This window comes from Hydrogenophaga sp. PML113, from assembly GCF_001777155.1.
GTDB lineage: Bacteria > Pseudomonadota > Gammaproteobacteria > Burkholderiales > Burkholderiaceae_C > Hydrogenophaga > Hydrogenophaga borbori.
This window is the reverse complement of record NZ_MIYM01000007.1, coordinates 224,042-268,153: the sequence shown is the minus strand read 5'-3', so window position 1 is coordinate 268,153 and position 44,112 is coordinate 224,042. Positions and strand designations below refer to the sequence as shown.

The following is a 44,112-nucleotide window of genomic DNA, read 5'->3' as shown; positions in this document are numbered from 1 at the left end:
GCGGCGGGCGCTCCCGCACCCGGGGCGGGGGGGCCCGGGCGGGCGGGGCGGCCCGCGCGGGGGGCGCCGCCATCTGGGGCGCCGGGGCCGGTGCCGGCATGGGGGCGGCGGGCACGGGCAGTGCGTCGACGGCGCGGGGCGCGGGAGCCGCCGCCACCGCCGGTTCGCTCACCAGATCGGCGAGCAGTACGTAGCGGCGGGTGAACGGCAGGCCGCAGCCGGCGCGCACCGACAGGGTGACGATGGGCTCGTTGACTGGCAGGCTGGCGATGACGCGGGCGATGCCCGTGAGTTCGCCGGGCGCGGCGCGCGGAGTGACGGTGACGAAATTCGGTGTGACCTGGACGTCGCCGTAGAAGACGTCGGCCTGGAGACACTGGGTGGCGATGTCTTCGCCGGGGGCCAGCATCACCTGGAACTGCACATCGAGCGGCTGGCCGATCAGCGCCGCCCCACTGTGGCGCCCGAGCGTGACCGCCGGGCTGCTCACGGCGGTTGATAGCAAAATGCAGGCTGTCCAGATCTGGCGCACGTCGGATTTCCCTCCAGAAGGTTGAAACATTTTGTCATAGGCAAACTGGCTATCAACCGAAATACAACACACATATGCAATCCTTTTTTAAACGTGCAGCGGTCGTGGGCACCGGTGCCATGGGCCGGGGCATCGCCCAGATGGCCGCTCAGGCCGGCGCCGAGGTCTGGCTGTTCGACGCCCAGGCCGGCGCCGCCGCCGGCGCGCGCGACGCCCTGACCAAGACCTGGGACACCCTGCACGGCAAAGGCAAGCTCGACGCCGCCACGCGCGACGCCTGCGTGCAGCGCCTGCGGGTGGCCGAGTCCCTGCAGGACCTGGCGGCTTGCGACCTCGTGATCGAGGCCATCGTGGAGCGGCTGGACGTCAAGCAATCCGTCTTCAAGCAACTGGAGGACGTCGTGGCCGCCGACGCGGTGCTGGTCAGCAACACCTCCTCGCTGTCGGTCACCGCCATCGGCGCCGCGCTCAAGCACCCGGCGCGCTTCGCGGGTTACCACTTTTTCAATCCGGTACCGCTCATGAAGGTGGTGGAGGTCATCGCCGGCCTCAAGACCGACCCGGCCGTCTGCGAGCGCCTGGCCGGCTTCACTCGCGCCTACGGCCACACGCCCGTGAGCGCGCAGGACACGCCGGGCTTCATCGTCAACCACGCGGGCCGCGGCTACGGCACCGAGGCCCTGCGCGTGGCGGGCGAGCGGGTCACCGACTTCGCCACCATGGACCGCATCCTGAAGGACCAGATGGGTTTCCGCCTCGGGCCCTTCGAGCTGATGGACCTCACCGCCCTGGACGTGTCGCACCCGGTGATGGAGTCCATCTACCACCAGTACTACGAGGAGCCGCGCTACCGCCCGAGCGTGATCACCGCGCAGCGCCTGGCCGGCGGCGTGGTGGGCAAGAAGGTGGGCGACGGCTTCTACCGCTACGTGGACGGCGCGGCGCAAGTGCCGCCCGAGCCGCCCGTGCCCGCCGTGAACACGCTGCCGCCGGTGTGGGTCTCGCCCAAGGCCGCGCGCCGCCAGGAGCTGTACCAGCTGCTCAAGAACCTGGACGCCCGCATCGAGACCGGCGCCACGCCCAGCGAACAGGCCCTGATCCTGGTGGCGCCGCTGGGCATGGACGTGACCACCCTGGCCGCCGTGGAACGCCTGGACGCCACGCGCACCCTGGGCATCGACATGATGCTGGAGGACGGCGCCACCAAGCGCCGCGTGCTCGCCACCAACCCCGCCACCCGCCCCGACATGCGCGACGCCGCGCACGCCCTGTTCGCCCGCGACGGCAAGGCCGTGAGCGTGGTGCGCGACAGCGGCGGCTTCGTCACACAGCGCGTGGTGGCCACCATCGTCAACATCGCGGCCGACATGTGCCAGCAAGGCATCTGTTCGCCGGCCGACCTGGACGTGGCCGTCACCCTGGGCCTGGGCTACCCCATGGGCCCGCTGGCCATGGGCGACCGCATCGGCCCCACCAACGTGCTCGAGATCCTCTTCAACCTGCAGACGGTGTATGGCGACCCGCGCTACCGCCCCTCGCCCTGGCTGCGCCGCCGCGGCGCACTGGGCCTGAGCCTCACGCACGAAGAGATCTGAACACATGAACCCCCACGCTCCGCACTTCGTATCGTCGCGGCTCCCCGAGGGGGTGCAGGCCTCCCATGGGAGCGGCCCGACGGGAGACCTCGCATGACCGCCAGCCTCAAAAGCCACAGCGTGGGCGCCACCATGGTGCTCACCATCAGCAACCCCGAGCACCGCAACGCGCTCGGTCCCGAGATGTACGCGGCCGGGGTGGAAGCGCTCAACGTGGCCGAGAGCAGCGCCGACGTGCGCAGCGTGGTCATCGTGGGCGAAGGCCGCCACTTCTGCGCCGGCGGCAACCTGCAGCGCCTGCAGGGCAACCGGCAGCAGCCGCCCGAGGTGCAGGCCGAGACCATCTCGGGCCTGCACAACTGGATCGAGACCATCCGCGCCTTCCCCAAGCCGGTGATCGCGGCCGTCGAGGGCGCCTGCGCGGGCGCGGGCTTCTCGCTCACGCTGGCCTGCGATTTCATCGTCGCCGCGCGCGACGCGGTCTTCGTCATGGCGTACAGCAACGTCGCCATCTCGCCCGACGGCGGCGGCAGCTGGGCGCTGGCGCGCGCCCTGCCGCGCGCCACGGTGATGCAATTGCTGATGGCCGGGGAGCGCATCACACCCGAGCGGCTGCAGCAGCTCGGCGTGCTCAACACCCTCACCGACACCGGCGCCGCGCTGGGCGAAGCCCTGGCGCTGGCCGAGAGGCTGAACGGGCGCGCGCCGAACGCGCTGGCCAGCATCAAGGAGCTCGTCAACGAGGCGGACACGAATCCGCTGCACACGCACCTGGCGGCCGAACGCGAGCACTTCGTGCGCAACCTGCACCACCCCAACGGCGGCGAGGGCATCGCGGCCTTCCTGGAGAAGCGGACCGCCCAGTACCGCTGACCCGCACCCGGCCGCACCGGCTCGGCGGGCCGGTCCCCGGCGCGACAGGCCAGCCCCCTCCAGTCACTCAAACGACAGACCATGGACGAGCCGATTCTGACAATGGAAGAACGCGAGGCGATCAACAGCGGTCGCTGGTTCAACACCCTCTCACCTTCCCTGCGTCACGACATCCTTCGATGCGCCTACGTCAAGCGATTCAAGGACGCCGACCTGATCGTCGCGCGCGGCGAGCCGCCGTCCGAATGGACGGCGGTGGCCAAGGGGGCGGTGCGCGTGAGTTCAACCTCGCTGTCGGGCAAGCAGATCACGCTGACCTACGTGGAGCCGGGTGTGTGGTTCGGCGACGTGGCGATGTTCGACGGCGACCAGCGCACGCACGACGCCTACGCGCATGGCGCGACCACGCTGCTGTGCGTGGCCCGCAACGATTTCCAGAAGATCCTGTCCTCGCACGTGGAGCTGTACGAGGCGCTGATGCGCCTGCAGGCGCGGCGCATCCGCACCCTGTTCGGGCTGGTGGAGGACCTCAACACCCTGCCCTTGCGCGCGCGGCTGGCCAAGCAGCTGCTGCACCTGGTGCGCAGCTACGGCGTGCCGTGCCTGAACGACGGCAACGAGACGCGCATCGGTCTGCAACTGGCGCAGGAGGAGCTGGCCCAACTGCTGGGTGCCTCGCGCCAGCGCGTGAACCAGGAACTCAAGTCCATGGAGCGCGAGGACGCCATCCGCATCGAGCAGGGAGGCCTCGTGATCCGCAACCGGGCCGCGCTGATGCGCATCGCCGAAGCCGACAGCTGAACCTTCCCCACCAGCCGACCACCGCCGCATGAACGACGCACAGAACTTCACCGGCACGCGGCCGGTGACCGAGCAACACGCCTTCGACGCCACCGCGCTGGAGCGCTGGCTGGCCCCGCGGCTGGAGGGTTTCGCGGGCCCGCTCACGGTGGAGATGTTCAAGGGCGGCCAGTCCAACCCCACCTATAAGCTGATCACGCCCACGCGCGCGTACGTGATGCGCGCCAAGCCCGGCCCGGTGGCCAAGCTGCTGCCCTCGGCGCACGCCATCGAACGTGAGTTCCGCGTCATGAGCGCGCTGGCCGGCACCGGTGTGCCGGTGGCGCGCATGCACACGCTGTGCGAGGACGAATCGGTGATCGGCCGCGCCTTCTACGTGATGGAGTGCGTGGACGGCCGCGTGCTCTGGGACCAATCCCTGCCCGGCCTCGGCAACGCGGAGCGCGGCGCCATCTACGACGAGATGAACCGCGTGCTGGCGGCGCTGCATTCGGTGAAGCCCGCGGCCATCGGCCTGGCCGACTACGGCAAGCCCGGCAACTACTTCGAGCGCCAGATCGGCCGCTGGAGCAAGCAGTACCAGGCCTCCATCACCCAGCCCATCCCCGAGATGGACCGCCTGATCGACTGGCTGCCGAAGAACATCCCCGCGATGGCGCGCGACGAGACCCTGGTCTCGGTGGTGCACGGCGACTACCGGCTCGACAACCTGATGTTCCACCCGAGCGAGCCGCGCATCCTCGCGGTGCTCGACTGGGAACTGTCCACGCTCGGCCACCCGCTGGCCGACTTCAGCTACCACTGCATGTCGTGGCACATCCCGCCGGGCCTGTTCCGCGGCATCCAGGGCCTGGACCTGCCGGCGCTGGGCATCCCCAGCGAGCAGGACTACATCGCCCGCTACTGCGAGCGCACCGGCTTCGCCACGCCCGAGCAACTGCGGGCCGACTGGGCCTTCTACCTCGCCTACAACATGTTCCGCCTCGCCGCGATCCTGCAAGGCATCGCCAAGCGCGTCGAGGCCGGCACCGCGTCCAGCGCACAGGCCGTGAAGTCGGCCGCGGGCGCACGTCCCATGGCCGAGATGGCCTGGCGCTTCGCCAACGGCGGCTGAGCCGCCCCGCCCCATACAACAGGAGAAACCATGGAATTCGACTACAGCGACAAGGTCAAGGGCCTGCGCGAACGGCTGCTCGCCTTCATGGACGAGCACATCTACCCCAACGAGGCGCGCTTCTTCCAGGAAATCGAAGCCAACCGCGCCAAGGGCAACGCCTGGGTACCCACCAAGATCATCGAGGAGCTCAAGCCCAAGGCGCGCCAGGCCGGGCTGTGGAACCTCTTCCTGCCGCGCAGCCCGCGTGCGCCCGAGGGCCTGTCCAACCTGGAGTACGCGCCGCTGTGCGAGATCATGGGCCGGGTGCCCTGGGCGCCCGAGGTCTTCAACTGCTCGGCGCCCGACACCGGCAACATGGAGACGCTGGAGCGCTACGCCTCCGAGGCCCTGAAGGACCAGTGGCTGGAGCCGCTGCTCAAGGGCGAGTTCCGCTCGGCCTTCCTCATGACCGAGCCCGAGGTCGCCTCCAGCGACGCCACCAACATCCAGTGCCGCATCGAGCGAGACGGCGACCACTACGTCATCAACGGCCGCAAGTGGTGGTCCTCGGGCGCGGGCGACCCGCGTTGCGCGGTCTACATCGTGATGGGCAAGACCAGCCCGGACGCGCCGCGCCACTCGCAGCAGAGCATGATCGTGGTGCCCTCGAACGCGCCCGGCATCACCGTGGTGCGCCCGCTCTCGGTGTTCGGCTACGACGACGCGCCGCACGGCCACATGGAGGTGGTGCTCAAGAACGTGCGCGTGCCGGCCGGCAACATCCTGCTCGGCGAGGGCCGCGGCTTCGAAATCGCGCAAGGCCGCCTGGGCCCGGGCCGCATCCACCATTGCATGCGCTCCATCGGCGCCGCCGAGCGGGCGCTGGAGCTCATGTGCCAGCGCCTCAACAGCCGCGTGGCCTTCGGCAAGCCGGTGTCGGCGCAGTCGGTCTGGCACGAGCGCATCGCCGACGCGCGCTGCCGCATCGAGATGGCGCGCCTGCTCACGCTCAAGGCCGCCTACATGATGGACACCGTGGGCAACAAGGTCGCCAAGGCCGAGATCGCCATGATCAAGGTGGTGGCGCCCAACATGGCCTGCGAGGTGATCGACATGGCGATCCAGGCCCATGGAGGCGGTGGCGTCAGTGGGGACTTTCCCTTGGCCTACAGTTACGCCAACCAGCGCACCCTGCGCCTGGCTGACGGGCCCGACGAGGTGCACCGCCAATCCATCGCCAAGCTCGAACTCGCCAAGCACATGGCCGTGCCCGGCGAGGTCGAGATGCCCATCACACGAGGAAGCTGATGATCGACGTCCACTCCTGGCCCACGCCCAACGGGCACAAGGTTCACATCATGCTGGAGGAGTGCGGCCAGCGACTGGGCCGGGACTGGCAGGTGCACGCGGTCAACATCGGCGCGGGCGACCAGTTCAAGCCCGACTTCCTGGCCATCAGCCCGAACAACAAGATCCCGGCCATCAGCGACCCCAACGGCCCGGGGGGGCAGCCCATCAGCCTGTTCGAATCGGGCGCCATCCTGGTCTACCTGGCGAGCAAGTTCGGCCGTTTCCTGCCCAAAGGCGACCGCGAGCGCTTCCAGGTGCTGGAGTGGCTGATGTTCCAGATGGGCGGCGTGGGCCCCATGCTGGGCCAGGCGCACCACTTCCGCCTCTACGCACCCGAGAAGATCGACTACGCCGTCAACCGCTACACCAACGAGGCCAAGCGCCTGTACGGCGTGATGGACCGCCAGCTCAAAGGCCAGCCCTGGATCGCGGGCAAGCAATACACCATCGCCGACATCGCCATCTTTCCCTGGTTGCGCAGCTGGCAGAACCAGGGCATCGACTGGGCCGACTACCCGCGCCTGAAGGACTGGTTCGACCGCATCGCCGCGCGCCCGGCGGTGCAGCGCGGCGTGGCCGTGCTGGCCGACGCGCGCAAGCCGCTCACCGACGACAAGTCGCGCGACATCCTGTTCGGCAAGACGCAGTACGAGAAACGCTGAACGCCACCCGAGGCCGAAAGGCCGGGCCGGGCACCATGCGGCCTGAGGGTAGAATCCGCGCCTTGTCGGAGCGTAGCGCAGCCTGGTAGCGCATCTGCTTTGGGAGCAGAGGGTCGCGAGTTCGAATCCCGCCGCTCCGACCATTTCACACCGAGAACGAAGGCCCACCCCCGTGGGCCTTTTTTCCAGCGGCACCCGCACCGCACTGCCCGTAGCTCAACTGGATAGAGCAGCTGCCTTCTAAGCAGCAGGTCGGGGGTTCGAGTCCCTCCGGGCAGGCCAGGACTTGGGTTCCAAGCTCAGAGCCCCAATTCCTCGCGCCGCCGGATCACGCGCGAGGCCAGGCCATAGGCGACGGCCTCCTGCGCCGGCATCCAGCGGTCGCGCTCGATGTCCTGGCGCACCCGCTCGAGCGGCTGGCCGGTTTCGAGCGCAATGACCTCGGCGATGCGCTCGCGGGCCTTGAGGATTTCCTGGGCCTGGATCGCCATGTCGCTGGCGGCACCGCCCGCACCGCCGCTGGGCTGGTGGATCAGGAAGCGCGTCTGGGGCAGGCAGACACGGCGCTCGCGGGCCGCGCCCAGATAGAGGTGGGTGGCGGCGCTGCCCACCCAGCCTGTGCCGACCATGTGGACCGGCGAGGCCACGAAACGCACCACGTCGTGGATGGCGTCGCCCGATTCGAGGTGGCCGCCCGGCGAGGAGACGATCATGGTGATGGGCGCGCGCGCCTCGGCGTCCAGGGCCAGCAGCTTGCGCACCGTCTCCGCGGCCAGCGCGTCGGTGATTGTTCCGAACACCAGCACGGTGCGGGCGCGAAAGGCCTTCTCCTCCAAGAAGGCGCTGTCCTGGGCGTTGGCGGGGCGGGTGGGCGTGTCGGTGTCCGGGGAAGGCATGGGAATCGCTCCTGTGTGTTAGCTTCATCCGGTAAACGAACGAGCGGGTTTTTTCGTGACAACTCCGGCCGACTCCCACCCCCTGATCGACGATGAAGCGCTGCGCCACCGCCTGGTCGCGCTGGCGCGGCACTGGCTGGCGCACGGCGATGAGGCCGAAGACCTGGTGCAGGACACCTGGCTGCGCACGGCGCAGGGCGGCCTACCACCCGATGCCAGTGGCCGGGAGGCCTGGCTGGTCACCGTGTTGCGCCACCTGTGCATCGACGCCTGGCGGCGGCGTCAGCGATACCACGCCCTGCTGGAGCAAGCGGGTGACCACGGCGCGACAGCCGTCGAGAGCGAAGCGCCACAGGCACTGGCCGAACAGGCGCAACGGGTCGAGCAGGCCTTGCGGCATGTGGTCCACACCTTGGCGGCAGCCGATGCCGCGGCCGTCCTGCTGGTCGAGGTATTCGACTTCAGCCACGCCGAGCTGGGGCGCCTGACCGGGCGCAGCGAGGCGGCCTCGCGCCAGCAACTGCACCGCCTGTTGCAGCGCTTGCGCCGGCCGGCGGCGCCGGCGCGGCCCTCGGACGAGGACACCGACTGCCTGCTGGCCCTGTGCCAGTGGGCGCTGGCGCAGCGCGATCCAGCGGGGCTGGTCGCCGTGTTGCAGGTGTCGAGTCCCCGGGCGATGGCCGCGTCAGCCCCCTTCGCCCATGCCGGGGCGCGCGAGGCCGCAGCGCCTGCGCCGGCGCCGATCGCGCGCCTCGTGCAGTTCGGCGACTTCCTGGCCTTGCAGGTCCGCACACCGGCCGGGCTGCTGGCCTGTCTGCCGCTGGGTGAGGCGGTCCGCGAGACGGTCTGACCAGACCCGGACCGCGGGCATGACCTCACGGGTCATCGCCAGCCGGGACACCCCGGGGGGAAGATGAAGGCAGGCCAAGGGGAGGTCCCGAGGCCCACCCACCGTCCGCCCGGAGATCCGCCATGACTGCCTACGCCATCGCTCACCTGCGCCACGTCGAGTGGGGCCCCGACATCGTCACCTACATCCAGGAGATCACCGACACGCTGGACGCGCACGGCGGCCGCTTCCTGGTGCATGGCGACAACCCGGTGGTCATGGAGGGACCCTTCCCCGGACACCTCGTGGTCATCGAATTTCCCTCGATGGACCACGCGCGCGCCTGGTACCAGTCCGATGCCTATCAGGCCATCCTGCCGCTGCGCACGCAAAACGCGGACGGCGCCACGGTGCTGGTGCAAGGGGTGGCGCCGGGCTATCGGGCCTCCGAGCTGCTGGCCAAGCACTGAGGCTCACACCTGCGGCGGGTCCGTCTCGCGCTCGGGGTGGCGGTGCCGCGCGATGGCGGCGACGAAAGCGTCCGCGCCCTCCTCGCCATCCGCCAGCACCAGGCCAGGGTCCGGATCGCCCGTGGCGGTGGTGGTGGGCACGCCCGCCATGTCCAGCAGCGTCTGCGCGGCGCCCACCAGCAGCAGCGCCTTGGCGTGGCGGTAGCCATCCTTGAGGGCCTCCATCGTGTGGCCATCCCGCGCCAGCGTGGCCACACCCTCCTCGCCGTGCGGCCAGGCGAGCGCGTCGAACAGGACGCCCGGCTTGTTCTCCAGCGAGGCCGTGGCCTCCAGGTCCACCCCATCGGCCCCCCGCACGCGGCCCACGCGCGGGGCCACGAACTCCACCACCGCACCCTGCGCCGCGAGCGCCGCCTGCAGCCGCTCGGCCGCCGCCCCCTGCACCCCATGGGCCACGATCACGGCAATGCGCCGTCCAGCGATGCGGCCGTCGCCCGGACGGGCCATCAGCGAGAGCGCGGGCGATTGCCTCACTTCGGGCTTGGCCGGCGTCGCCAGGGCGCGCGGCAACGGCGGGGGCAGTTCGTCCATCCCCAGGCCATCGGCCACCGCCTGCGCCAGCGCCTCGGATGCGTTGCGCAGCGAGGCGACCATGCGCGCGCGAATGGCCGGCACGGTGACCTTGCTCAGCTCGAAACGGAAGGCCGCCGCGATGTGTGCCTGCTCCACCGGCGTCTGGCTGTCGTAGAACAGCGTGGCCTGCGTGTGGTGGTCGGCAAACTTTTCCGGCTTGGCCCGCACCTTGCCCTGCTCTTCCTTGGCCTGCAGGCGCGCGGGCACGGAGACGAAGCCCTGCGCTGCGCCGGCCTGAAAGGGGCAGCCGCCGCCAAGCGAGTTGGGCTCGTAGGACACGCGGCCGCGGTGAATGGTCTGGCGGTGCATGCCGTCGCGCTGGTTGTTGTGCACCGGCGCAATGGGCGCATTGATCGGGATCTCGTGAAAGTTGGGCCCGCCCAAGCGGCTGATCTGCGTGTCCACGTACGAATGGATGCGCCCGGCCAGCAGCGGGTCGTTGGAGAAGTCGATGCCCGGCACCACGTTCGCGGTGCAGAACGCCACCTGCTCGGTTTCGGCGAAGAAGTTGTCGGGGTTGCGGTTGAGCACCATGCGCCCCACGGGCCGCAGCGGCACCAGCTCCTCGGGCACGATCTTCGTCGCATCGAGCACATCGAAGCTGAAGCGCTCGGCCTGCTCCTCGGTGAACACCTGCAGGGCCAGTTCGTACGTCGGGTAGGCACCGGCCTCGATGCGCTCCCACAGGTCGCGGCGGTGGTAGTCGGGGTCGGCACCCGAGATCTTCACCGCCTCGTCCCACACCAGCGAATGCGTGCCCGCCTGGGGCAACCAATGGAACTTCACGAACACCGACTCACCCGCCGCGTTCACGAGCCGGTAGGTGTGCACGCCAAAGCCCTGCATGGTGGCGTAGCTGCGCGGAATGGCGCGGTCCGACATGAGCCACATCAGCATGTGGGTGGACTCCGGCATCAGCGAGACGAAGTCCCAGAAGGTGTCGTGCGCACTGGCGGCTTGCGGCATGGCGTGGTGCGGCTCGGGCTTGACCGCGTGCACGAGGTCGGGAAACTTCATCGCGTCCTGGATCAAGAAGACCGGCATGTTGTTGCCCACCAGGTCCCAGTTGCCCTCGTCGGTGTAGAACTTCACCGCGAAGCCGCGCACGTCGCGCGCGGTGTCTTTGGAGCCGCGTTCGCCCGCCACGGTGGAAAAGCGCACGAACACCGGCGTGACCTGGCCCGCCGCCTGGAAGGGCGCCGCGCGGGTGAGTTCGGTGAGCGGCTCGTAGCACTCGAAGTAGCCGTGGGCCGCGGAGCCGCGCGCGTGCACGATGCGCTCGGGAATGCGCTCGTGGTCGAAGTGCGTGAGCTTGTCGCGCAGGATGAAGTCTTCCAGCAGCACCGGCCCGCGCAGGCCGGCCTTCAGCGAGTTCTGGTTGTCCGCGATGGCCACGCCCTGGTTCGTGGTGAGGGCCTGGCCGGCGGCGTCCGCGCGCACGCGGTCGAGCCGCCCATGCACCGCATTGAGACCCTCGGCCACCGGGTCGCCGGTTTTCTCCGAGGTGTTCGCCTCGGACACGGTGCTGCCGGTCGGCAGCGGACTCCGGGGCTGGGCCGTGACGCCTTTCGCGGGCGCCAGGCCCTGGGAAAAGCCGTGCTCCAGCGATTTGTTGTCGTTCCACGGCACGGCCTTGGCCAGGTCGTCGGTCTGCTGCGCCTTGCGGCGCAGGATCGCGTCCGCGGCGGAGGTCTCGCCGGGCGGGCCCTTGGCCGTGGGCCGGGTGGGTGGGGATTTGGCCATGCGGTTCTCCTGGGGTTGTCGCTGCGCTGTTCGCGATCCCCGCCGCTGGCAAACGGCACGCCCACCCATCCCCGCTACGGGTTAACCCGATGCCCCCTCGTCAAAACATGCACTAAAGTGCGTGTTATGCCCTCGATGCCCCCCGCCAAGCTGCTCATCCTCGTGGGCACCATGACCGACACGGCCACCTCCGTCGCTCGGGCCATCGAGATGGAGTGCGCGGATCTGATCGGCGCCATCGAGGTGCGGATGATGGACGGCCTGGACCCCAGTGTCTTCGATCAGGATGCACTTTACGTCATATGCACATCCACTTATGGCTCGGGTGATGTGCCCGACAACGCCCAGGCCTTCTGCGCCTCGCTCGACGCGCAGCCGCGCTACCTAGGCCACGTGCGTTTCGGCGTCATCGCCCTGGGCGACAGCGCGCAATACCCCATGACGTTCGCCAACGGCGGGCGCCAGTTCGATGAGCGCCTGCGCGACCTGGGCGCGGTGCGCGTGGGCGAGCTCTGTACCCTCGATGCCTCGACCGAGACCGCCCCCGAGGCGGCCGGCGCGGCCTGGTGCCGCGACTGGCTGGCGCTGGCCCTGGCGCCCAGCGAGGTGTCCTGAAGAACAAAACTGTTTGGAATTCAATCATTCAGGCTTCAAGCGGCTAGGGTAATTCTGGATCGCCAAGCCCCAGGCCCCCACCTACAGTGAGCCGCAGTCCGACCACAACCCCAGGAGACCCCAGATGACCACCCGCCGCCTCGTTCTGACCCGCAGTGCCGCCGTCATTGGCGCCGCGTCCACCGGCCTGCTGCTGCCGCAGATCGCGCGCGCCCAGTCCGACAAGGTGCGCGTGGGCTTCATGCTGCCCTACACCGGCACCTTCGCGCAGCTCGGCGTGGCCATCGAGAACGGCTTCCGCATGGCCGTCAACGAACAGGGCGGCAAGCTCGGCGGGCGCGAGATCGAATTCTTCAAGGTCGACGACGAATCCAACCCCGCCAAGGGCATCGAGAACGCCACCCGTCTGGTGCAGCGCGACAAGGTCGACGTGCTGATCGGCACCGTGCACTCGGGCGTGCAGATGGGCATCCACAAGGTGGCGCGCGAGTCCGGCGTGCTCAACCTCATCCCCAACGCCGGCGTGCACATCGCCACGCGCGCGCAGTGCGCGCCCAACGTGTTCCGCACCTCCTTCACCAACAGCCAGCCCACGCTGGCCCTGGGCAAGCCCATGATGGAGAAGGGCCACAAGAAGGCTGTGTGGATCTCCTGGGCTTACGCCGCCGGCGACGAGGCCTTCGAAGGCTTCGAAAAGAGCTACACCGAGGCGGGCGGCCAGATCGTCAAGAAGCTGAGCCTGCCCTTCCCCAACGTGGAGTTCCAGGCCCTGCTGACCGAGATCGCCGCCATCAAGCCCGACGCCGTGGCCTGCTTCTTCGCCGGCGGCGGCGCGGCCAAGTTCCTGCGCGACTACCATGCGGCCGGCCTGAGCAAGAACATCCAGCTCTGGGGCTCGGGCTTCCTCACCGAAGGCGTGCTCGACGCCGCCGGTGACGCCGCCAACGGCGTGCTCACCACCATGCACTACAGCGACTCGCTGGACACGCCGCGCAACAAGAAATTCCGCCTCGACTACGCCAAGGCCTTCAAGCTGCAGCCCGACGTCTACGCCGTGCAGGGTTACGACACCGGCCTGCTCATGGTCAAGGGCGCGAACGCCGTCAAGGGCGACCTGAACAACAAGCAGGCCCTCTACGCGGCCATGCGCGGCGCCGAGATCGACAGCCCGCGCGGCAAGTGGAAGATGAGCCCCGCGCACAACCCCATCCAGGACATGTACCTGCGCCGCGTGGAAAACGGCGAGAACAAGGTGATCGGCATCGCCGCCAAGGCCGTGGCCGATCCGGCCACCGGCTGCCGCATGGCCTGAAGCTTGCGTCCTCCCTCCTGCAAGCCGGCGCCCTAGCGGCGCCGGTTTGACGTCTGCACCCCATGGACTTCGCCAACTTCCTCATCCAGCTCCTCAACAGCGTCCAGTACGGGCTGCTGCTGTTCATGCTGGCCGCCGGCCTCACGCTGATCTTCGGCATCATGGGCGTGGTCAACCTCGCGCACGGCAGCTTCTACATGATCGGTGCCTACCTCGCGTGGTACCTCAGCTCGCAGCTGGGCAGCCTCACGCTGGCCATCGTGCTGGGCACGGTGCTGGCGGTCATCTTCGGCTGGCTGCTGGAGTGGCTGCTGTTTCGCCACTTCTACCAGCGCGACCACCTCGACCAGGTGCTGCTCACCTTCGGCCTGATCTACATCTTCGAAGAGATGCGCTCCATCTTCTGGGGCGACGACGTGCATGCCGTGCAGGTGCCCGAGGTGCTGAACTGGTCCATCCCCTTGACCGACACCCTCTCCTACCCGGTCTACCGTCTGGTGATGTCGGGCATTTGCCTGCTGCTCGCCGTGGGGCTCTACCTGCTCATCAGCAAGACCCGCCTGGGCATGAAGATCCGCGCCGGCGCCTTCAACCGCGAGATGGCCGAGTCGCTGGGCGTGAACATCCGGCTCATCCATGGCGTGGTGTTCGCGCTGGGCGTGGGCCTGGCCGCCATCGCCGGCATGATCGCCTCGCCCATCGCCAGCGTGTACCCGGGCATGGGCAGTTCGGTGCTCATCATGTGCTTCGTGGTGGTGGTCATCGGCGGCATCGGCTCGGTGCGCGGCGCGCTCGTGGCCGCGCTGCTGGTGGGCCTGGTCGACACCTTCGGCAAGGTGCTGGTGCCGCAGATCGCCGGCATGGCCGTCTACATGCTCATGGCCCTCGTGCTGCTCTACAAACCCGAAGGGCTCTTCAAGCAATGAGCACCGCCAAGGCCCAACTCGAAAAACTGCCGCGCAGCATCCAGTTCGTGCTCGCCCTGGGCGCGATCGCGCTGGCGGCCTTCCCGCTGCTGCCCGTGGAGGGCGGCGACTTCTACCTCGGCATGCTCTCGCAGATGATGATCCTGGCCATCTTCGCGATGAGCTTGGACCTGCTTCAGGGCGTGACCGGCCTGGTCTCGCTCGGCCATGCGGCCTTCTTCGGCCTGGCCGGCTACGCGCTGGCCTTCGTCACGCCGCAGGACGCGCCGATCGCGCTGTGGTGGTCGCTGCCGCTGGCCGCCGCCGCCGCCGGCCTGGCCGCGCTGGTCATCGGCTTCTTCGTGGTGCGCACCCACGGCATCTACTTCATCATGGTGACCATGGCCTTCGCGCAGATGGTCTATTTCCTGTTCTTCGACAACAAGGCCCTGGGCGGCTCGGACGGCATCTACGTCACCTTCCGTCCCGACGCCACCGCCCTGGGCATCGATCTCGACAACAAGCTGGTCTTCTACTACTTCACGCTGGTGGTGCTGCTGGCGCTGTACTTCGCGCTGCGCCGCCTGCTGTTCTCGCCTTTCGGCCGCGTGCTGGCGGGCATCCGCGTGAACGAGCACCGCATGCGCGCCGTGGGCTACGGAACCTTCGGCTACAAGCTCACGGCCTTCACGCTGGCCGGCGCGCTGGCCGGCGTGGCGGGCTACCTGTGGGCCGCGCAGACCGGCTTCGTGAACCCCGAGCTCATGGGTTTCCACATGAGCGCGCACGCGATCATGATGGTCATCCTGGGCGGCATGGGCAACTTCGCGGGCGCCATCGTCGGCGCCTTCGCCTTCGAGTACGTCATGCACGTCTTCAAAGACCTGACCAAGCACTGGCAGCTGCTCATGGGCGGCTTCATCGTGCTGGTGGTGATCGTGGCGCCGCGCGGCCTGCTGGGCCTGGTCGAGCGCTTCACCAAGCGCGGGGAGAAGGCATGAGCGATCCGCTGCTCTCCGCGAAGAACCTCACCAAGCGCTTCGGCGGCCTGGCCGCGGTGAACGATGTGTCGGTCGATCTGCACCGCGGCCGCATCCACGCGGTCATCGGGCCCAACGGCGCGGGCAAGTCCACGCTGACCAACCTGCTCTCGGGCGACCTGCCGCCCACCAGCGGGCAGATCCGGCTCAACGGCGAGAACATCACCGGCCGATCGCCGGAACGCATCGCCCGCCAGGGCCTGGGCCGCAGCTACCAGAAGACCAACATCTTCCTGCCCTTCACGGTGTGGGACAACGTGCGCCTGGCCGCGCAGTCGCGCGAACGGCACGCCGCCTTCAACCCGCTGCACTGGTTCAGCGCGGCCAGCCGGCTGACGAACGTGAACCAGCGCTGCGAGCGCGCGCTGGAACTCGCAGGCCTCACCGCACGCGCGAGCAACGTCGCGGCGGCCATCAGCCACGGCGAGCAGCGCCAGCTGGAGATCGCCATGACCCTGGCCACCGAACCCACCGTGCTGCTGCTCGACGAGCCCCTGGCCGGCATGGGCGCGGCCGAGGCCGAGTCCATGGTGGCGCTGCTGCAGCGCCTCAAAGGCGAGCACGCCATCATGCTGGTGGAACACGACATGGACGCCGTGTTTGCCCTGGCCGAGGTGCTCACCGTCATGGTCAACGGCCAGGTGATCGCCAGCGGCACGCCCGAGCAGATCCGCAACGACGCCGGCGTGCAGGCCGCCTACCTGGGCGAGGAACACTGATGACGGCGCTGATCGAAGCCAAGGGCCTGCACACCCACTATGGGCAGAGCCATATCCTGCGCGGCGTGGATTTCCACGTGGGTGCGGGCCAGACCATCGGCCTGATGGGCCGCAACGGCATGGGCAAGACCACGCTGCTCAAGTCGCTGATGGGCATCGTCAAGCCCAGCGGCGGCACCGTGCAGGTGAAGGGCCGGCACATGACCGGCGCCACGCCCTACGCTGTGGCGCGCGAAGGCATCGCCTACGTGCCCGAAGGGCGCGGCATCTTCGGCAACCTGAGCGTGAAAGAAAACCTGGTGATGGCCGCGCGTCCTGGCACCCGGGGCCAGCGCGAATGGACCTACGAACGCGTGCTCGACACTTTCCCGCGCCTGGCCGAGCGCCTGGGCCACGGCGGCCAGCAGCTCAGCGGCGGCGAGCAGCAGATGCTCACCATCGGCCGCGCGCTGATGACCAACCCGGACCTGCTCATCCTCGACGAGGCCACCGAAGGCCTGGCGCCGCTGATCGCGCGCGAGATCTGGCGCATCTGCGGCCTGATCCGCGAAAGCGGCATCAGCAGCGTCATCGTCGACAAGAACTGGAAACACGTGACCCAGATCACCGACCGCAACCTCATCCTGGTCAAGGGCGAGGTGGTGTTCGAAGGCAGCACCGAGGCGCTGCTGGCGCAGCCGGGGCTGCTGGAGCAGCACCTGGGGGTCTGAACCCACCGCCTAGAGCAGCGGCCGCAGCTCGCGCGCGGCGTCCATCAGCACCGGCAGCAGCTCGCGCCGCAGGCCGGCCGCGTCCATGCGGCCCGGCGACACCACCACGTTGAGCGCGGCCAGGGTCTCGCCCTTCATGTTGCGCAGCGGCACGGCGAGCGCGATCACGCCGAGTTCGTGCTCCTCGCTCGCGATCGCGAAGTCGTCGCGGCGCACGGTGTCGATCACCGCGCGGAAGGCCTTGGGCTCGTCCGTGGTGCGCGGCGTCAGGCGCGGCAGCGACCGGCCCTTGAGCCAGGACGTGAAGGCCGCGCGCGGCAGTGCCGCCAGCAGCACCCGCCCGGTGGAGGTGGCGTGCGCCGGCATGCGCGAGCCCAGGTGCAGGCCGTAGGGCATGAGGCGCGGCGCGCCCGGGGCGGCGCTGCGCGCGACGATCACCACCTCGTCGCCGTCCAGCACCACCGCGGAGAACGACTCGCGCGTGGCCGATGCCAGGCGGTTCAGCGTGGGCTGCACCAGGCGCGGCAGGCGCGCCGAGGACAGGTAACTGCCGGAGAAGCGCAGCACCTTGGGCGAGAGCCAGTAGTGGCTGCCGTCGGTGTCCAGGTAGCCCAGGTGGGCCAGGGTGAGCAGGTGCCGCCGCGCGGCCGCGCGCGTGAGGCCGGCGCGCTCGGCCGCCTGCGTGGCGTTCAGGCGCTGGCGCTCGGTGTCGAAACTCTCGAGCACGGCCAGGCCCTTGGCCATGCCCTCGATGAAGTCGGCCTTGGCGATGGTCGGGTCGGGCATGGCGGGGCGCTCCAGGAAGTGCGCGATGATCGCACAAAGCGCGCGATGATCGCGCAATGCTCGCCAGCCCTGCTTGTGGCGGATGCGGCGGCGCCCTAGCCTGCGGGTTTCGCCCGTTCCCCGGAGACAAGACCCATGCGAACCCAGGTCGCCATCATCGGCGCCGGCCCCTCGGGGCTGCTGCTCGGCCAGTTGCTGCACAAGGCCGGCATCGACAACGTCATCATTGAACGCCAGAGCCCCGACTATGTGCTGGGCCGCATCCGCGCCGGCATCCTGGAGCAGATCATGGTCGACCTGCTGCACGAGGCCGGCGTGGGCGAGCGCGTGGCCAAGGAAGGCACCGTGCACCACAGCATCGAGCTGGTCTACAAGAACACGCGCCACCCGATCGACGTGACCGGTCTCACCCAGGGCAAGGTGGTCACGGCCTATGGCCAGACCGAGATCACGCGCGACCTGATGGACGCGCGCCAGGCCGCCGGCCTGCCCACCGTCTACAACGCCGCCAACGTCAGCGTCCATGGCTTCGATGGCGCCAAGCCCAGCGTGCGCTACGAGAAGGACGGCCAGACGCACGAACTGCAGTGCGACTTCATTGCCGGCTGCGACGGCTTCCACGGCGTCTGCCGCGCCACCGTGCAGGACTCGATCACCGAGTACGAAAAGGTCTACCCCTTCGGCTGGATCGGCGTGCTGGCCGACGTGCCGCCGGTGTCGCCGCACGCGGTGGTGTACGCCAACAGCGAGCGCGGCTTCGGCCTGTGCTCCATGCGCAGCCTCACGCGCAGCCGCTACTACGTGCAGTGCCCCATCGACGACAAGGTCGAGCAGTGGAGCGACGACCGCTTCTGGGACGAGCTGCGCCGCCGCCTGGACCCGGCCATGGCCGAGGCCATCGTCACCGGCCCCAGCATCGAAAAGAGCATCGCGCCGCTGCGCAGCTTCGTCGCCGAGCCCATGCGCTTCGGCCGCCTGTTCCTGGCGGGCGACGCCGCGCACATCGTGCCGCCCACGGGCGCCAAGGGCCTGAACCTGGCGGCCAGCGACGTGAAGTACCTGTCCACCGCCTTCATCGAGCACTACCGCGAGAAAAGCGACGCCGGCATCGACCACTACTCGCAGCGCGCGCTGGCCCGCGTGTGGCGCGCCGAACGCTTCAGCTGGTGGCTCACCTCGCTGATGCACCGCTTCCCCGACACCGGCGGCTTCGGCCAGAAGGTGCAGGAAGCCGAGTTGGAGTACCTGGTGAACTCCGAGGCCATGTCGCGCTCGCTCGCGGAAAACTACGTGGGCCTGCCGCTGGACTTCGGCCAGAAGTAGCACTCAACCCCGCCGCGCTTCGCGCGACCCCCTCCAGGGAGCGACACCTGCGGCCCGGCAACGCCGATTCCGCGGCGCCTCTGGGTCAGGCCATCACCGGCGTTACAGTGGCCGCACCGTCAACACCGACCTGCGACCACTGCCCATGCCCACCCCCCGAAGCCCCCAGCCCCTGCGCGGCGTGCGCGTGCTCAGCCTCGCGCTCAATCTGCCCGGTCCGGCCGCCCTCATGCGACTGCGCGCCCTGGGCGCGGCCTGCACCAAGCTGGAGCCGCCCGCACGCGACGGCGCCAGCGGCGACCCCATGGGCCAGTACAACCCCCCGGCCTATGCGCGCATGCACGAAGGCGTGAAGCGGCTGACGGCCGATCTCAAGACCGAGGCCGGCCAAGCCGTGCTGCACAAGCAGTTGCTGCGCACCGACGTGCTGCTGACCTCCTTCCGCCCCTCGGCCCTGGCCAAGCTGGGCCTGTCGTGGCCGGCGCTGCGCAAGCGCTACCCCGCGCTGGCCATGGTGAGCATCGTGGGCGCGCCCGGCGAACGCGCCGAGGAGCCGGGCCACGACCTCACCTACCTGGCCGACGCCGGCCTGGTGACCGGCCTGGACCTGCCGGCGACGCTGTTCGCCGACATGGGCGGCGCGCTGATGGCCGCCGAGGCGGTGCTCAAGGCCGTGCTGCTGCTGCGCTCCACGGGGCGCGGCAGTGCCCATGAGGTGGCCCTGTCCGATGCCGCCGCCTGGCTCGCGCTGCCGCGCAGCTGGGGCCTGACGCAGCCGACGGGGGCCGTGGGTGGCGCGCACGCGGGCTACCGCGTCTACCCCTGCAAGGACGGGCGCGTGGCCGTGGCCGCGCTGGAGCCGCACTTCGCCGCCGCGCTGTGCGAAGCGGCGGGCGTGGCCGACGGCCAGCGGATGAAGACCCTGTTCGCACCCGCCACACATGAGGCCATCGCGCGCTTTCTGGCGGGCCGCACGCGCGCGCAACTGGACAAACTGGCGGTCGAGCGCGACATCCCGATGCACACGCTGGCCTGAGGCCTCAGCGCGGCGCCAGCAGCCCCTGGGCCCAGCGCGGCAAGGACGCCTCCCGAAAGGTGGGCACGCCGCGCCGCAGGCGCGCCACCAGGCGCGGCGGCACGATGTCCTGCCCGTGCGCGGCCGTGGTGTCGAACAGCAGGCACAGCTGGTCAAGCCGCGCGGCGTGCCCGCGCCGAGGGTGGCGCCGGCGCCCGCTGGCGATCGGCCTGCACCGTTTCTCGCACGGCCTGGGCCAGGCCACCGCTGGCCACCGCCTCGGCGAACCACAAGACCGACAATCCAGCGGCACCACCCTCCCCGAGGCCATGAAGAAGCAAGGCACCATCGTCCACTGGGACGCCGAGCGCGCGTCCGGTTTCATCCGCAGTCCCGACACCGCCGCCGAGGTGTACTTCCACCTGCGCGACTACGAAGGTCCACACCCCATCGCGCCGGGCACGGCGGTGGTGTACGAGGAGATCGTGGTCGGTGGCAAGGGGCCGCGCGCACTGTCGATCAAGCTGCCGCCCCCGCCGCCGCTGCGCGAGGCCGGCGCCCCCATTGGGCCGGCGCCCGAGCCGGTGCTGGCCCCAGCCGCCACGTCCAAGGCCCAGCGCTGGCGAGAGGAACGCGCGCAGCGCCGCCAGACCCAGATCGCCCTGGGCCTGCTGGGCGGCTGGCTGCTGCTCTGGCTCATCGGCATCGGTTCTGGCCGCTTTCCGTGGGTGGTGCTCACCGGCGTGGTGCTGGTGAACATCGCCACCGTCTTCCTGTACTGGCGCGACCAGCACGTGATGACCGAGGGCGGCGCGCCCTGGCCGCTGGAACTGCTGCACGCGGCGGCCGCGCTGGGCGGCTGGCCAGCGGCCTGGCTGGCCCAGCATTCGCTTCGGCACCGCCTGGACGACAAGCGCTTCCAGCAGACCTTCGTGGCCTGCGCCGTGTTCAACGTGACCGCCCTGCTGGCCTGGGTGGCCTGGCCGCTGTTCGCCGGCGGCGGCGCCTGAGCGCCGTCAGCGCGGCTTGGGCCGCCGCGCCGCGCCCGTGCCGGCGCGCGGCGGCAGGCCGGTGTGCTGCGTCAGCAGCTGACCCTTGCGCGGCGCGGGCGCCGCGGCCGGCGCGCGGGCGGTGGGCGTGCTGTTTTTGCGCCGCGCGCTCTGGTAGCCGCCGTCGGTGAGCGGCTGGAACGTGGGGATGAGGTGGTGCTTGCCGTTGCCGATGAGGTCGGCGCGGCCCATGGCCTTGAGCGCCTCGCGCAGCAGCGGCCAGTTGTTGGGGTCGTGATAGCGCAGGAAGGCCTTGTGCAGGCGGCGGCGTTTCTCGCCGCGCACGATGTCCACGCGCTCGCCGCGTTCGTCGCGGTGAATGCCCTTGAGCGGGTTCAGGCCCGAGTGGTACATGGCCGTGGCGGTGGCCATGGGGCTGGGGTAGAAGGTCTGCACCTGGTCGGCACGAAAGCCATTCTTCTTCAGCCACAGCGCGAGGTTCATCATGTCCTCATCGCTGGTGCCCGGGTGCGCGGCAATGAAGTACGGGATAAGGAATTGCTTCTTGCCCGCCTCCTCGCTGTACTTCTCGAACATCTGCTTGAAGCGGTCGTAGCTGCCGATGCCGGGCTTCATCATCTTCGACAGCGGACCGGTCTCGGTGTGTTCGGGCGCGATCTTCAGGTAGCCGCCCACGTGGTGCTGCACCAGCTCCTTCACATACTCGGGGCTCTTGATCGCGAGGTCGTAGCGCAGGCCCGAGCCGATCAGGATCTTCTTGATGCCCGGCAGCGCCCGCGCACGGCGGTAGATGCGCACCAGCGGCCCGTGGTCGGTCGTGAGGTTCTGGCAGATGCCAGGGTAGACGCAGCTGGGCTTGCGGCAGGCGGCCTCGATCTCGGGGCTGGCGCAGCCCAGGCGGTACATGTTGGCCGTGGGGCCACCGAGGTCGCTGATGACGCCGGTGAAGCCCTCGACCTTGTCGCGGATCTCCTCCACCTCTTTCAGGATGGAGGCCTGCGAGCGGCTCTGGATGATGCGGCCCTCGTGCTCGGTGATGGAGCAGAAGGTGCAGCCGCCGAAGCAGCCGCGCATGATGTTCACACTGAAGCGGATCATCTCCCACGCGGGGATCTTGGTTTCACCGTCGTGGCGGCCCTGCGCGTCGGCATAGGCCGGGTGCGGGCTGCGCGCGTACGGCAGGTCGAACACGTGGTCCATCTCGGCCGTGGTCAGCGGAATGGGCGGCGGGTTGATCCAGACGTCGCGCGCGGTCGCCCCCTCGCCGTGTGCCTGCACCAGGGCGCGCGCGTTACCGGGGTTGGCCTCCACGTGCAGCACGCGGTTGGCGTGGGCGTAGAGCACGGCGTCGCTCTTGACCTGTTCGTAGCTGGGCAGGCGGATCACGCTGCGATCGCGCGGCGGGCGCTTGGTCTTGCCCTGCAACGCGGGGTTGGGCACGAAGTTCAGCGCTTGGATCGACGCGCCCTGCGCCGCCGGCGCCTGCGCGGCCTCGTCCTTCGCGCACGATTGACCCGCCGACTGCGCCTGCTCGCTCGTGGTCTGGTAAGGGTTGATGTGCGCGTCCACCGGGCCGGGCTGGTCCACCTCGGTGGAATCGATCTCGAACCAGCCCTCGGTGGACGGATCACCCGGGCGGCGCACGAAGGCCGTGCCACGCACGTCGGTGATGCGCTCGATGGGCTCGCGCGCCGCGAGCCGGTGCGCCACCTCGACCAGCGCGCGTTCGGCGTTGCCATAGAGCAGCAGATCGCACTTGCTGTCCACCACCACCGAGCGGCGCACCTTGTCGCTCCAGTAGTCGTAGTGCGCGATGCGGCGCAGGCTGCCTTCGATGCCACCGAGCACGATGGGCACATCCTTGTACGCCTCGCGGCAGCGCTGGCTGTAGACGATGGCGGCGCGATCGGGGCGTTTGCCGCCCTCATCGCCGGGCGTGTAGGCGTCGTCGCTGCGGATCTTCCGGTCGGCGGTGTACCGGTTGATCATGGAGTCCATGTTGCCGGCCGTCACGCCCCAGAACAGGTTCGGTTTGCCCAGGGCCTTGAAAGGCTCGGCACTCTGCCAGTCGGGCTGGGCGATGATGCCCACGCGAAAGCCCTGCGCCTCGAGCACGCGGCCGATGACCGCCATGCCGAAGCTGGGGTGGTCCACGTAGGCGTCGCCGGTGACGATGATGACGTCGCAGCTGTCCCAGCCGAGCGCGTCCATCTCGGCCCGGCTCATGGGCAGGAAGGGCGCGGTGCCGAAGCGCTTGGCCCAGTAGGGCCGGTAGCTGGTGAGCGGCTTGGCGTTGCGCGCGAAGAGGGAGACGTCGATGGGAGCGTTCATGGGTGGGCGCGAACCCATGGCGGGCGCAGCGGGGCGAAGGGCGCGATTTTACCGGCGCCCCCCTTTTCCCGCTGCACGCGGGCCATCCCGCTTAGCGGGACTTGAGCGTCCAGTCGGGCACGCTGGCCGGCATGGGCCGCGCCTGGCGGCGGGTCTCCAGCCGCTGCGCGGCCAGCCGCGCGGTGAGCTTGAGTTTGGCCAGGTCCTCGGGGTTGGGCCGGCCATGGGCCTCGAAGCTGAAGCAGCACAGCGTGCCGTAGACCTCGCCGCTGGACAGCACCAGCGGCGTGCTGATGTGCGTGCCGATGGGAAACGGCAGGTCCTTGAGCAGCGGGGAGGCGGCGGGATCGCGCTTCGCGTCGGCGATGTACTGCCGCAGTCGGCCGTCCACCACGCGCTGACACCAGGACTCCTCCAGCCACGCGCTCTCGCCCTCAGCGATCACGCCCACGCCGGGCGCTTGGGCCACCTGGCGGAATACGCGCCGGCCATTGACGAATTCGGAGACGAAGACCACGTCCATCTGCAAGCGCTCGCGAAGCAGGCGCAGCACCTCGCCGATGGCCGCGTCCAATTCCGCGTCGGTCTGGTCGGAGGTGGCCACCAGCAACTCGGACACCCGCACTTCAAGCGAATCGGCACCAAAGTCCGTGGGAGCGAAGGGATTGCGCTTCATGTGAAGCGTTATAGCGACGATGCGCGTATCAAGGTGTATCGCCTCCAGCGCCCCCCGGGCGGCGCGGCGCGGCGTGCGCGATCAACCGGTCCACCAGCCCGAGCAACTGCCGCCGCTCGGCCACGCCCAGGCAGCCCATGATTTCGCGGTTGCGGCGGTCGATCAGGCGCAGCGCGCGCGCGTGCAGTGCACGCCCCGGGCGCGACAGGCGCAGCACCACGGCGCGCGCGTCGGTCTCGCTGGGCGCCTTGATCACACTGCCGCGCTCCACCAGCATCTGCGCGGCGCGGCTGGCCTGCGCCTTGTCCAGGTGGGCGTGCGCGGCCAGGTCGTTCACCGACAGCGGTTCGAAGGCGCCGATCGCGGCCAAGGCGCGCGCCTCGGCCACGCCCAGGCCCAATTCGCCCGCGTAGGCGGCGGCGGTCGCGGCGTCGGTGAGCTTGCCCAGGCGGTGCAGGCGCCAGCTCAGTTGCTGCTCCAGCGGCAGCGGCTTGGTGTCAGCGCTCATGCAAGGGCTCCTGTAGGCAGCGTTCGCGCGCCCGCTCGATCAGGGACAGGGCCTGCGCGGCGCTGTCCAGCCGGCCCAGCAGCGACAGGCTCAGCATGGCCAGCAGGAGGGGGGCCTGCTGTTCTCCCACCTCGCCCAGGGCGCGGCACAGCGCGGTGTAGCTCGTGTCGAGATCGGCATCGGTCATGCGGTGACTCCAGAGGATTGCAGGGCCGCGCGCAAGGGCGCGGTGTCCAGGCCGCGCCAACGGCCCATCACGTAGCCGTCGGGACGCACCAGCACCAGAGCGGGAGCGGCCTCGACAGGCAGACCATAGCGCCGCCAGGCCTGGCCGTGCGGGTCGGCTGCGGGGTGGATGGGTATGGCCCCCACGTCGCGCGGCAGGCCGCCCTCGGGCGGGCCGTTGAACACCAACGCCACGAAGCCACGACCGAAACGGCTGCTGAGGTGGAAGGCGTGGCCGTGCGCGTCGTGCAGCAGGGCCTCGGGTGCAGGGGCGCCGGGCCCGGCCTGCGCGCTCGCCCATTCACCAGACTCGCCCGCGTTGAGCGGCGAACCCAGGTACTGAATGGCCGAGGACTGGCGTGGGTTGATCAGTGGGCGAACGGTCTCGTCGTCCAGCGCGAGGCGCAGCGCGGCCTCGCGCATGAGGCGGAAAGCGAAGTCGGGCGGCGCCATGAACTCGGTGCTCTTGGCACCGTAGGCGATGTTCTCGCGCGTGGCGTGCACACGCTCCACGCTGTAGCTGTCGAGCAGTGCCTCGGGCGAAGCGCCGCGCACCACGCGGGCCAGCTTCCAGGCCAGGTTGCCGGCGTCGTCCAGGCCCGAGTTGAGCCCGCGCACGCCGAAGATGGGCACCAGGTGGGCGGCGTCGCCCGCGAAGAACACACGACCGTGGCGGTAGCTCGGCAGCGTGAGGCACTTGGCGTTGTAGATCGAGATCCACAGCGGCTCCCAGGGCTCGGTCTCGCCGATCATCTCGAGGTGGCTGCGCACGCGTGGCAATACGTTCTCCGGCTTGACCGCCTCGGCTGGGTCTTCGTCGTCACGGATCTGATAGTCGATGCGCCAGACGTCGTCGGGCTGGCGGTGCATGAGGATGGTGGAGCCCGGGTTGGACGGCGGGTCGAACCAGGCCAGGCGCTCCACCGGGCGCTGCGTCTTCTGGCGGATGTCGACGATGACGTAGCGGCCCTCGTATTGCGTGCCCTCGAACTGCAGGCCCAGTTGCTCGCGCACGGTGCTGCGCCCACCGTCGCAGGCCAGGAGCCAGTCGGCGCGCACGCGCCGGTGGCCGCGCGGCGATTCGATGTCGACCAGCACGTCACGCTCGCGCGCCTGAACGCGCTGCACACGCTCGCCCCAGCGCACGGTCGTGCCATCGGCGCCCGCTTCGTCGATGGCGCGGTGCGCGTATTCCTCGACGTAGAACTGCTGGATGTTCACCATGGGCGCGAAGCGCTGCGTGGGCTCGCTGGGCATCTCGAAGCGCAGCACCTCGGTCTGGCGGAAATGGCTGCGCCCGGCGGTCCAGCCCAGGCCCTTGGCCACCAGCGGCGCGTCGGCGCCCACCCAGCCCAGGATCTCCTGCGAGCGGCGCGAGATGCAGATGGCGCGGCTGCCGGTGCAATAGCCCTCGTCGGCCTCGATCACCTGGCTGCGGATGCCCTGACGCGACAGCAGCGCGGCCAGCGTAAGGCCCACCGGGCCGCCACCGGCAATGAGCACCGGCACGTGTTCTTCGGTTGTCTGGTCCATGAATGGTTCACCTATTTAGTTGCGCGCGCAACTGTATCGCCTTCGCGACTCCACGCCACAACCACCCGTCGATAAGATGGTTTTCACACCAACAAAGGAGACAGCCATGCCGAACTTCAACACCCTGCGCATCGACCAGGACCCCGCGAACCCGCGCGTGGCGCGCCTGCTGCTCAACCGCCCCGAGCGGCTCAACGCCATCAACGACGACACCCCACGCGAGATCCGCGCGGCGGTGGAATGGGCCAACGCCAACGACGACGTGCATGTCATCCTGGTCGAGGGAGCGGGCAAGGGCTTCTGCGGCGGCTACGACCTTTCCCACTTTGGCGAGGGCGACATCGACCACCCCTGTCAGCAGGAACGCCACCCCTGGGACCCCCTGGACGACTATGCCTTCATGAAGCGCAACACCGAGGACTTCATGAGCCTGTGGCGCAGCCCCAAGCCCACCATCGCCAAGGTTCATGGCGCGGCCGTGGCCGGCGGCAGCGACATCGCCTTGTGCTGCGACCTGCTGGTGATGGCCGAGGACGCGCGCATCGGCTACATGCCCACGCGCGTGTGGGGCTGCCCCACCACGGCCATGTGGACCTACCGCCTGGGTCCCACGCGCGCCAAGCAGCTCATGTTCACCGGCGACCTGATCGATGGCCGCACCGCCGCCGATTGGGGCCTGGCCAACGAAGCCGTGCCGCTCGACCAGCTGGAGACGCGCGCCCTGGCCCTGGCCGAGCGCATCGCGGGCGTGCCGCGCTCGCACCTGGCCATGCACAAGATGGTGGTCAACCAGGTGCTGCTCACCATGGGGCTGGAGCAGACGCAATCCCTGGCCACGCTGTTCGACGGCATCACGCGCCACAACCCCGAAGGCCTGTGGTTCCGCCGCTATTCCCAGGACCAGGGTTTCAAGGCCGCCGTGCAGTGGCGCGACAGCGGCCGTCCCATTCCAGAAGGCGACGAAGCCCGAGCGCTGATCCGCGACATGGAGGATCGCCGGCGCACCAACCGCTGAGGACCGTTGGTCGCCCGTTCATCTCGACACAGCTCTTACGGAACGGGCGCGAATGTAAGGGCCATGCTCCCTAGCATGGGGACTTCTGCCCACTACACCTCAGGAGAAACCCATGGCACTGCACTTCGGCAAACGCGACAACGAGCCTTCCCGCCCCCTGGGCAGCGGCGGCATGGCCACACCGCGCAACACGGCTTACGGTCAATCACAAACCTCCCCCAGCAGCAGTACGCCGGTGGTTCCCCAGGAGGCCGAGGTGAAACCTGCCACCAGCACCACGCCCACCACCACCCCCGAAGGCGGCAGCAAGCTCACCGTCGGGCCGAACATCAAGCTCAAGGGCGTGGAGATCACCGACTGCGACACGCTGGTGGTCGAGGGCACGGTCGAGGCGACCATGGACTCGCGCGTGATCCAGATCGCGCAGCAAGGCGCCTTCAAGGGCTCGTGCGAGGTCGACCTGGCCGAGATCTACGGCACCATCGACGGCAACCTCACGGTGCGCCAGAAGCTGGTGATCCACGCCACGGGCAGGGTCACCGGCCGCATCCGCTACGGCAAGATCGTCATCGAGGAAGGCGGCCAGCTCTCGGGTGACGTCGAGTGCGCCGCCAACGGCGCGGCCAAGGCGTCGTCGTCCGGCACCAAGCCGTCGATGCAGCTGGCGGCCTAAGTCTGCGCCGAACCCCCGGCGGGCGGTTTGCCCGCCCCGGGGGGCCCCGGTATGCTCGGGGCCATGTACGCCGAGTTTTTCGGGCTCCAGAGCGACCCGTTTTCGATCGCGCCCGACCCCCGCTACCTGTTCATGAGCGAGCGCCACCGCGAAGCGCTCGCTCATTTGCTCTATGGCGTGCGGGGCGGTGGCGGCTTCGTGCTGCTCAGCGGCGAGATCGGCGCCGGCAAGACCACCATCTGCCGCTGTTTCCTGGAGCAGGTGCCCGAGAACTGCAACGTCGCGTACATCTTCAATCCGCGCCTGACGGTCGCGGACCTGCTCAAGTCCATCTGCCGCGAGTTCCGCATTGAGGTCAAGCACGAGGGCCTGGGCCCGGCCACGGTGCACGACCACCTCGATCCGCTCAACGAATTCCTGCTGGCCAGCCACGCGCGCGGCGAGCGCAACCTGCTCATCATCGACGAGGCGCAGAACCTCACGCCCCATGTGCTGGAGCAGCTGCGCCTGCTCACCAACCTGGAAACCAGCGAGCGAAAGCTGCTGCAGATCATCCTCATCGGCCAGCCCGAGCTGCGCGGCATCGTGGCGCGGCCCGAACTGGAGCAGTTGGCCCAACGCGTGATCGCGCGCTTCCACCTCGACGCCCTGGACGCCGCCGAGACACGCCAGTACATCCAGCACCGCCTGCAGGTGGCCGGCCTCAAGGGGCCGCTGCCGTTCTCGCCAGCCGCCATCGAACGCATCCATGAGCTGTCGCGCGGTGTGCCGCGCCGCATCAACCTGCTGTGCGACCGCGCCCTGCTCGGCGCCTACGCGAACGGGCAGAGCCGCGTCGAACGCACGGTGGTCGACAAGGCCGCCGGCGAGGTGTTCGACGGCGCCGGCTTCCCGCCACCGCCCCGGCGTGCCCGTCCGATGGGTGCCGCGCGTCCCACCGGCCTGGGCACTGCGGGCATGGGCGCATTGGCCGGCGCTGTGGTGGGCGCCTTGGTCGCCGCCGCGGTGCTGTGGTTCTGGCTGCAGCGGTCGGGCACGCCGGCCGCCGCCGGGCCCGCCGCCCCAGTGGCCGCCGCCCCGGTCACCCCTCCCGTCACCGACCACCCCGCGGCCGCCCCCGGCATCAGCCCCAGCGCGCCGACCGACCCCGCCATGACCCGCGATCCCGCCCCCACCTCCGGCTGGCCCGCTGGCGATACCCTGCTGGCCACCGAGGCCGAGGCCTGGCGCGAACTGGCCCCGCTGTGGGGCGCCGCGCTGGCCGACAGCGGCGACCCCTGCGAACACGCGCTGGCCGGCGGTCTGCAGTGCTACCGCACCTCGCGCATGACCGTGCATGGCCTGCGCCAGCTCGACCGCCCCGGCATCTTGAACCTGCGCCTGCCCGGCGGCGACAGCGGCCGGCTGCTGCTCACCTCCCTCGACGCGGACAGCGCCGTGCTGGCACGCGGTGAGCGCCGCTGGCGCGTGCCCCTGACCGAACTGGCCGACGCCTGGCGCGGCGACTACGCCACGCTGTGGCGCCTGCCCCCCGGCCACACCGGCCGCCTGGCCGATGGCCGCGACGGCCCGGCTGGCCGCTGGCTCGGCGAGCGCATCGCGGCCTTGCAGGCCAGTGGCCGGGTGCCCGTCTCGGGCCAGGATCTGGCGGCGCGCCTGCTGGCCTTCCAGCGCGCGCAGGGCATCGACGCCGGCGGCCCGGCGGGCCCGGTGACCTTCATGCAAATCAACCTGGCCAGCGGGGTGGATGAGCCCCGGCTGCTGCCCCGCTCCTGAGCTTCCGATGTCTTACATCCTCGACGCCCTGCGCCGCGCCGACGCCGAACGCGAACGCGGCCGCGTGCCGGGCCTGCACACCCAGGTGCCGCCCTCACGGGCAAGCGAACCGCCGGCGGCGCGTGGTGGCGCGCGGCCCTCGCGCGGCCCGCTGTGGATAGGCCTCGGTGTGCTGGCGGCCGCCATCGCCGGCATCGCCTGGTGGTTGATGCGCGACGGCGCTTCGGCGCCGTCGCCTGGGCCGGTGGCCCAGGCCCCCTCGCCCGCACCGGCCTTCAAACCCGAGCCCCCTCCGGCGCCGCCGCCCCGCACGGGCGCGGCCCCTGCCCCTGCCCCTGCCCCTGCCCCTGCCCCTGCCCCTGCCCCGGCACCGGCACCGGCACCGGCACCGGCACCGGCACCGGCACCGGCACCGGCACCGGCACCGGCCGTGCCCGTGCAGCCTATCCTGGCGCCACCACCGCCACCGCCGCCCGCGCCCGCTCCGTCCGCCGCGCCGGCGCGCCCACCCACCCCACCCGTGGCGCCGCCCCCGGTCACGCCCTCGCCAATGCCCGCCCCCGCCACCAGCGGCGACACCCACCTGCCGCGCGTGAACGAGCTCAGCCCCACGGCGCGCGCGGCCCTGCCACCGCTCAAACTCAGCGGCAGCACCTACGCCGACAACCCCAAGCTGCGCATGCTCATCGTCGACGGCCAGGTGGTGCAGGAAGGCCAGGACATCGTGCCGGGGCTCAGGCTGGAGTCGATCGGCCCGCGCAGCGCGGTCATCGTCCACCAGGGCCAGCGGCTGCGCCTGCCCTACTGACCCCCCATGACCCCGCTGCTGCGCGCCGACCACCTGCGCTTCGCCTGGCCCGGCGGCCGGCCGCTGTTCAATGGCCTCTCGCTGGCGCTCGGCCCCGGCCTCACCTGGGTCACCGGCGACGATGGCTGCGGCAAAAGCACCCTGCTGTCGCTGCTGGCGGGCGCCCTGGCGCCCCAGGCCGGGCGGCTGTGGGCGGCCGGTCACTGGGCCGACGAGGACCCGGTGGCCTACCGCCGCCAGGTGTTCTGGATCGATCCCCAGACCGAGGCCCACGACGCCCTGCCCGCCGCCGGCTACCTGGAGGGCCTGAGCGCGCATTGGCCGGGCCTGAGCGAGGCCGCCCTGGCCGATCTCGTGGACGGCTTCGGCCTGGCGGAGCACCTGCACAAGCCGCTGTACATGCTGTCCACCGGCAGCCGGCGCAAGGTCTGGCTCACCGCCGCGCTGGCAACAGGCGCGCCCGTCACGCTCATCGACCAGCCCTTCGCCGCGCTGGACGCCCCGTCGGCCCGTTTTCTGGCCGACTGCCTGACCGAGGTCGCCGAGCACCCCAGCCGCGCCTGGGTGGTGGCCGATCACGCCGCCCCGCCGGATACCCCTGAAGGGTTCATCCTTCGCCTAAGCGGCGCTTGAGGCGGCACCGAATGGTGCGAACGTACTGCCAGCGCAGTACTGTGACGGCCTCATCGGGCCGGTTTTTAGCGCTGCTAAATCGTCCTTGCTAACTTCGAAATCGACAGGGTGACGGGGCCCACCTAGATTCGCGTCCATGCCGAGCCGGGGCCAGTCGCCGCCCACCAGGTTGCCGGCCGCCGTTGGGACCCAGGAGCCACCATGAGCCATGCCGCCTTTGCCGAGTCGCAACTGACCGCCTCCATGCTCGACATGCTGATGGCGCGTTGGCAGACGGCGCCCCGCCCGGCGGCCCCGCCGCACGAATCCCCAGCCGATGCCATGGAGCGCGCGCGCGGCATCGTCGTCCAGACGGTGGGCCACTACGTGAACTACCTGGAGGCCTCGGACCAGGCGCTCTACGCCACGCTGATCTCCCTCACCGACGCCGAAGCCCTGCGCGAATTGTTCTTCGAGTGCTTTGACCTCATGGTCAGGACCCGAGGCCCCGCCATCGCCGTGCTGCGCGTGCACGAGCTCTACCGCCTCGTGCGCTGACGGCCGCCGCGCCGTCGTCCCGCTTTAGGCCGCCACCACAGGATCCAGCGCCACGTGTTCCCGCAGCCGCTCCCGCAGCCAGCGGTGGGGCGGGCTTTGGTGGGTGCGGTGGTGCCACACCATGTAGTTCGGGCGCCAGGACCGGGGCAGTTCGGGCGGCAAGGGCAGTAGCCTCAGCCCGGGGGCACGTCGGCGCAGGTCATTTCCATCGATGGGCGCCACCGTGGCCAAACGGTCCGTCGTGGACAAGACGTGGGCCAGACGATCAATGGGATAGACCACACTGCAGGACCGCGGCGGCAGGCCAATGCTCTTGAGCCAGCGGTCGATGGGCAGCACGGCGGCCTCGGTGGCGCGCATCGTCACCGAGGCCAATAGGTGGTGCTCGGCCAGGTATTGCTGCAGGCTCAAGCTGTCGCCGATGCGCGGATGCGCCGCGCTGAGGCAGCAATGGGTGAACGTGGTCGCCGGCAACGGCTCAGCGTGCAAATCCGGGTCGTCCTCGGGGGGTGGCCACGCGGTCAGCAGAACGTCGGCGTCCGCGGTTCGCAGCCCCTCGTAGCCCCCGGTGGCCGCGTCGGGCTCGCGCACATCGAGCCGCACATGCGGCGCCAGGGCCACGATGGCGCTGTAGCAGGCGTTCAGGTCGACCCGCGTGAAGCCCTCGGCACTCATGATCCTCAGATGCGCCTCGCCGCTGGCGGGGTCGAAAGGCGCGCCCGAGGTGATGTCCTGCCACAGATGCACCATCTCCCGGAACGACGCCAGCACGCCTTGCCCCAGGGGCGTGGCCACATAGTCCGAGCCCTGGCGCTGCACAAGCTCGTCGCCGAAGAACTCGCGCAGTCGCTGCAGCGACTGGCTGGCCGCCGGCGGCGTGAGGCCCATGCGCTCCGCGGCCTGGCTCAGGCTCTGCGCGTCCAGCAGCGCCACCATCAGCGCGATCTGACGCATGTCGGCCGTGCCGATGGCGCGTGCAACGCGCGACCCACCGAAACCTTCGGTACTCACGCAGGCACCTCCATCGACCGGCCCGCGGCCCGTGACACCGCCCGCAGGCGCTCGCGCAGCCATTGGTGAGGGCGGCTGCGATCGGTCCGTTCGTGCCAGATCATGTGGAGCTCACTGCGCACCGCCGGAAAGTCGGGGGGCAAGGGCAGGCTGCGCACCTGGCTCAGCAGTGCCACCACCACGCGGGCGCCGTCGGCCGACATCGTCATGAGAAAGTCGCCCCGCGATACCAACTGCAGGCAGGTCCACAGGGACTGCACGTAGGTCGAGCGGCGCAGAACCTGGCCCCGCGCCTGCAGGGCGGCGTCCAGCGGGCTGCGCGACGCCGCGTCGAGGTTGCGGTAGTGCGCCACCACGTGTTCCTCGGCCAAGTACTGCGCCAGGCTGATGCGGTCACCCACGCGGGGGTGCGACTTGCTCAGCAGCACATGCGTCAGGGCGTGCGAACAGAGCAGCTCATGCCGCATATCCCGCGCGTCCGCCGGCGGCGGCGCGCTGGCGCAGAGCACATCGAGCCGGCCCGCGCGCAGCAGCTGGAAGTCAACCGCGTTGTACAGGGGCACCTGCAGATCGAGCCGCGCGCCCGGCGCCTGTTCGCGCAGATCGGCCTGCAGTTGCACGAAATCGGGCAGAGCCGAGTGGCCCACGCAGGCCACGTTGAACCGCATTGCGCTCTCGGACGGATCGAAGCCCTGCACGGCCTGCAGGCTCTCGTTCCAGCGTTTGACGATGGTCCGGATGCCACCGATCACACGCTCGCCGTGGGACGTGAGCCGGTAGGCATTGCCGTGCCGCATATACACCTCTTGCGCGAACGCGGCGCGCAAGCGGCTGAGCGACTGGCTGGCGGCCGACGGCGTCATGCCCAACCGGGCCGCTGCCTCGCTGAGGCTTTGCGTATCGATCAGCTCGCACATCAGGGCCAACTGCTTGATGTCGGCGTTTTTCATGGCCAAGCGCTCCAGCAACCACCGTGCCGAGCCACAGCCTACACCCATGCCAGCGGTTTGGCATGACCGGTTTCGGACCGCGCGTCTTCAGCGCCCGCCCAGGCCCATCTGCCGGGAGATCAGCTCCTTCATGATCTCGTTGGTGCCGCCGTAGATGCGCTGCACGCGCGCGTCGGCGTAGGCGCGGGTGATGGGGTATTCCCACATGAAGCCGTAGCCGCCGTGCAACTGCACGCACTCGTCCATCACCTTGCACTGCAGGTCGGAACACCAGTACTTGGCCATGCTGGCGGTGGCCGAGTCGAGGCGGTTTTCGTTGACGAGCTCGCAGCACTTGTCCACGAACACGCGCGCCACCTGCACCTCGGTCTGCAGCTCGGCCAGGGTGTAGCGCGTGTTCTGGAAGGCCGCCACCGTGCTGCCGAAGGCCTTGCGCTCCTTCACGTACTGCACGGTCCAGTCGATGGCGGCCTGGGCCGCCGCCACCGCGCCGATGGCGATCTGCAGCCGCTCCCAGGGCAGCTGCTCCATCAGGCAGACGAAGCCCCGGCCCAGAAAATCCGGCCCGCCGAGCACGTTGTCGGCCGGCACCGCCACGTTGTCGAAGAACAGCTCGGAGGTGTCCTGCGCCTTCAGGCCCAGCTTCTTCAGGCGCTTGCCCTTGTCGAAGCCGGGCATGCCGCGCTCCACCAGCAGCAGCGTGGTGCCTTTGGCGCCGGCCGAAGGATCGGTCTTGGCGACGACGATCACCAGGTCGGCGTGCCAGCCATTCGTGATGAAGGTTTTGCTGCCGTTGAGGCGATAGCTGCCGTCGGGCTGCAACAAGGCGGTGCTCTTGATGCCCTGCAGGTCGCTGCCGGCCGCGGGCTCGCTCATGGCGATGGCGCCCACCATCTCGCCGCTGGCCAGCCGCGGCAGGTACTTGCGCTTCTGCGCCTCGGTACCGTAGTGCAGGATGTAGGGCGCCACGATCTCGCTGTGCAGCCCGAAACCGATGCCACTGAAGCCGCCGCGCGCCAGCGCCTCCATCTGCACCACCGAGTAGAGCCGGTCGGCGCCCGCGCCGCCGTAGGCTTCGGGCATGGACGGACACAGAAAGCCGTTGGCCCCGGCCTGGCGCCAGACCTCGCGGTCCACGTAGCCTTGCTCTTCCCAGGCCTCGTGGAAGGGCGCGATCTCCTTGTCGACGAAGCGCTGGAAGGCGTCGGCGAAGGCCTGGTGGTCGCTGTTGAAGAGGGTGCGTTCGATCATGCTGTCACCGACTGGACGGTTGGGGGATTTTTGGCAAGCAACTGCTTGGCGAAAGTCAATATACTGGGCCGAGGTATCGGTCACCACCGGGGACAAACCATGAGCGCCGTCCCGCCGTTTCGAAGGCGCTCGCACCGCAGCCCGCTGCGCGGAGGTCATGACAATGAGCGAAGCCTTCATCTTCGACGCCATCCGGACGCCCCGTGGCAAGGGCAAGAAGGACGGCAGCCTGCACGAGGTCAAGCCGATCGATCTGCTGGCCGGCACGCTGAGCGCGCTGCAGCGGCGGCACGACTTCGACACCGCCGCGGTGGATGACGTGGTCATGGGCGTGGTCTCGCCCATCGGTGAGCAGGGCTCGGTGATCGCCAAGGTGGCCGCGCTCAAGGCCGGCTGGGACTGGCGCTGCTCGGGCGTGCAGCTCAACCGCTTCTGCGCCTCGGGCCTGGAAGCGGTGAACCTGGCGGCCATGAAGGTGCGCAGCGGCTGGGAAGAGCTGGTCGTGGCCGGCGGCGTGGAGAGCATGAGCCGCGTGCCCATCGGCTCGGACGGCGGCGCCTGGGCCCAGGACCCGGCCACCAACAGCGCGACGATGTTCGTGCCTCAGGGCATCGGCGCCGACCTGATCGCCACCATCGAAGGCTTTCGCCGCGAGGACGTGGACGCCTTCGCCCTCGAGTCGCAGCGCCGCGCGGCCAGTGCGCGCGGCGAAGGCCGCTTCGACCGCTCCGTGGTGCCCGTGACGGACATGCTGGGCCAGACCGTGCTGGGCGAGGACGAGTTCATCAAGCCCCACACCACCCTGGAAGGCCTCGGCGCGCTCAAGCCGGCCTTCGAACAGCTCGGCCAGATGGGCTTCGACGCCGTGGCCCTGCAACGCTACCCGCAGGTCGAGCGCATCGAGCACGTGCACCACGCGGGCAATTCCTCGGGCATCGTCGACGGCGCGGCGGCCGTGCTGATCGGCAGCGAGGCGGCGGGACGCACGCACGGCCTGACGCCACGCGGACGCATCGTCGCGGCGGCCCTGTCGGGCGCGGACCCGACCATCATGCTCACCGGCCCCATGCCGGCCAGCCGCAAGGCCCTGGAAAAAGCCGGCCTGACGGTGGTCGACATCGACCTCTTCGAGGTCAACGAGGCCTTCGCCGCGGTGCCGATGAAGTTCATGCGCGAGATGGGCGTGCCGCACGACAAGGTCAACGTCAACGGCGGCGCCATCGCCCTGGGCCATCCGCTGGGCGCCACCGGCGCCATGATCCTGGGCACCCTGCTCGACGAGCTGGAGCGCCGCGGCCTCAAGCGCGGCCTGGCCACGCTGTGCGTGGGCGGGGGCATGGGCATCGCCACCATCATCGAACGGGTCTGAACGAATGAAAACGATCCGCTACGAGCTGCACGACGGCATCGCCACCATCACCTTCGACGAGCCCGGCTCGCCGGTGAACACCATGTGCACGGACTGGCAGCGCGACCTCACCACGGTCACGGGCCTGGTGGTGCGCGACAAGGCGCTCATCAAGGGCATCATCCTGGCCTCGGCCAAGAGCACCTTCTTCGCCGGCGCCGACCTGAAGGGCACGATGCGCCTGAAGGCCAGCGACGCGCGCCAGGTCTACGCCGAGATCGAGCAGACCAAGAAGAACTTCCGCACGCTGGAAACCCTGGGCGTGCCGGTGGTGAGCTGCATCAACGGCGCCGCCCTGGGCGGCGGCTGGGAGGTGGCGCTGGTGGGGCACCACCGCATCGCCATCGACCACCCCAAGATCCAGCTCGGGCTGCCCGAGATCACGCTGGGCCTGATCCCGGGCGCCACCGGCATCACCAAGATGACGCGCCTGCTGGGCCTGCAGGGTGCCCAGCCCTTCATCCTGGAAAGCCGCCTGTTCGGTCCGCGCGAGGCGCTGGAGCTGGGCCTGGTGCACGAGCTCGCGCCCGACGCGCTGAGCCTGCGCGCCGCGGCCGAGGCCTTCATCGGCGCCCACCCGACGGCCCAGCACCCCTGGGACGCCAAGGACTACAAGATGCCCGGCGGCACACCGAGCAACCCCAAGGTGGCCGGCATGCTCAGCGTGGCGCCAGCCCTGTTGCGGCAGAAGACGCAGGGCCTGTACCCCGCGCCCGAGGCCGCGCTGGCCGCCATGGTGGAAGGCGCGATGGTCGACTACGACACGGCGCTGCGCATCGAGAGCCGCTACCTCGCCCAGCTCATCGTGAGCCCGGTGGCGAAGAACATGATCAACACCTTCTTCTTCGACATGAACGCCGTGCGCGGCGGCGGTTCGCGTCCGAAGGACCATCCGCGCTTCACGCCGCGCAAGGTGGGCATCCTGGGCGCCGGCATGATGGGCGCGGGCATCGCCTACGCCCAGGCCAGCCGCGGCATCAACACCGTGCTGGAGGACGTGAACCTGGAGACCGCCGACATCGGCAAGGCCTACAGCCAGCGACTCACGCAGATGCGCGTCGACAAGGGGCTGATGAGCGTGCAGGAGCAGCTCGGCCTGCTCGACCGCATCCAGCCCACCGACCACCCCAAGGACCTCAAGGGCTGCGACCTGATCATCGAGGCCGTGTACGAAAACCGCGAGGTCAAGGCGCAGATCACGCGCGAGGCCGAGGAGCAACTGGCGCCCGGCGGCTTCTTCGCCAGCAACACCTCCACCCTGCCCATCTCCAGCCTGGCCAAGGCCTGCCGGCGCCCCGAGAAGTTCGTCGGCATCCACTTCTTCAGCCCGGTGGACAAGATGAAGCTGGTGGAGATCATCCGCGGCCAGCGCACCGACGACGAGACCATCGCGCGCGCCTACGACTACGTGCTGGCGCTGGGCAAGCTGCCCATCGTGGTGAACGACGCGCGCGGCTTCTACACCAGCCGCACCTTCGGCACCTACGTGATGGAAGGCGCGGCCATGCTGGGCGAAGGCATTCCCGCGCCGGTGATCGAGAACGCCGCCGTGCAGGCCGGCATGCCCGTGGGCCCGCTGGCCGTGCTCGACGAAACCTCGCTCGCGCTCTCGGTGCACGTGCTCGACCAGACGCGCGCCGACTTCAAGGCCGAAGGAAAGGTCTACGAACCCGGCGCCGGCGAGTTGCTGGTCGAGCGCATGGTCAAGACCCTGCGGCGCGCGGGCCGCGCGTCGGGTGGTGGCTTCTACGAGTACCCGGCGGGCCAGCGCAAGCGCCTGTGGGTGGAGCTCAAGGGCCTATTCGAGGACCCCAAGCTGCCCTGGGAGCTGCAGGACGTGAAGGACCGCCTGCTCTACCGCCAGTCGGTGGAGACCGCGCGCTGCCTGGCCGAGGGCGTGCTCACCAGCGCGCACGACGCCAACATCGGCTCCATCTTCGGCATCGGCTTCCCGGCCTGGACGGGGGGCGCGCTGCAATTCATCTACGGCCAGGGCATCGAAGCCTTCGAGCGCCGCTGCGACCTGCTGGCGCGCCGCTTCGGCCGCGGCTTCCTGCTCGACGGCGCGGCGCGCGACGCCATCCGCCGCTTCCAACCCCAGTACTGACACTCCGAACGATGTCCCGACTGTCGAACAAGGTCTGCCTCATCACCGGCGCCGCCCAGGGCATCGGCCTGGCCACCGCCGAAACCTTCGCCCGCGAAGGCGCCACCGTGATCGTCGCCGACCTCAAGCCCGAGGCCGTGGACGCGGCCGTGCGCCGCTGCCAGGCCCTGGGCGCCCAGGCCGAGGGCCACGCGCTGGACGTGACCGAGCGCGCGCAAGTGGACGGGGTGGTGGCCAAGGTGTTGGCGCGCCATGGCCGCATCGACGTGCTGGTCAACAACGCCGGCATTACGCAGGACGCGCGCCTGCAGAAGATGACGATCGAGCAGTTCGATCGCGTCATCGACGTCAACCTGCGCGGCGTCTTCCATTGCGCGCAGGCCGTGGCCGACGCCATGGTGCGCCAGGGCCACGGCGTGATCCTCAACGCCTCTTCGGTGGTGGGCCTGTATGGCAACTATGGCCAGACCAACTACGCCGCCAGCAAGTTCGGCGTCATCGGCTTCACCAAGACCTGGGCGCGCGAGCTGGGGCCCAAGGGCATCCGCGTCAATGCCGTCGCGCCGGGGTTCATCGAAACGCCCATCCTCGCCACCATCCCCGACAAGGTGCTGGACGAACTGCGCCAGCGCGTGCCTCTGCACCGACTGGGCCGGCCCGAGGAGATCGCCAGCGTCTACGCCTTCCTGGCCAGCGACGACGCCAGCTACGTCAACGGCGCGGTCATCGAGGTCAGCGGCGGCATGTCGGTCTGAGGCGGCCCTCGGAATCTGGCATCCCCCAATGAGGGGATGTGAGGAATATCACACCCTGTCCAGCCGCCCGGCGGACAACCGGCGGCGGGCCAGCGTGTTACAAATCGGGGTTTTGCTCGCCCCAAGCCCCCGATGCAGCCCTCTCCGCCGCCCGCCTCAGAAGGCCCGCGCCTCGCGCGGCTGCGCGCGCTGGGCGTGCTCGACACCCTGCCCGACCGGGCCTACGACGGCATCGCCGCCCTGGCCCAGACCCTGTGCGACACCCCCATCGCCCTGGTCTCGCTGGTGGACGCCGAGCGGCAGTGGTTCAAGGCCCGCATCGGCCTGCCCCTGAGCGAAACCCCACGCGACTGGAGCTTCTGCGCCATCGCCATCCAGACGCCCGGCGAGGTGCTGGTGATCGAGGACATGCGCCACGACCCGCGCGTGCAGCACCACCCCCTCCTGCGCGAACAGCCCGACCTGGGTTTCTACGCGGGCGCGCCCATCGTGACCGCCGACGGCCTGGCCCTGGGCACGGTCTGCGTCATGGACGTTCGGCCCCGGCGGCTGTCCGCCCCCCAGGTCGACGGACTGCGCCACCTAGCCGCGCTGTCGGCCACCCTGCTGGAGCAGGGCGCGCAGGACGTCGAGACGCTCAAGCGCAACGAGGTCCGACTCAACCGCACCGTCGCGCTGCTGGAGCGCAAGACGGTGGAGCAGCAGCGCTTCATCTACATGCTTTCGCACGACCTGCGCGAGCCGGTCAACACCATCAACAACTTCAGCTCGCTGCTGGTGGAGGACCACCAAGCCGAGCTGATCCCGGCCGCGCAGCGCTACCTGGGTTTCGTGCGCGAAGGGGGCCGGCGCATCGGCCGCCTGCTTGACGACCTGGTCGAGTTCGCCCAGCTCGACACCCACCCGCTGCGCATCGAGCCGGTGGACCCGGCCGCCCTGGCGCAACACGTCACGCAAGACCTGGCACCCGTGCTGCAGCGTTGCCAGGGCCGCATCGAGATCAACACGGCCCTGCCGGTGGTCATGGCCGACGCCGGCCTGCTGCGCGTGGCCCTGCACAACCTCGTGAGCAACGCGCTCAAGTTCACGCGCCCCGGCATTCCGCCGGTGGTGACCGTGGGCGCCTCGCGCAGCGGCGAGCTCGACCAGATCCACGTGAGCGACAACGGCGTGGGCATCGCGCAGGAGCACCAGGGCCGCATCTTTGGTCTGTTCAACCGCCTGCACAACCGCCGCCGCTACGACGGCACCGGCCTGGGCCTGCCGATCTGCCAGCGCATCGCCGAACTCCACCAAGGCCGCCTGACGCTCGATTCGTCCACCGACGCCGGCAGCCGCTTCACCCTGCACCTGCCTCCGGCGGGTCGCGCCTGAGGACCCCCACACATGGCAGCCCCCGCGCGTTTCATCCTGATCGACGACAGCGACGCCGACAACGTGTACCACGAGATCATGATCCGCCGGGCCGGCTTCACCGGCGAGGTGCGGGTCTTCGACAACGGCGTGGACGCACTGAACTTCCTGCGCGACGACCCGCTCGCGCTGCCCACCTGCATCTTCCTGGACATCAACATGCCCGTGCTCGATGGCTTCGAGGTCGCGCACCAGGCCACCGATCTGCTGAGCGGCAAGCCGGCCACCGTGCTGCTGATGCTCACCTCGTCCGACGCGCCGCAGGACCGCCAGCGCGCCGCCGAGCTGCCGGTGATCCAGGGCTACGTCACCAAGCCCCTCACCGCCGACATGGTGCGCCGCATGCTGGCCCGCGATGCCTGAGCCCGCTCCCGACGAAGCCCCCCTGCGGCCGCGCTCGCGCGCCGAACTCTTCACCGCTTTCACCTGGCTGGCCCTGCAGGGCTTTGGCGGCGTGCTGGCCGTGGTGCAGCGCGAGCTGGTGGAAAAACGCCGCTGGCTCACGCGCGACCAGTTCGTCGAGGACTGGGCGGTCGCGCAGATCATGCCGGGCCCCAATGTGGTCAACCTGGCCTTGATGATCGGCGGGCGGCACTTCGGCCTGCGGGGCGCGCTGTCGGCGCTGGCCGGCATGCTGCTGGCACCGCTGGCCCTGCTGCTGCTGTTGGCCGTGCTCTACAGCCAGCTCGCCACGCTGCCGCAGGCGCAGGCCGCGCTGCGCGGCATGGGCGCGGTGGCGGCCGGGCTGATCACCGCCACCGGCCTGAAGCTGGTGGCGGCGCTGCGCAGCAACGTCATGGGGCCGGGCGTGTGCATCGGCTTCGCCGCCTGCACCTTCGTGGCCATCGCCTTGCTGCGCTGGCCGCTGGCATGGGTGCTGCTGGGCCTGGGCACGCTGGCCTGCGCCTGGGCCTGGCGCCAACTGGGCCGCACGGGGGGCTGAGGCCATGGCCCCCCTGCCCCTGGCCGTGGACTGGCTGGACCTGTTCACCCACTTCCTCACGCTCTCCCTGCTGGCGGTCGGCGGGGCCATCACCGTGGCACCGGACATGCACCGCTACCTGGTGGTGCAGCACGGCTGGCTCGGCGACGCGCAGTTCACCGCCTCGATCGCGCTGTCGCAGGCCGCGCCCGGGCCCAACGTGCTGTTCATCGCGCTGCTGGGCTTCAACATCGGCATCAACGCGGCGGGCGGGCCCGCGGCGGGCTGGCGCGCCTGGGCGCTGGGGCTGTTCGGCGCGGGTGTGACGATGGTGGCGATCCTGCTGCCGTCCTCGCTGCTCACCTACACGGCCACCCGCTGGGCGCACCGCCACCGCGAGCGGCGGGGGGTGCGCGCCTTCAAGGCGGGCATGGCGCCCATCGTGATCGCGCTGCTCATCGCCACCGGCTGGGTGCTCACTGCGGCGCACGACCAGCCGGCGCGCGACTGGCGGCTGTGGCTGCTGACGGCGGTGGCCGCGCTGATCGTCTGGCGCACCCGGCTGCACCTGCTGTGGCTGATCGGCGCGGGCGGGGTGCTGGGGGCGCTGGGCTGGGTCTGAGCCTCAGCGCCCGATCGCCAGGTAGTCGAAGCCCATGCGGCGCACGAACACCGGGTCGTAGAGGTTGCGGCCATCCACGATCAACGGCTGCTTCAGGCGCTCCTTGATCAGGTCGAAGTCCGGGCTGCGGAACTCCTTCCACTCGGTCACGATGACCAAGGCGTCGGCGCCCTCCAGGGTCTCGTTGGGCGTCTGGGCGTAGCGCACGCGCGGCTCGTCGCCCAGGATGCGCTGCGCCTCGGGCATGGCGGCCGGGTCGTAGGCCGTGACGGTGGCGCCCGCGGCCAGCACCTCCTCGATGAAGCTCAGGCTGGGCGCCTCGCGCATGTCGTCGGTGTTGGGCTTGAAGGCCAGGCCCCAGAGCGCGATGTGGCGGCCCTTGAGGTCGGCGCCCAGGCGCTGCTTGAGCTTGCGCGCCAGCACCTGCTTCTGCGCGTCGTTGGCGGCCTCGACGGCGCTCAGCACCTGCAGGTTCAGGTCGGCGTCGCTGGCGGCGGTCTTGATCAGCGCCTTCACGTCCTTGGGGAAGCAGGAGCCGCCGTAACCCGCGCCGGGGTAGAGGAAGTGGTAACCGATGCGGGGGTCGGAGCCGATGCCCTGGCGCACCATCTCGATGTCGGCACCCAGCTTCTCGGCCAGGTTGGCCAGCTCGTTCATGAAGCTGATGCGCGTGGCCAGCATGGCGTTGGCCGCGTACTTGATGAGTTCCGCGCTGCGCACATCGGTCACCAGCAGGCGCTCGCGGTTGCGCTGGAACGGCGCGTAGAGCGCGCGCATGAGGAAGATGGCCTGCTCGTCGCTGCCGCCCACCACGATGCGGTCGGGCTTCATGAAGTCGTCCACCGCCGCGCCCTCTTTCAGGAATTCGGGGTTGGAGACCACGGCATAGGGCGTGCTCACGCCGCGCTGGGCCAGTTCGTCGGCGATGGCGGCGTGCACCTTGTCGGCGGTGCCCACGGGCACGGTGCTCTTGTCCACCACCACCTTGTAGTCCGTCATCAGGCGGCCGATGCTGCGCGCCGCGGCCAGCACGTACTGCATGTCGGCCGATCCATCCTCGTCGGGCGGCGTACCGACGGCAATGAACTGGATGGTGCCGTGGTTCACGGCGCGCGCCACGTCGGTGGTGAAATGCAGGCGGCCGGCGGCCACGTTGCGTGCCACCATCTCCTTGAGGCCCGGTTCGTAGATCGGGATGCCGCCCGACTCGAGAATGCGGATCTTCTCGGGGTTCACGTCCAGGCAGAGCACGTCGTTGCCCACCTCGGCCAGACAGGCGCCGCTGACCAGCCCCACGTAGCCCGTTCCCACCACCGTCACTTTCATTGCGGATCCCTTGTTCGGCGTCCCTCATGGCGGGGACGCGGCATGATAGCGAACGAATATGGCACTTTCGTCGTACCCTCCCCCGTATGGGCGACGCCGCGTGAAGCTGTTCGCGCTGGCGCTTGGCCTTCTGTTGCTGTTGACCCTGGCACCGCTGGCCTGGCTGGCCGGCACCGAACGGGGCCGGGCCGTCTGGGACCAGGCCACCAGCCGCAGTCCCAACGAACTGATCCGCTACACCGAACGCCGGCTGCAGGGCCACCCCCGGCTGGAGCGCTGGCTGCTGCCGCCCTTGTACGCCCTGCGCTCGCGGGTGGAGCCCGAGCCGCCTCCGGGCCCCCTGCCCGACCTGGGCAAGGGCCAGCGCCCCGAGTCTTTTCCGCTCCCGGCCGGTCTCTCCACCCGCTGGGCGGTCGACACCCCGCAGGCCATCCGAGACGCCCTGCTGCGGGCCACGCCCGGCACGCAGATCGTGGTGGCGCCGGGCCTCTACCCCTTCGACGCTCCCCTGCGCCTGGGCCAGGACGGCAGGGCCGACGCCCCCATCGCCCTGCGCGCCGAGCGCCCGGGCACCGTGTGGTTCGCCTTCGCCCAGGTGGACGGCATCCGCGTCGACCGTCCGCACTGGGTGTTCGAGAACCTGGACATCCGCGGCACCTGCGCGCGCCACGGCGATTGCGAGCACGCCTTCCACGTGATCGGGCGCGGCGCGCGGGT

General features: G+C 69.9%; 44 protein-coding genes, 2 tRNA genes and 1 pseudogene (1 of these 47 running past the window's edge). 33 read left to right on the top strand and 14 right to left on the bottom strand.

Annotation, left to right across the window (positions count from 1 at the left end):
- Positions 1-532: pseudogene (locus tag BHU06_RS15540) on the bottom strand (hypothetical protein); the annotation flags it as partial.
- Positions 533-606: 74 nt separating this feature from the next.
- Between BHU06_RS15540 and BHU06_RS15535 the strand changes: the two are divergent.
- The 8 genes from BHU06_RS15535 (at position 607) to BHU06_RS15500 (ending at position 7,191) form a co-directional block, all read left to right on the top strand.
- Positions 607-2,127, top strand: a complete 1,521-nt coding sequence (locus BHU06_RS15535) for a 3-hydroxyacyl-CoA dehydrogenase (RefSeq protein WP_070400110.1) — start codon at positions 607-609, stop codon at positions 2,125-2,127.
- Positions 2,128-2,220: 93 nt separating this feature from the next.
- Positions 2,221-3,000 (top strand): oxepin-CoA hydrolase, alternative type, encoded by a 780-nt coding sequence (locus BHU06_RS15530; protein ID WP_070400109.1) that lies wholly within the window; start codon positions 2,221-2,223, stop codon positions 2,998-3,000.
- A gap of 81 nt (positions 3,001-3,081) precedes the next feature.
- Positions 3,082-3,801 (top strand): Crp/Fnr family transcriptional regulator, encoded by a 720-nt coding sequence (locus BHU06_RS15525; RefSeq protein ID WP_070400108.1) that lies wholly within the window; start codon positions 3,082-3,084, stop codon positions 3,799-3,801.
- Between the two features lie 28 nt (positions 3,802-3,829).
- Positions 3,830-4,915 (top strand): phosphotransferase, encoded by a 1,086-nt coding sequence (locus tag BHU06_RS15520; RefSeq protein WP_070400107.1) that lies wholly within the window; start codon positions 3,830-3,832, stop codon positions 4,913-4,915.
- A gap of 30 nt (positions 4,916-4,945) precedes the next feature.
- Positions 4,946-6,205: an acyl-CoA dehydrogenase family protein gene (locus tag BHU06_RS15515; protein ID WP_070400106.1), complete on the top strand. Its 1,260-nt coding sequence runs from the start codon at positions 4,946-4,948 to the stop codon at positions 6,203-6,205.
- Positions 6,205-6,909, top strand: a complete 705-nt coding sequence (locus tag BHU06_RS15510) for a glutathione binding-like protein (protein ID WP_070400105.1) — start codon at positions 6,205-6,207, stop codon at positions 6,907-6,909. The genes BHU06_RS15515 and BHU06_RS15510 overlap by 1 nt, the downstream gene beginning before the upstream one ends.
- A gap of 66 nt (positions 6,910-6,975) precedes the next feature.
- Positions 6,976-7,052 (top strand) — tRNA-Pro (locus tag BHU06_RS15505).
- A 62-nt stretch (positions 7,053-7,114) separates the two neighbouring features.
- A tRNA-Arg gene (locus BHU06_RS15500) sits at positions 7,115-7,191 on the top strand.
- A 17-nt stretch (positions 7,192-7,208) separates the two neighbouring features.
- On the opposite strand, the gene BHU06_RS15495 is transcribed toward BHU06_RS15500, so the two are convergent.
- Positions 7,209-7,805, bottom strand: coding sequence for an ATP-dependent Clp protease proteolytic subunit (locus BHU06_RS15495; protein ID WP_070400104.1), 597 nt, complete (start codon positions 7,803-7,805; stop codon positions 7,209-7,211).
- 55 nt (positions 7,806-7,860) lie between these two features.
- Here BHU06_RS15495 and BHU06_RS15490 point away from each other — a divergent pair, with 55 nt between their 5' ends.
- Complete coding sequence (locus tag BHU06_RS15490) at positions 7,861-8,655, top strand: RNA polymerase sigma factor (RefSeq protein ID WP_070400103.1); 795 nt, start codon at positions 7,861-7,863, stop codon at positions 8,653-8,655.
- Between the two features lie 122 nt (positions 8,656-8,777).
- A complete protein-coding gene (locus tag BHU06_RS15485) occupies positions 8,778-9,104 on the top strand; it encodes a DUF1330 domain-containing protein (protein ID WP_070400102.1) in 327 nt (108 codons plus the stop codon).
- A 3-nt stretch (positions 9,105-9,107) separates the two neighbouring features.
- Here the strand turns inward: BHU06_RS15485 and BHU06_RS15480 are convergent, their stop codons facing one another.
- The gene (locus tag BHU06_RS15480) at positions 9,108-11,480 is read right to left on the bottom strand and encodes a catalase (protein ID WP_070400101.1); all 2,373 of its coding nucleotides are present in this window, start codon (positions 11,478-11,480) and stop codon (positions 9,108-9,110) included.
- 126 nt (positions 11,481-11,606) lie between these two features.
- On the opposite strand from BHU06_RS15480, the gene BHU06_RS15475 reads away from it, so the two are divergent.
- The 6 genes from BHU06_RS15475 (at position 11,607) to BHU06_RS15450 (ending at position 16,781) form a co-directional block, all read left to right on the top strand.
- Positions 11,607-12,095 carry a flavodoxin domain-containing protein gene (locus BHU06_RS15475; protein WP_083293263.1) on the top strand — a complete coding sequence of 163 codons (489 nt, stop codon included), beginning with the start codon at positions 11,607-11,609 and terminating at the stop codon, positions 12,093-12,095.
- Between the two features lie 124 nt (positions 12,096-12,219).
- Positions 12,220-13,407, top strand: a complete 1,188-nt coding sequence (locus BHU06_RS15470; protein ID WP_070400099.1) for an ABC transporter substrate-binding protein — start codon at positions 12,220-12,222, stop codon at positions 13,405-13,407.
- Between the two features lie 62 nt (positions 13,408-13,469).
- Entirely contained in the window at positions 13,470-14,333 is an 864-nt protein-coding gene (locus tag BHU06_RS15465) for a branched-chain amino acid ABC transporter permease (protein WP_070400098.1), read from the top strand.
- Complete coding sequence (locus tag BHU06_RS15460; protein WP_070400097.1) at positions 14,330-15,313, top strand: branched-chain amino acid ABC transporter permease; 984 nt, start codon at positions 14,330-14,332, stop codon at positions 15,311-15,313. The genes BHU06_RS15465 and BHU06_RS15460 overlap by 4 nt, the downstream gene beginning before the upstream one ends.
- Positions 15,310-16,071, top strand: a complete 762-nt coding sequence (locus BHU06_RS15455) for an ABC transporter ATP-binding protein (RefSeq protein WP_070400096.1) — start codon at positions 15,310-15,312, stop codon at positions 16,069-16,071. The genes BHU06_RS15460 and BHU06_RS15455 overlap by 4 nt, the downstream gene beginning before the upstream one ends.
- Positions 16,068-16,781 carry an ABC transporter ATP-binding protein gene (locus tag BHU06_RS15450; RefSeq protein WP_070400126.1) on the top strand — a complete coding sequence of 238 codons (714 nt, stop codon included), beginning with the start codon at positions 16,068-16,070 and terminating at the stop codon, positions 16,779-16,781. Before BHU06_RS15455 ends, BHU06_RS15450 begins: the two co-directional genes overlap by 4 nt.
- 9 nt (positions 16,782-16,790) lie before the next feature.
- On the opposite strand, the gene BHU06_RS15445 is transcribed toward BHU06_RS15450, so the two are convergent.
- On the bottom strand, positions 16,791-17,567 hold the full coding sequence (locus BHU06_RS15445; protein ID WP_070400095.1) for an IclR family transcriptional regulator C-terminal domain-containing protein: 777 nt from the start codon (positions 17,565-17,567) through the stop codon (positions 16,791-16,793).
- A 135-nt stretch (positions 17,568-17,702) separates the two neighbouring features.
- On the opposite strand from BHU06_RS15445, the gene pobA reads away from it, so the two are divergent.
- Positions 17,703-18,890 (top strand): 4-hydroxybenzoate 3-monooxygenase, encoded by a 1,188-nt coding sequence (gene pobA / locus BHU06_RS15440; protein WP_070400094.1) that lies wholly within the window; start codon positions 17,703-17,705, stop codon positions 18,888-18,890.
- 145 nt (positions 18,891-19,035) lie between these two features.
- The gene (locus BHU06_RS15435) at positions 19,036-19,926 is read left to right on the top strand and encodes a CoA transferase (protein WP_070400093.1); all 891 of its coding nucleotides are present in this window, start codon (positions 19,036-19,038) and stop codon (positions 19,924-19,926) included.
- 4 nt (positions 19,927-19,930) lie between these two features.
- Here the strand turns inward: BHU06_RS15435 and BHU06_RS22860 are convergent, their stop codons facing one another.
- Positions 19,931-20,170 carry a hypothetical protein gene (locus tag BHU06_RS22860; RefSeq protein ID WP_175442866.1) on the bottom strand — a complete coding sequence of 80 codons (240 nt, stop codon included), beginning with the start codon at positions 20,168-20,170 and terminating at the stop codon, positions 19,931-19,933.
- 64 nt (positions 20,171-20,234) lie between these two features.
- Between BHU06_RS22860 and BHU06_RS15430 the strand changes: the two genes are divergently transcribed.
- Entirely contained in the window at positions 20,235-20,915 is a 681-nt protein-coding gene (locus BHU06_RS15430; protein WP_070400125.1) for a DUF1294 domain-containing protein, read from the top strand.
- Between the two features lie 6 nt (positions 20,916-20,921).
- Here the strand turns inward: BHU06_RS15430 and BHU06_RS15425 are convergent, their stop codons facing one another.
- The 5 genes from BHU06_RS15425 to BHU06_RS15405 all read right to left on the bottom strand — a co-directional run bounded on the left by BHU06_RS15425 (position 20,922) and on the right by BHU06_RS15405 (position 26,188).
- Positions 20,922-23,246 carry a YgiQ family radical SAM protein gene (locus BHU06_RS15425; RefSeq protein WP_070400092.1) on the bottom strand — a complete coding sequence of 775 codons (2,325 nt, stop codon included), beginning with the start codon at positions 23,244-23,246 and terminating at the stop codon, positions 20,922-20,924.
- Between the two features lie 91 nt (positions 23,247-23,337).
- The gene (locus BHU06_RS15420; RefSeq protein ID WP_070400091.1) at positions 23,338-23,922 is read right to left on the bottom strand and encodes a GAF domain-containing protein; all 585 of its coding nucleotides are present in this window, start codon (positions 23,920-23,922) and stop codon (positions 23,338-23,340) included.
- Between the two features lie 28 nt (positions 23,923-23,950).
- On the bottom strand, positions 23,951-24,430 hold the full coding sequence (locus tag BHU06_RS15415) for a MarR family winged helix-turn-helix transcriptional regulator (RefSeq protein ID WP_070400090.1): 480 nt from the start codon (positions 24,428-24,430) through the stop codon (positions 23,951-23,953).
- Positions 24,420-24,617 (bottom strand): hypothetical protein, encoded by a 198-nt coding sequence (locus BHU06_RS15410; protein WP_070400089.1) that lies wholly within the window; start codon positions 24,615-24,617, stop codon positions 24,420-24,422. The genes BHU06_RS15415 and BHU06_RS15410 overlap by 11 nt, the downstream gene beginning before the upstream one ends.
- On the bottom strand, positions 24,614-26,188 hold the full coding sequence (locus BHU06_RS15405) for an FAD-dependent monooxygenase (RefSeq protein WP_070400088.1): 1,575 nt from the start codon (positions 26,186-26,188) through the stop codon (positions 24,614-24,616). The genes BHU06_RS15410 and BHU06_RS15405 overlap by 4 nt, the downstream gene beginning before the upstream one ends.
- Before the next feature lie 106 nt (positions 26,189-26,294).
- Between BHU06_RS15405 and BHU06_RS15400 the strand changes: the two genes are divergently transcribed.
- The 6 genes from BHU06_RS15400 (at position 26,295) to BHU06_RS15375 (ending at position 31,630) form a co-directional block, all read left to right on the top strand.
- Positions 26,295-27,203 carry a crotonase/enoyl-CoA hydratase family protein gene (locus tag BHU06_RS15400; RefSeq protein ID WP_070400087.1) on the top strand — a complete coding sequence of 303 codons (909 nt, stop codon included), beginning with the start codon at positions 26,295-26,297 and terminating at the stop codon, positions 27,201-27,203.
- 112 nt (positions 27,204-27,315) lie between these two features.
- A complete protein-coding gene (locus BHU06_RS15395) occupies positions 27,316-27,876 on the top strand; it encodes a polymer-forming cytoskeletal protein (protein WP_070400086.1) in 561 nt (186 codons plus the stop codon).
- A 63-nt stretch (positions 27,877-27,939) separates the two neighbouring features.
- Positions 27,940-29,652, top strand: a complete 1,713-nt coding sequence (locus tag BHU06_RS15390; RefSeq protein WP_070400085.1) for an ExeA family protein — start codon at positions 27,940-27,942, stop codon at positions 29,650-29,652.
- Between the two features lie 550 nt (positions 29,653-30,202).
- Positions 30,203-30,460, top strand: a complete 258-nt coding sequence (locus BHU06_RS23025) for a general secretion pathway protein GspB (protein WP_254668185.1) — start codon at positions 30,203-30,205, stop codon at positions 30,458-30,460.
- A 6-nt stretch (positions 30,461-30,466) separates the two neighbouring features.
- On the top strand, positions 30,467-31,093 hold the full coding sequence (locus tag BHU06_RS15380) for an ATP-binding cassette domain-containing protein (RefSeq protein WP_070400083.1): 627 nt from the start codon (positions 30,467-30,469) through the stop codon (positions 31,091-31,093).
- A gap of 201 nt (positions 31,094-31,294) precedes the next feature.
- Positions 31,295-31,630: a hypothetical protein gene (locus tag BHU06_RS15375; RefSeq protein ID WP_070400082.1), complete on the top strand. Its 336-nt coding sequence runs from the start codon at positions 31,295-31,297 to the stop codon at positions 31,628-31,630.
- Positions 31,631-31,654: 24 nt separating this feature from the next.
- On the opposite strand, the gene BHU06_RS15370 is transcribed toward BHU06_RS15375, so the two are convergent.
- The 3 genes from BHU06_RS15370 to BHU06_RS15360 all read right to left on the bottom strand — a co-directional run bounded on the left by BHU06_RS15370 (position 31,655) and on the right by BHU06_RS15360 (position 34,842).
- Positions 31,655-32,641 carry a LysR family transcriptional regulator gene (locus BHU06_RS15370; protein ID WP_070400081.1) on the bottom strand — a complete coding sequence of 329 codons (987 nt, stop codon included), beginning with the start codon at positions 32,639-32,641 and terminating at the stop codon, positions 31,655-31,657.
- Entirely contained in the window at positions 32,638-33,591 is a 954-nt protein-coding gene (locus BHU06_RS15365; RefSeq protein ID WP_070400080.1) for a LysR family transcriptional regulator, read from the bottom strand. The genes BHU06_RS15370 and BHU06_RS15365 overlap by 4 nt, the downstream gene beginning before the upstream one ends.
- Before the next feature lie 87 nt (positions 33,592-33,678).
- Positions 33,679-34,842: an acyl-CoA dehydrogenase family protein gene (locus BHU06_RS15360; RefSeq protein WP_070400079.1), complete on the bottom strand. Its 1,164-nt coding sequence runs from the start codon at positions 34,840-34,842 to the stop codon at positions 33,679-33,681.
- A gap of 163 nt (positions 34,843-35,005) precedes the next feature.
- Between BHU06_RS15360 and BHU06_RS15355 the strand changes: the two genes are divergently transcribed.
- The 7 genes from BHU06_RS15355 (at position 35,006) to BHU06_RS15325 (ending at position 42,069) form a co-directional block, all read left to right on the top strand.
- On the top strand, positions 35,006-36,211 hold the full coding sequence (locus BHU06_RS15355) for an acetyl-CoA C-acetyltransferase (protein ID WP_070400078.1): 1,206 nt from the start codon (positions 35,006-35,008) through the stop codon (positions 36,209-36,211).
- 4 nt (positions 36,212-36,215) lie between these two features.
- Positions 36,216-38,357: a 3-hydroxyacyl-CoA dehydrogenase NAD-binding domain-containing protein gene (locus tag BHU06_RS15350; RefSeq protein ID WP_070400077.1), complete on the top strand. Its 2,142-nt coding sequence runs from the start codon at positions 36,216-36,218 to the stop codon at positions 38,355-38,357.
- An 11-nt stretch (positions 38,358-38,368) separates the two neighbouring features.
- The gene (gene fabG / locus BHU06_RS15345; protein ID WP_070400076.1) at positions 38,369-39,112 is read left to right on the top strand and encodes a 3-oxoacyl-ACP reductase FabG; all 744 of its coding nucleotides are present in this window, start codon (positions 38,369-38,371) and stop codon (positions 39,110-39,112) included.
- A gap of 132 nt (positions 39,113-39,244) precedes the next feature.
- Positions 39,245-40,486, top strand: a complete 1,242-nt coding sequence (locus BHU06_RS15340) for an ATP-binding protein (RefSeq protein WP_070400075.1) — start codon at positions 39,245-39,247, stop codon at positions 40,484-40,486.
- A 12-nt stretch (positions 40,487-40,498) separates the two neighbouring features.
- On the top strand, positions 40,499-40,888 hold the full coding sequence (locus BHU06_RS15335; protein ID WP_070400074.1) for a response regulator: 390 nt from the start codon (positions 40,499-40,501) through the stop codon (positions 40,886-40,888).
- Entirely contained in the window at positions 40,881-41,468 is a 588-nt protein-coding gene (locus tag BHU06_RS15330) for a chromate transporter (protein WP_070400073.1), read from the top strand. The genes BHU06_RS15335 and BHU06_RS15330 overlap by 8 nt, the downstream gene beginning before the upstream one ends.
- 4 nt (positions 41,469-41,472) lie before the next feature.
- A complete protein-coding gene (locus BHU06_RS15325; protein WP_070400072.1) occupies positions 41,473-42,069 on the top strand; it encodes a chromate transporter in 597 nt (198 codons plus the stop codon).
- A gap of 3 nt (positions 42,070-42,072) precedes the next feature.
- Here BHU06_RS15325 and BHU06_RS15320 read toward each other — a convergent pair whose 3' ends face one another.
- Positions 42,073-43,395 (bottom strand): UDP-glucose/GDP-mannose dehydrogenase family protein, encoded by a 1,323-nt coding sequence (locus BHU06_RS15320; RefSeq protein ID WP_070400071.1) that lies wholly within the window; start codon positions 43,393-43,395, stop codon positions 42,073-42,075.
- Positions 43,396-43,495: 100 nt separating this feature from the next.
- Here BHU06_RS15320 and BHU06_RS15315 point away from each other — a divergent pair, with 100 nt between their 5' ends.
- Positions 43,496-44,112, top strand: the start of a protein-coding gene (locus BHU06_RS15315) for a hypothetical protein (RefSeq protein WP_254668184.1). The gene runs 772 nt beyond the window's last position; only the first 617 of its 1,389 coding nucleotides appear in the window; the start codon lies at positions 43,496-43,498; the stop codon falls past the right edge of the window.

Excerpts from the sequence above, each read along its gene's own strand:
- BHU06_RS15525 (WP_070400108.1), top strand. The coding sequence starts at position 3,082 with ATGGACGAGCCGATTCTGACAATGGAAGAACGCGAGGCGATCAACAGC.
- BHU06_RS15420 (WP_070400091.1), bottom strand. The coding sequence starts at position 23,922 with ATGAAGCGCAATCCCTTCGCTCCCACGGACTTTGGTGCCGATTCGCTT.
- BHU06_RS15445 (WP_070400095.1), bottom strand. The coding sequence starts at position 17,567 with ATGCCCGACCCGACCATCGCCAAGGCCGACTTCATCGAGGGCATGGCC.
- BHU06_RS15435 (WP_070400093.1), top strand. The coding sequence starts at position 19,036 with ATGCCCACCCCCCGAAGCCCCCAGCCCCTGCGCGGCGTGCGCGTGCTC.
- BHU06_RS15480 (WP_070400101.1), bottom strand. The coding sequence starts at position 11,480 with ATGGCCAAATCCCCACCCACCCGGCCCACGGCCAAGGGCCCGCCCGGC.
- BHU06_RS15530 (WP_070400109.1), top strand. The coding sequence starts at position 2,221 with ATGACCGCCAGCCTCAAAAGCCACAGCGTGGGCGCCACCATGGTGCTC.
- fabG (WP_070400076.1), top strand. The coding sequence starts at position 38,369 with ATGTCCCGACTGTCGAACAAGGTCTGCCTCATCACCGGCGCCGCCCAG.
- BHU06_RS15390 (WP_070400085.1), top strand. The coding sequence starts at position 27,940 with ATGTACGCCGAGTTTTTCGGGCTCCAGAGCGACCCGTTTTCGATCGCG.
- BHU06_RS15400 (WP_070400087.1), top strand. The coding sequence starts at position 26,295 with ATGCCGAACTTCAACACCCTGCGCATCGACCAGGACCCCGCGAACCCG.
- BHU06_RS15325 (WP_070400072.1), top strand. The coding sequence starts at position 41,473 with ATGGCCCCCCTGCCCCTGGCCGTGGACTGGCTGGACCTGTTCACCCAC.
- BHU06_RS15410 (WP_070400089.1), bottom strand. The coding sequence starts at position 24,617 with ATGACCGATGCCGATCTCGACACGAGCTACACCGCGCTGTGCCGCGCC.
- BHU06_RS15415 (WP_070400090.1), bottom strand. The coding sequence starts at position 24,430 with ATGAGCGCTGACACCAAGCCGCTGCCGCTGGAGCAGCAACTGAGCTGG.
- BHU06_RS15495 (WP_070400104.1), bottom strand. The coding sequence starts at position 7,805 with ATGCCTTCCCCGGACACCGACACGCCCACCCGCCCCGCCAACGCCCAG.
- BHU06_RS15405 (WP_070400088.1), bottom strand. The coding sequence starts at position 26,188 with ATGGACCAGACAACCGAAGAACACGTGCCGGTGCTCATTGCCGGTGGC.
- BHU06_RS15470 (WP_070400099.1), top strand. The coding sequence starts at position 12,220 with ATGACCACCCGCCGCCTCGTTCTGACCCGCAGTGCCGCCGTCATTGGC.
- BHU06_RS15395 (WP_070400086.1), top strand. The coding sequence starts at position 27,316 with ATGGCACTGCACTTCGGCAAACGCGACAACGAGCCTTCCCGCCCCCTG.
- BHU06_RS15430 (WP_070400125.1), top strand. The coding sequence starts at position 20,235 with ATGAAGAAGCAAGGCACCATCGTCCACTGGGACGCCGAGCGCGCGTCC.
- BHU06_RS15535 (WP_070400110.1), top strand. The coding sequence starts at position 607 with ATGCAATCCTTTTTTAAACGTGCAGCGGTCGTGGGCACCGGTGCCATG.
- BHU06_RS15365 (WP_070400080.1), bottom strand. The coding sequence starts at position 33,591 with ATGAAAAACGCCGACATCAAGCAGTTGGCCCTGATGTGCGAGCTGATC.
- BHU06_RS15425 (WP_070400092.1), bottom strand. The coding sequence starts at position 23,246 with ATGAACGCTCCCATCGACGTCTCCCTCTTCGCGCGCAACGCCAAGCCG.
- BHU06_RS15330 (WP_070400073.1), top strand. The coding sequence starts at position 40,881 with ATGCCTGAGCCCGCTCCCGACGAAGCCCCCCTGCGGCCGCGCTCGCGC.
- BHU06_RS15335 (WP_070400074.1), top strand. The coding sequence starts at position 40,499 with ATGGCAGCCCCCGCGCGTTTCATCCTGATCGACGACAGCGACGCCGAC.
- BHU06_RS23025 (WP_254668185.1), top strand. The coding sequence starts at position 30,203 with ATGCCCGCCCCCGCCACCAGCGGCGACACCCACCTGCCGCGCGTGAAC.
- BHU06_RS15380 (WP_070400083.1), top strand. The coding sequence starts at position 30,467 with ATGACCCCGCTGCTGCGCGCCGACCACCTGCGCTTCGCCTGGCCCGGC.
- BHU06_RS15355 (WP_070400078.1), top strand. The coding sequence starts at position 35,006 with ATGAGCGAAGCCTTCATCTTCGACGCCATCCGGACGCCCCGTGGCAAG.
- BHU06_RS15340 (WP_070400075.1), top strand. The coding sequence starts at position 39,245 with ATGCAGCCCTCTCCGCCGCCCGCCTCAGAAGGCCCGCGCCTCGCGCGG.
- BHU06_RS15360 (WP_070400079.1), bottom strand. The coding sequence starts at position 34,842 with ATGATCGAACGCACCCTCTTCAACAGCGACCACCAGGCCTTCGCCGAC.
- BHU06_RS15485 (WP_070400102.1), top strand. The coding sequence starts at position 8,778 with ATGACTGCCTACGCCATCGCTCACCTGCGCCACGTCGAGTGGGGCCCC.
- BHU06_RS15465 (WP_070400098.1), top strand. The coding sequence starts at position 13,470 with ATGGACTTCGCCAACTTCCTCATCCAGCTCCTCAACAGCGTCCAGTAC.
- BHU06_RS15375 (WP_070400082.1), top strand. The coding sequence starts at position 31,295 with ATGAGCCATGCCGCCTTTGCCGAGTCGCAACTGACCGCCTCCATGCTC.
- BHU06_RS15515 (WP_070400106.1), top strand. The coding sequence starts at position 4,946 with ATGGAATTCGACTACAGCGACAAGGTCAAGGGCCTGCGCGAACGGCTG.
- BHU06_RS15460 (WP_070400097.1), top strand. The coding sequence starts at position 14,330 with ATGAGCACCGCCAAGGCCCAACTCGAAAAACTGCCGCGCAGCATCCAG.
- BHU06_RS15475 (WP_083293263.1), top strand. The coding sequence starts at position 11,607 with ATGCCCTCGATGCCCCCCGCCAAGCTGCTCATCCTCGTGGGCACCATG.
- BHU06_RS15455 (WP_070400096.1), top strand. The coding sequence starts at position 15,310 with ATGAGCGATCCGCTGCTCTCCGCGAAGAACCTCACCAAGCGCTTCGGC.
- pobA (WP_070400094.1), top strand. The coding sequence starts at position 17,703 with ATGCGAACCCAGGTCGCCATCATCGGCGCCGGCCCCTCGGGGCTGCTG.
- BHU06_RS15350 (WP_070400077.1), top strand. The coding sequence starts at position 36,216 with ATGAAAACGATCCGCTACGAGCTGCACGACGGCATCGCCACCATCACC.
- BHU06_RS15520 (WP_070400107.1), top strand. The coding sequence starts at position 3,830 with ATGAACGACGCACAGAACTTCACCGGCACGCGGCCGGTGACCGAGCAA.
- BHU06_RS15320 (WP_070400071.1), bottom strand. The coding sequence starts at position 43,395 with ATGAAAGTGACGGTGGTGGGAACGGGCTACGTGGGGCTGGTCAGCGGC.
- BHU06_RS15510 (WP_070400105.1), top strand. The coding sequence starts at position 6,205 with ATGATCGACGTCCACTCCTGGCCCACGCCCAACGGGCACAAGGTTCAC.